Raw genomic sequence first — 57,107 nt, 5'->3', positions numbered from 1 at the left:
GCGCTACTCTACCACCTAGATAGGGTTTCTCTTCAACCAGATAAACCTCGTTTCCTGCCTCGGAAGCTTCTATTGCGGCCGTTAGTCCGCTTATTCCTCCTCCGACTACTAGAATACTCTTATATGCCATCCTTTTACCTCCCTTATATGCCAATAGACTCTCGGTTTTTGCCGAGCCAGTTGGATCAAGAATTTCCCTGAACCAACCTAATAGCAATCCTCCTACCTTTAGCGGGAAGATATTTGCTTTCATCGACTGGAAAACCCTAAATAAGGTAACTGCCAAGCTATTTCTAAACCAAAATTGGTAGGTTCTGGCTAGACACAGAATAATCATAGCTTCTAAAAATCGACAATCAATATGATTTTTTTCACATATTCGTATATAAAAATAAGATCACATCTTTTGCTTCAAGGCATGATCTATTTAGTTTAAATCACAGTATGATGTACAAACTAAACTAAATTAAGATTAGCACTAAGGTCATAATAAGTCAACATGAGCACAATTAATATATTATATAGTAAATTTATTCTTTAGTAGATTATTGAGTCGTAATTACGCAAAATTTGTAATCTTTGCTTCCGTAACAGCTTCTAAATGTAGAAAATGCAAGATGTTGTCCATAGGCTAAATATCGACTATTAACATGTTCTCTAATCCACAAGCATTCGCCATATAAATTTCAAATTAAGAGATGGGAATTTTATATTTATTTTTCAGAACTTTTTTTATCTTTTGTTAATGATTGTATCCCAATTGTTGAAAAGGTCATTTCTCTCTAACTCCGGTAACTATACAGAGAACTATCCTAAACCCTTGGGTTCACATTAGAATAGAAATTCTTGATTAGTAAAAAAGAAGGGGATGTGTGAAAACTCAGTCTCCAAAATTCCAAGTGGTTACAACAATCAATAAGCGTCCTCATTTCACTATTAAAGTGGAGTGAGGACGCTTGTGTTTTGATGATATAGAAGCAAAAGTGGGGATGTGACAATATAGTAACAAGTTTTAGCACAGCCCCCTCTTTTTTAATTCCCAGCTTTTTTATCGCTAGTAGCGGTTACCAACGATCATGATGAACCCTCGTTTCAAGGTTACGTAAAATGAAAGTTTAGTTTCAGTTGCATAGTTTCTCCAGCCAATATTTGTCAACAACAAAATAGGCAGGATGAAATCCTGCCTATTATTTAATACTGTCTGTTACTATTTGTTAGCTTGCCAGAGACCATGAACTGTACAGTATTCCCTAACCTCAAGAACGTCGTTGGAATTCACCAAAAATGAAGCCTCTGGTGCTTGGTTTGGTGCAAGTTCAGCTCTTAGAACTTGATCCTTGGTCAAAACCTCTATAAATCGTATAAAATGTTTCTCTTCCATCGGGTGTGCTACGCTACCCACTTTGACTTTTATACCTCCGTCGACCGACTCAATAACAGGAACATGCTTCTCCAGACTAGCATCTTTACTTCCAGCCGCCAATTTATCCATGGGTTTATTACAGCAGACCAACGCAGATGCCCCTGTATTGACAACCTCAACAACATTTCCACAAATACTACAGACATAAAGCTCTCTTAAGTTTGTCATTTAACATGCCCTCATTTCTTTTATAAAATTTCCTATTCTTAGTATTCTCCAAAAAAGTAAGATTTCCTCCTTAAAAAAATTACTTTTTTATAATTACAATCAACAATTCTTGATTTATATTTAGCTCAATCGGTTGTAGTAAGTTTCTTAATTTTCATTTATAGAATTCCTTTTAAAATATAGATTATTTAATTAAAGCAATGGTGAAAACAAGCGTGCACTCGATTCTTTAACACGATTCGCTAACGGACGCTTTTTGTACTCCTCCAACAGTATTTCTTTACTATCAGCAAGATCCTGATGAAAATCCTGTTCCAGGCGTAGCGCAAATTGGCAATCATAAATAAAGGCGCTAATTTCAAAATTTAAGCTAAAACTGCGAATATCAAAGTTAGTCGATCCCACGACTCCAATTTTACTATCAAGTATTAGAACTTTAGCATGAAGAATTCCTTTTTGATAACGATAGATTCGGACACCCAATTCTAATAATTCTTCGACATACGAATGAGATGCCCAATATGTAATCTTATGATCAGGAACACCTTGTAAGATTATCCTGACGTCTAAACCGCTAAGGGCAGCTGTTTTCAAGGCCATGACAGATCCTTCATCGGGGATGAAATAGGGTGTTTCAATATAAATTGTCTTTTCTGCACTAGTTAAAGCCACAAAAAAGATTTGCAACATGGATCCCCAATCCGAATCAGGGCCAGTGGCCGCAATTTGCGTCATTTGCCTTCCGAAGTATTGAGGTTGCGGATAATATAAGAGATCATTAATGTCCTGATGAGTCACGCCATTCCAGTCATTTAGAAAAACATTTTGCAGAAAGTTAACGGAGTCTCCCTCCAACTTAAGAAAAGTATCCCGCCAAAATCCGATTCTCTTATTACGTGACAAATATTCATCCCCAACATTTAATCCACCTATAAAACCCACCTGACCATCAACCACAACGATTTTGCGATGATTACGCAGATTAAGCCGTCTCGACAAAAAAGGAAAACGGACAGGATAGAATCCTTCCGCTTCTACCCCAACTTTCCTCAACTCTCCAAATCGTTTCGTGAGGGATCGATTTGCCAACCCATCTACGAGCACGCGTACCTTAACTCCTTGAGACGCTTTACTAATCAACAGGTTAAGAATATCTTGACCAATCGCATCGTAATGAAAAATAAAGAATTCCAGATGAATGTGATCCTTAGCGCCTTCTAGTGCAGCAAAAAGGGCCTTAAATGTATCTGCCCCATTGGTTAGTACTTCAAAACGATTATTGAGGGTTAGTGGCGCTGCAGCATCGTTAAGCAAAAGCTGAGCTAGCTTCTTATTCATTGAAATAGTACCTGCTCGGTCAATGTCCTCTGCCTTCAGCCTAACTTGCTGCTCTTTCAGAATTTCCTCAAATTGCTCCTGTCCCCCTTGTTTATGCCGAGAAAGTTGGTGTTTCCGAACAACACGTCCGAAAAGCAAATAAAGCAGAGCACCCATAACGGGCAGAGCTCCAAGAATTAGTAACCAGATGATAGTTTTCGTTGGGTCCCTGTTTTCCAAGAAAATAACAGAACCCAAGAAAACAAGCTGCATCAGTGTAATCAAGCAAATGAATCCTAAAAGAATGAAAATGCTATTAACCTCCTCTAGAAAACATCCTGTACAATTCGCTGTAAGTCGCTGGCAGAACGGCACCGATAAACTTTCGAACAATAGTTTTGATATTCTTTCATCATATTATCCCGCTCATTCCACTCCTCTAATTCTAAAGGATTTAACCAAAAGACATTACGCACCTTTGCAGCGATTTGCGCCAAGTATTCCGTTTGAGCTGGGCGGTAGTTATTTTTACCATCTCCCAAGATAAGTAGGGTCGCCCGTGATGACACATCGTTTAGTTTGTTCTCAGCGAGTTCTCGAAATACCGTTCCATAATCCGAAAACCCAGAAGTCACTTTATCTCCCGAGCTTTTAATCTCTTGTTTAGCTCTGCTAAGATCATCATCACAAACAAACTCAGAAACATCCCAGACGGAATCAATGAAGAAAAAAACACGTATCTTACGGAAACGGGCTCTAAGACACGTCACCATATAGATTAGAAACTCGACGAACGCGGCCATAGAATTCGAGACATCGCATAATACCACCAATTCTGAAGCTCGTGGAATTTTATTACGATAATTCAAATGGAAAAGTAAACCATCCCATTGTACACTTTGCCGAACAATCTGGGAGATGTCAATTGTTCCTCGGTGACTATTTTTCCAACGCGTCCCTGGCCTAACTGCCAATTTTCGCGCCCATTTCCGAATACTCGATTTTACAAGTTCTTTCTCTTTTTCTGTCAATGTACTTAAAGACTTGATCAACCAATGCTGTCGCACAAGGGGTTCCCAACTGTTCTCCTCGCTAACTTGAGCTGTAAATACCCGCTGCTGAATTTCACTAACAAGAGAGGCTCGACTGTCCTGATGTTTGTACCAAGTCTCTTCTGAAAGCTCACCACGTTGAAAGGCTAAATCATAGGAATTGATCCAAGTATAATAGTCCATTTCTGCTAATATTGTTTTAACCATATCTTCAAATTCTAATCCATGAGAAGTTAGTTCCTCAAGTCGAGAAAAAGGAACTAGCTTAGTGATGTGTGAAAAATCCAAACTGTTTCCTCTTGTGGTAAGGCTAACTCCTCCACTTCCACGTCCTATGCCTTGCCCACCGATTCCTGAACTGTCTTGATTTTCTTCTAAGACAGGATTTTTTGTCTCGTTCTCAGCGTTATTCAGAGTACTCGACTCTGGATTTTCTAATAGGATTCTCCAAACCGTCTCAAAGATCTCAGTATCTTGGGGGCGGTGAATTAAAATAGATTTGATTATTTGTTTTTCCGATAATTCTGGAAAGCGTGATAAACAGGTTTGAACATCAAATATATCTTGAGAGGAAATCGATAGAGAAACCTGTCTCAAAGCATGAACTAACCGAACAAAATTCCATCCATCCATAGTCTCCGTCCCTTTGCATTATTTTAAGTCGGCGCTCAAAATTAATAAATACCCACTTAGCGACGCTGGGCAGCCTCACTCTCCCATTTTCTGAGACGTTCCTCCAACTTTGCAATATCTTTTGGATATTTCAATAACACACTAAGGGTTCCCATGAGTTCACCATAGTTTAATTCTGTTTGATGAAGTGACTGCAGGGCTCGAGCGAAATCGATTGTTTCAGATACACTCGGAAGCTTTTGTAAGGGCAGCTTCCTTACCCTAGCAACAAACTCACAAACATCCTTTGCTAATCGTTCGGAAATCTCAGGAGCTTGAGTACTAAGGATAGAAATTTCTCGTTCTAACGACGGATACGTCAAATAAATGTGTATACAACGTCGTCTTAAAGCATCACTAAAGTCACGAGAATTATTACTGGTTAAGATCACAACTGGCTTTGTGTTTGAATAAATTGTACCTATTTCCGGTATTGTGACCTGAAATTCCGCAAGTAACTCTAAGAGAAAGCTCTCAAACTCCTCATCGCTCTTATCTAGTTCATCAATCAATAACAGAACAGGTTCCTGAGAAAGGATTGATTCAAGCAGAGGCCTAGAAAGCAAAAACTCTTCCGAGAATAGATCAACTTTTATCTGATCCCAATCTTCAGTCTTGGAAAGCTGTAAACGTAAGAGCTGTTTAGCATAATTCCAATCATATAATGCCTTATTTAAATCAAGCCCTTCATAACACTGCAACCTTATTAATTTCCGTTTCTCTACACGCGCCAGTGCCAATGCCAATTGTGTCTTCCCAACCCCGGCTGGTCCCTCAATAAGACAAGGTTTTTCTAAGGCCAAAGCAAGAAACAACGTAGTTGCTGCTTCTTTATCAATAAGATATCCTTCTTCTTCAAGCACACGAGTTAAATCTAAAGGAGACGTCACCTGATTTCCTCCTTTCCTCAACTATTTTCAATTATACTACATTTGCTAGGATTGATGTCAGAATAATCTTATTTTTACTTCTTTTTTGCTATAGTCGCTTTTTTTCTTAGATCTACAATCTTCCCTAGAAGCATTTCCTTTGGGCTGATGATGATTTCAAAAGCACTTTCCAACCGTTTAATATAGGAAACCTCTTTAGCGCTCACAATAGATATTGCCGTACCGCTTTCTCCAGCCCTGCCTGTTCTCCCGACTCGATGCAGATAAAGTTGTGGATCTTCTGGCAAATCAAGATTAAAAATATGAGTGATCCCTTTGATGTCCAATCCTCTGGCCGCCAAATCTGAAGCCACGAGCAAGCTAATCTTACCGCTTCTAAAATCATCCATTGCTTTCCTTCGATCGGTCTTGTTCGCTCCCCCGTAAATTCCTTCCGCTTCTAAACCATGGAATTTAAGATTCCCTACCATCTTCTCTATTTCCTCACTTTTATTGATAAAGATTAAGGCTCGTGTTGGGATAACCAAGCGAACCAGTTTTCGCAAAACTTCAATTTTATCTCTTTGCTCAGCTAAGAAATATTGGTGGGTAATGGTGGGAGCAATCATCACTTTATCAGTAATGCGAATCACCTCTGGGTTTTTTAATACCTCAGAAGCCCGCTGTAAAGTTACCGATGGTAAGGTGGCAGAAAACAACAAGAGTTGTGTTCTGCTCAACGTTGTTTTAATAACTGCTTTTACCGTGTGAGAATTGTTTTCGTCAAGTAGGCGATCTGCCTCATCAAGGACTATCGTCTTAATTGTTTGGGCAGTAATTTTTTTCTTCTGGATTAGTTCAAGAATTCGTCCACTGGAACCCACAATAATATGCTGTTTGTTCTTTAGTTTTTCGATTTGTCGCGTGATATTTACGTTCCCTATAATTACAGCTGAGGTGACCGCAAGCCCTGAATCTTTAACTAATAGTTCAATTGCTCTTTGAATTTGGATGGCCAGTTCATGCGTTGGTGTAAGGATTAAGGCTTGGACTTCTCGCTTTTGCGTATCAATCTTTTGAAATATAGGAAGAAGATAGGCTAAGGTTTTTCCCGTACCTGTTTCCGATTGGCCTACAACATCTCTATTCCCTAATATGAATGGAATCGTTTGTTCTTGAATTGCTGTTGGTTTGGTGATTCCCTCATGTTTTAGGCCGGCTACTAGCGCCTCGTCAAGCTCGAAGTGATCAAATGATGTTAACATTGAAATCTCCATTCTATTTAAAATGAATTGTATGACTGCTATCATCTTCTCCAGCATGACCAGCATATTGGCATGATTTCACTATTATATCCTGTTTTATAGTTTTAGAGAAATTTTAAGCTCCAATGACAATATGAAGATCACAGGCGGCAGGGATACCTAAGCAAGTTCATTCTATCATGAAGTTATATTTATCCTTTATGATATATAATGGTCTGTTTTTACTTTCGTCATATATCCTTGCAATATATTCTCCTAAAATGCCAATTGAGAACAGCTGTACTCCGCTGAAGAAGGTTATTGCCACCATTAGTGATGCCCAACCAGATGAGGTCGATCCTCCAGATATTTTTTGTACTATTGAGTAGATAAGAATAATGAAGGCCAAGATAATAGTTAAAAAACCTATTGTAGACATCAATTTTAATGGCTTTGAAGAAAAAGATATTATTCCATCTCCAGCAAATTTCAGCATTTTTTTGAGAGGATATTTTGTTTTCCCTGCAAAACGTTCATCTCGTTCATATTCGATATGTGTTTGATTATAACCTAACCAAGCAATCATACCCCTCACAAATCTATTTCTTTCGGGCATAGCGGAAAATGCAGTTGCCACACGTTTATCAATCAGTCTAAAATCACCTGTGTTTATTGGAATATCAACATCGGACATATAGGCCAAAACCCTATAGAAACATTTAGCAGTGAAACGTTTGAATATAGTTTCACCATTTCTTTTTTTGCGTTTGCCATAAACTACATCATAGCCTTGGTGCCAAAGATCAACCATGTTTTTAATTTGCTCGGGCGGATCTTGCAAATCGGCATCTATTAATACGATTGCATCGCCTAAAGCCAGATCTATACCACATGTAACCGCAGTTTGGTGACCGAAGTTTCTAGAAAAGTTGACTACCTTAACTTTCTCATCACGGGTTGCTAACGCCCTTAATATATTAATAGTATTATCTTTACTGCCATCATTGATAAACAAAAGCTCGTAGCAATATCCATTATCTTTCATTACTTTAGTTATTCGCTGATAGCATTCCTCTGCAACTTCTTCTTCACAATACATAGGTATAACTATCGATAATAAATATTTTTCGCGCATTTTTTAACCTTCCTACCTCCAAACGTCCATACTTTATTTAAAATAAAGTTCAATGTCATTCCCAATAAGGTTGCTATAATCTGGCTTATCAATTTATTTAAGCTAAAAATTGAGACTAAAGCATACAGCACAAAACTGTTAAACAATAAGGTAATACTGTTAACGCCTATAAATTTATAGAGGATCTTTGAGTGACGCTCATTTGAATTGAATACCCATCCCTTATTCCATAAGTAACTATTTATTGTACCAATACTATACGAGAGGACATTGGCTACAATATAATTGACACTAAGAAAGACCATTAGAGAGTAGGAAACGCAGGAGATCGCTGTATTTAATACTCCTACTACGCTGAATTTTAAAATCTGTAACATGTCTCCCCTTTAATCCTCCAATTGCCAAGATTATGAAAATCCAAGAAATTACAAAAGCGTACCTGGCTTGAGCTTCAGTGATTAAGAGAAGTATCACAAACCCGCAAAATAATAATAAAAAGAAGCTTATTTCTTCAGGACGATCTCTGTTTCTCAGCAGAGATTTAATACTAAAATACAAAAGAAATAGATAAAACAACGTTGTTACTATCAGAATTTCCGATTTCAATTTTCTTATTAGATTAGCAGTAGGACTACTTTCAGGAATATTTTTAGTTGCCCATTCATAAGCACTCATATCTGGATCTGCCCATTCAGATCCAAATTTATACAAGTAAAAAGTTGAGATTTTTTGTGGTGAGGCGTTTAATAGTCTTTCTTTAATTATCTGTTTACTGGCTTGCGTAATTTTATCCGGATCATGGTTATAGATTTCTGGAAGTTTGGCGTCCTCGACGTTCCAATGCCCGTTAGACTCAAAATTTGTTCCTTTCAAAACTGATGTCCAGATAGGCTCTTTAGAGTTCCATAGATGAGTTTCAGTTATCCCATTATAAATAAGTATAGAACTAATTAAAAATATTGGTATAAAATAGGTAAGGAGCATGAAAGGCATCAAGAAATAAAGTTTTCTTACATCTCTAAACAAAATCAAATACATTATGTAGGCGATCAGAAAAACCGAACCAACCATTCTAAACATATTTGCCATAGCAAGCGCTAGACCACAAAAACATAAATTCCTTAACTCGTTCCCATGAAACTTCTTCTTTTTATTAATAACTAACATAAAGTAATAGACGCTTATTAAATAAAAGGTGATCGCTATATTTTCGGACATGGTTTGGGAATTATACATAATAAATGGCGGAAATATTGCAAGTAGGAATGCAGCCAATAAACCAAGCCATACATCATATATTTGCTCGACAATTTTATACATATAATATATGGCCAGAGTTGAGAACAATACATTCATAAACTTTATTATTATAAGTGGATTTGACTTAAGATTATAAAAAATTGAAAAGTACAAAACTGTTATAGTATCATGTGCAAAGCGTGCAAAATAAGCATAATTATGAAATCCCGTAAAATTACCTTGTTGAATTTCTTTAGCATATTCGTACATTAGTCCGAAATCAGAAATTGGAATAGTAGGAACTAATAAAATCCATAGAAGTCTCATTGAGAATCCCAATAGGATTATCAAAATCAGAGTATTCCTACAGCCTAATCGATTTATTAATTTACAAATCCAGCTCTCAAACCTCTTTTTTCCGTAAACAACTACAAGAATGAATAAGCAACATATAAGTGAAAAGCTTTTGGCCACTAATGAAAATGAAGACGATGAAACCGCAAAATAGCAAATGCAGGCTATTACTATAATATTTAGTATAATTAGAGCTAACTTAGATAAACACTTGTTAGCAGCATTTCTGTTAAACATTGAGACATCCTTTCTGAACTCTACCTCAATATTACTTATTTGATGCCTAGCTCTCTATTATTCCTTTTTCCTGTAATCTCATAATTCGTCAATATTATGAAAATACCTTCTTTTTAACAAATTAAATTCCTTTTACCTGTAATGCTATGACCTGTTATGGAACAGCTCTTAGATGAAACAAAACAAACATTGCGATCATTTGTGATCGCGATGTTTGTTTGTTTTATTCTCCTTTAAACTCAAATTTCAATTTTGCCTCAGCTGGATTTTCCCAGATCAGATAGGCTGCAAATGATTTACCCGATTTCGATTTAAACCCTTTTATTAACGGTGTTTTTCCTTTCTTTAATAGACTTTTAATTTGATTTGGAGTGAGCACTTTACCGTAGATCGGATCTTTCCATACTACGAAGCGACATCCTTCTCGCCAACTCGCACACCCAAACCCCTTCTGCCCTTCAATCACATCGCCACCGCACCTAGGACAAAGCCCTAACGTTACAGCCTTATCCTCCACAGTAGACTTTCCTGCCATTCCCCCGGCAATCTTCGCCGACTCTCGGTCCTTCAGCGTATTCTTGCTGTTTGTTCTCTCCCCTTTCTTTCCTGCTCCCTGAGTTCGAGATGAAGGTGCAAGAGCCAATGGGATTTTACCGTTTTTGTGCTCGAAGAAACGCAATTCCTCGATAATTCGACCAATGGCGTCTTCCACATCCGCCATATAACTTTCTATCGTTAGTTCTCCATTCTCTACTCTTGAAAGATTGAACTCCATCTGACCAGTCATTTCAGCGCTAATCAAGAGTTGAGCTTGAGGAAGCCGTTCTTTAATGAGACGAATAAGTTCGGACCCTTTTTCAGTAGGTTTCAACACCTTTTGCTCTTGAAGCATGTATCCCCGTTCGATAAGGTTTTCTATGATTGCTGGCCTAGTCGCTACAGTGCCCAACCCTTTGCCTTTCAATTGCTGGCGAAGCAACTCATCATCAATTTGCTTACCTGCGCCTTCCATTGCTTTAAGCAGATCTCCCTGGGTAAAGCGTTTTGGAGGTTTGGTGGTCTTTTCCTCGCTATAAACACGTTTCGTACGCACGTTTTCCCCCTTAGTCAAAGGAGGTAGTGTAACATTTTCATCCTCTGTCTGTTCTTTGCCATCCTTCTTTTTGGTTTTACGTGTGATTTTATCCTCAATTTCATCCGGTCCGTAAAGCTTTTTCCATCCCGCACTTAACAGAACCTTGCCTCTCGTGCGAAAGGGCTCACCCTCAACCTCAGTTATCACGTCGGTCTGATGATATCGAGCAGGCTGAAGCCAAACGGCCAGGAAACGACGAATTATTAAATCATAGAGTTTTTGCTCTTCGGTCGTAAGTCTTACGATGACGACTTTCTCCGTTGTCGGTATAATGGCATGATGTGCAGTAATAGTATTGATCACACGCTTACCCGAAGGCACACCAAAACCAATTGCTTCATCCACAAAATTCGTATAAGGCTCTTGACGAACAGCCTTGAGATGGTCTGGTAATTTGGATAACAAATCCTCCGGTAAGTAAGCGCAATCGGTTCGAGGATAAGTAATAGCCTTTTTCTCATAAAGAGACTGGGCCAACTGGAGAACCTTTTCAGCACTGAAGCCGTATCTCTTAGAGGCAGCTATCGTCAGTGAAGTTAGATCAAATAGAAGCGGTGCAGGCTCTTGGACATCCTTCTGCTCCATTTTGGTTATTTTTCCTGGTTTATTTTGCGTTTTGGCAACGATGTTCAGCGCATCTCGAGGATTAGTGATACGCTTCGACTCTTCACTTGAATCAAACCACTTGCCTGGATATTCCCCCTGAGCTGTCACGAACTCAGCCCGTACTTCGTAAAAACATTGGGGTACAAAACATTCAATCTCCCATTCTCGTTCTACGATCAAGGCAAGTGTCGGAGTCTGCACCCTTCCTACCGAAATGACATTAGGTTTTTTTCGCACAGCATCAAAACTCCCGAACAACGCTGTAAACCCTTCAGTTAGATTCATACCAAAATCCCAGTCGGCGAATGCTCTGCCGTAACCAGCAGCAGCAAGCCCAGCCACCGATTCTGCGGGCCGAAGATGCTTTAACCCTTCCCGAATCGCAGCTGTCGTCAGCGAGGAAATCCACAGCCTCGACAAGGGTTTATTGCACTGGGATACATCCCACACTTCCTGAAAGAGTAACTGCCCTTCTCGATCAGCATCTGTTCCGCAAATAACCTCTTCGATTTCTGAAGACTTCAACCACTGTTGAATCATCTGAAATTGTTTGCTCGCCCCAGGTTTGACCACACGACGAAAATCGTTCAAACTTGGCAAAACAGGCAAACGCTTTAAACTCCAGCGTCTGCCGACTCGCTCCAGATTCATATAAGCTTCCGGTCGCTCCAGCTCTAAAAGATGACCATAGCACCACGTAATTATATACTGTTCACTTTCAATATACCCGTCTTTCTTGACCTTGACACCCAAGGCTGTAGCATATTCACGAGCTTGAGACGGTTTTTCTGCTACAATTAGAGTTTTTCCCATGCCTTAGGCCTCTCTTTTCTCTTAATCCAGATTCTATCAGTTTTCCAATTGATATACGCAACATTTGCATATGGGACTAATCCTTCTCTTTAAGTTTACCATTATTAGGTATTGTTTTTAATGGTTAATTAATATTTATTTGATACCTATTAAATAAAATATGGGACTCCATTATAGCATATATCGAATCGTATCTTTGTGCAGCTTTTAAACGAACAGAGCGGTTTTCCTTCTAAACAACCAAAATGCGTAACAAGCACAAAAACACCGTTTAAAAAACGGTGTTTTCTCATTATTAATAATGAATATATTAAATTTCATCTCATTCCTGATAAAGTTTTAGGCCCCTTCAGAACTCCAAGAAGCAAGGTAACGTTCTTGCTCCTTAGTCAATGTGTCAATTGATAAACCTAAGGATTGGAGTTTAAGTGTTGCAACTTTCTCATCAATCTCTGCATTCACTTGATAAACTTTTGCCGATAGTTTGTCGTGGTTCAATGCAACGTATTGTAGTGATAGCGCCTGTAAAGCAAACGTCATGTCCATGACTTCCGCTGGGTGCCCATCCCCAGCAGCTAGATTAACTAAACGTCCCTCTGCCAAAAGGTATACTTGTTGCCCACTAGGAAGCGTATATTCAGTTATGTTAGTCCTAGCAGTTTTCTCAGAGATTGCTATTTCTTTCAGTTGTGCTACGTTAACCTCTACATCGAAGTGTCCCGCATTACACATGACAGCACCAGATTTCATTAAAACAAAATGTTCTTTATTAATAATATCTGTGTTGCCCGTCACCGTTATAAAGAAATCACCGCACTTTGCTGCCTCGACCATTGGCATTACTTCGAATCCATCCATCAGCGCCTCATTTGCTTTAATAGGGTTAATTTCGCAAATGATAACTCGTGCTCCTAACCCCTTTGCACGAAGTGCAACCCCTTTACCGCACCAGCCATATCCAGCAATGACAGCTGTTTTGCCGGCAACTACCAAATTAGTTGTTCGCATAATCCCGTCCCAAACAGATTGACCAGTACCATATCTGTTATCAAATAAGTACTTACATTGAGCATCATTGACAGCAATCATTGGAAACTTCAGAACCCCATCACTCTCCATAGAATGCAAACGCAGAACACCCGTTGTCGTCTCTTCAGCACCTCCCTTGACTTTCTGGAGAAGTTCAGGGCGAGTTGTATGTATCGTTGATACGAGATCTCCCCCGTCATCAATGATAAAGTCTGGTTCCGTATCGAGAGCCAATTGTAGATGATGATTAAATTCTTCATCCGTCGCATTATACCAAGCATGTGCTCCTATTCCTTGTTGAACAAGTGCAGCTACTACATCATCCTGAGTGGAAAGCGGATTACTAGCGACCACAGTCACTTCAGCACCACCAGCTCTTATCACATGCGCTAAGTAAGCTGTTTTAGCTTCTAAATGTAAACAAATAACTACTTTCTTTCCAGCAAAGGGGAGTTGTTCTTCAAATTCCTTCCGTACCATATTAAGTACTTGCATCCGAGGTGTTACCCAATCAATTTTACGTTGCCCAAGAGGTGCTAATCCTAAGTCTCGAATAGTGAATTTCATGTATTTATTTACCTTCTTTCTTTTCTTAATATTTTGATGCAGAATATTACAAAACTACTTTGTGAAATACCTCGCTCATCTCAAGGATTAAGTATCCTCAGATCAAATAAGTCCTTCCTAAGCGCTACTATGATTACTTTAATATATGTCTCTGCACTAATTATACTCTAAAACGCTTATTATTTCTTATACATACACTGAGAAAAACTGATTTGCTTTCTTTATCTCTGACCATACGCATTAAGATAAAAGTTTCGCATTCCTTCAATATCATCTTGCGTTAATTCCACTGCACCGCCCATGAGCTGGGCGAGAATTACGATTTGTGCAGACTTCTCGACTACTTGACAAACCCTAAAGGCCTCTACTAAATCCCGACCTGCGCCTAACATACCATGGTTGGCAAGCAAAACTGCGTTACGTTCATTCATAGCTTTAACGGTATTAATTCCAAGTTGTACAGTTCCTGGTAGCGCGTATTCGTTTACTCGCACGCATCCACCTACAATCTGCACCAAATCTTCGATCACTCCTGGAATTTCTTTTCGTGCTACGGCCATAGCTGTCGCGTAGGGACTATGTGTATGTACAATTGCCTGTATATCTTCACGAGAATTATAAATCGTCAAGTGCAATGGCACTTCAATGGAAGGTTTTCGAGCTCCATTAATAATATTTCCTCTTAAGTCTAATATAACAATATCCTCAGGCACTAACATGTCGTAGCTCATACCGGTTGGAGTAATAGCAAAATAGTCTTCTCCAGGAATCCGACAACTGATATTCCCCCAAGTTCCGACTGTAAGGTTTGTCGACAACATTTTGATTCCTTTTTCCACCACTTTTTTACGGGTTGTAAGTAGTTTATCCATTAAGTTTTCACCTTCCCATTTCAAGTCACAAGAAACAAAATTGACCTTCACTTTTTGTTATTTCCAAATACCATCATAGTAATTTTTTGAGAAATTAGCAAACAGACTTTCTATGTAGCTTTTGGATCTTAGTACTAGGGGTTGTAATCCTTGAAAAAAGCTAAACCTAGGCCAATTTCAGCCTAGGTTTAACGAGCATAATTAACTTTTATGATTAAATAACTCGGCTTTGTGACAGACCACAAGTCCAGACCGTCTCTGTTGCGTTTACGCGCTACCTATAGATGGCAAGAGTCCCTGTAGCCAAGACTTGAACAGGACTTTAGTGGTTAGAGCTCCGCCATGGATGGCATGGTGCCGTGATGGCGAGAAGGGACTTTAGAACGATAGATTATTCGTCCCGATGGCACAAAAAAAGGGAGGCTACCCTCCCTAGAAATTAGACGCAACCGGTTGGTTTAGGAAGACCTGCAACTTTACAGGCGCCTTTTCCTGGACCACCTGGAAACAGTACATAAATCTTCTTTTGATCAAAACCAGTGTCTTTACACATTTTCCGAACCATTGGTGCAACACCATATTGTGCATAATAGTCTCTAAGGTAGTTGATCAGTTTCCAATGTTCTTCAGTAAGCTCCTCCACATCCTCAGTGGCAGCAAGAGCCAGTGCAACACTTTCATTCCAAGCTGCAGAATCCTCGAGAAAACCATCTTCATCCAATTCTACTGTTAAATCACCTACAACAAGTTGAGCCATTTTAATTTTTCCTCCTTTGAGTTTATTAAAATTGATAACTGTTTGAGTTTGGTTACTAGGCTAGACTACTTTTACAGCAAACAGGAGCAGTCTCAATCCAGCGTTTCTAAATGTAACAGTTGAATTGTATTCCTCTCACCGCTCAAACAAGTATCAAAAAAACCAACTAAGTCTATTGAGCTTTTTCTTCTCTAACAGCGATAGCGACCTTATAAAGAATAGTTAGGATCAGAAATCCAATCGCATATACACCAAGAACAATGGATATTTCATTACTTGTCGGGAAATACTCAGTTACTCGTTCGAAAGAATTTGGTACAAATCCAGCAATGATGAGCACTACCCCTTTGTCAATCCAATTGGCAAAGAAAATTGCTAGAAGAGCTATAGGTAAAAGCACTTTATTCTTACGTGTTGGGAAAACAAGTAAAGCTATCCCAAGAAATGCAAGAAATGTTGCTGTCCACATAAAGGGAACTAGACTCGAATGTCCGTCAAGTCCAACGAATACATACTTAAACGCTGCCATTTCGCCCGGTATACTACTGTAGAAAGCTGTGAATACTTCACAAATATAGAAGAAGACATTCGCAATCATAGCATACCGAATAATTTTAACCAGCGATTGAATTGCCCCAACACCCGGAGGATCTGGGTCAAATTTACTTACCTTTCGCACAATCAACAACAAAAGAATAAGTAGTGATGGGCCAGCCGCGAAAGCAGATGCTAGAAAACGAGCGGCCATAATAGCTGTTAACCAAAAGTGTCTTCCCGGCAGACCAGCGTATAAGAAAGCTGTAACAGTATGAATACTGAAAGCCCAGGGTACCGATAGATAAACGAGAAACTTTACCCACTTTGGTGTCGGAGTGCCTTTTCGCTCAGCGCCAAGAGACGTCCACCCTACAATAATATTGATGGCCAGATAACCACATAAAACACACATATCATAAAACATGACTGAATGTAATTGGGGATATAAGAGAACATTTAAAATCCGCATTGGTTGACCGACATCTACAAAGATAAACAAGATACACATGATCACTGCGGAAACTGCTAAGAATTCACCGAAGATGACCATTTTACCAAACTTCTTAAAATCATGGAGATAATAAGGAGTGACAAGCATAACAGCTGATGCGGCAACACCCACAAGGAAAGTGAACTGGGCAATGTACAAGCCCCATGAAACATCTCTGCTCATACCAGTTAGACCAAGACCATAACTAAACTGTTTAAGGTAAGCCATAAAACCAACCGCGATCACAGCAAGCAGGAAGATAATCCATGCCCAGTATTTCTTACTACCGGTCAGAGCTTTTTCAAGCATGATCTTCACCTCCTACAAGGTAGTAAACACTTGGCTGGGTCCCTAACTCTGTTTTACGACGAATAGTAAATTTACTACTGACTATTTTTCGAACCTCAGAGTTAGGATCATCCAAATCGCCAAATATTAGTCCGCCATTCGAAACTTCTACACAGGCTGGCATTTGACCTTTAGCCAATCGCTCTACACAAAAAGTGCATTTTTCAACAACCCCAGGCGTTCTCGTCGGAAAATTAGGGTTAATCGTTTTAATAAACGGTCTAGGATCCCTGTAATTAAAACTCCGTGCTCCAAAGGGACAAGCTCCCATGCAAAATCTACAGCCAATACAACGGTGATAGTCCATGTCGACGATTCCATCAGGTCTTTTGAAGGTCGCCCCCGTAGGACATGCCTTGACACATGGAGGATTTTCACAGTGATTACACATTACAGTAAAAGGTAGTTCTTTAAAACTTTCAGTCAAATATTCGTTATCCCCGCCGGAAAAAGTATGCTCGTAATCGTCTTCCCATATCCACTTTATCTCATCTTTTGGATTACCAAAGTCAGGAATATTGTGAATGCTTACGCACGATTCAGTAACTCTTCTAAAGTCATCTTCTGATTTAAATTTACTCATATCCACAACCATAGCCCAGTGTTTCGCTTCTAAAGCATTTTCTGACGTCTTATACCCAGCTTCACCAGCCGCCTCAACTACTTTACCGCGTAAACCAGTAATAGCGAATGAACCACCAAGTCCTAATGCGGTAACAATACCAGCTCTTCTCAGAAATTGTCTTCTATTAATGCTCATTTTGTTGCCCCCCCTGGCTCAGAGTGGCAACTCCAACAGGTCGGCTTTACAGATGCATAATTATGGCAGGAAACACAAAACTGATCAGACGTATTCACTGCCGGGTTACTAACTCCTACTTCATTTACTGCTGGATTACTCACTCCTGCTGTGTTCGATGCCGCCCCAGTTGAATGACATTTTGTGCACGTATCAATATTGATTTCGAATGTCTTTCCTTGACTGTTCGTATATTCTGTCAGTCCATCACGAACGTATGCCTGCCTCCATTGATTGAGGAGTTGCATATGATTGTTCCTCATATAATCTGCTGGTTCAACACATTGTGTATCTGCAGTTTGCTGAAGGTTCGCTTCAAGATTTTCGGGCCCCGCGTTTGCTTTACCCATATTAGAGAAGAAAGGAAACGTCAGGAAAGCTAAAAAGATAATGAGCCCAACAATAATTTTTCCGCCTTTGTACATTACTCATTACCTCCCTTTCCTGGAAGATCCTGAAGACGTATGTCGAGTGTTCTCCTAATCTCGCCCTTCATCACTAAAGCATTTGCCAACAGCTCAGTCGTTCCTGTAACCCCTACCCCTGGACACCAGTAGTCCATAAGAGCCGGGAATGCAGCACGATCCACTGCGCAAATATTAGCCAGCATATTAACCCCATGTTTCTCTTGAACGTATCTAACTGCATTGGCGCGAGGAAAGCCGCCCCTCATACGCTGTTCCATATTTTCTGAGGCATTTAATCCTGAACCACTTCCGCAACAGAAAGTCTTCTCTCTGATTGTGTTTTCAGGCATCTCGTAGAAATTATTGCAAACAGACTTGATGATATAGCGGGGCTCTTCAAGAAGACCCATCCCTCTCGAAGGATTACAGGAGTCATGATAAGTTACTTTGAGATGATCATTCCGACTTGGATCAAGTTTTAGTTTATTGTGCTTAATTAAATCAGCCGTAAATTCGGAGATATGAATCATTTTAGTAGACTTAGCATTTTCAAACCTTGTTCCAGTTATTGGTGATACCGGAACCTCCAGGAAATCTGCAGGGCCATGCCAAGTATCCATATATTGATTAAGAACTCTCCACATGTGGCCACATTCTCCACCAATGATATATTTAACCCCTAATCTTTTTGCTTCTGCATAAATCTTGTAGTTGAGTCTCTTCGCAGTGTCATTCGAAGTAAAAAATCCAAAGTTTCCACCCTCGGAAGCGTAGGTACTCCAAGTGTAATCAAGACCAAGTTCATGGAATAGCATAAGATAACCCATACAGGTATAAATGCCCGGCTCTCCTAAAAAGTCTCCTGATGGTGTGATAAATAATATCTCGGCACCTTTCCTATTAAAGGTGGGATTTACTCTAATACCAGTAATCTCCTCGATATCATCACACATGGTTTCAATATTCCCCGTAATTGCATGAGGCTCAAGACCGAGGTGATTTCCCTTCATATAACAAGCTGCTGCTGGTCCCGAGATCCAGTCAATGTTTAAGCCCACTAAGTTAAGAAGTTCTCTACCGATTATTGTTACCTCAGCTTGGTCGATACCATATGGACAGAAAACAGAACAGCGACGACACTCAGTACATTGAAAAAAGTAGGACCACCATTCTTTGAGCACATCCATATCAAGTTCTCTCGCTCCAGCTAAGCGCCCCAGGAATTTACCGGATTTAGTAAAATACTTTTTATAGACTGATCTCAGCAGTTCTGCTCTAAGAACAGGCATATTTTTCGGGTCACCAGTAGCTATATAGAAGTGACATTTATCGGCACAGGCACCACATCTAACACAAATATCCATAAAAACCTTAAACGAGCGATATTTGCTTAATCTCTCGGCAATTCCGTCTAATATGGTTGTTTCCCAACCCTCAGGCACTTTCCAGTCTTCGTCGGCTGGGGACCATTGTCTCGGATTAGGTAACCCCAGAGTTATCAGATCTTTTTCCTTTGCACCCCAACAGTAGGTACCCGGTTTGAATTCGGTTGGTGTATCCATCCAATCCGTTGCAGGAGGATGATAACTAATATTAGATAGTTCTTCTGGTTTAGGAGTCTTAACTTTTTCAACTTTTGCCATCCTCGATCACTCCTTTTCCACCGGTATACCAGCTTTTTTCATTTTTTCTCGGAATTCGTCTTCGTAATGCTCATAGGTATGATATTCTAGTTCAGGATTCCATGGATTGATGTGTCTTACCATACGATTGTTATTTTTCATATTCCGTGTAGGACTGAGGAATATACCACCCATATGCATTAACTTGCTCGTAGGGAAATAGGCAAACAATGTACAGATAAGAAACAGGTGAATATAAAAGATAGCTCCAATTCCTGCAGGAATAACTGGGTGCAATTGAACTAATCCAAGTGCTAATTCTTTGACAGCGACAATATCAATTCTATAGTAGTACCTCATAAGCATTCCTGAAATCGCTATGCTCATTATCATAAAAAGAGGGAAATAATCAGCAGCTAAAGAGATATACTTAACTTGTGGAATAACAATTCTTCTGAGGAACAAGAATGTAACTGCGAGCAAAAAGAAAAGATCCGTCAAATAGATCGGTGGTAAACCAATTTGCAACATACCATCAATACTGTCAGCTATTTGTACGAAATACGGTACTGGCTCCAAAAAGAATCTAAGATGTCTGACGATAATTATGAGGAACGACCAGTGAAAAACTAAGCTACCAACCCAAAGCCACTTCGCTGAACCATAGGATAATTTCGGGCCGTCTGCACCTACTCTTAATTCTGTTTTCGTGTTTCTGAATAAGGAACGGAAAAAGAATATTTCTGAAGCCATTCTAACCACAACACCGAGGGAAGTTGTCGGGTTTTCGATCTTAGCTTGCTTGATCCATGGGAGAGATTTTTGCTGTCCACAGGTTGTAGGTATACGAAAGGGCACCGGTGAGCGACCCCATTTTAGGACACGATAGACAAATCCACCTACAAACATGACAAAGGCCAGATAAGGTATGATAATACCAAATAGAAAATGTAAATTTGCCACATCCACTCCTAGGGTAGCGATCAGAATGAGTACAATTACTGCGAGGAAAGACAACAATGCTTTCACTCTACGACCTCCTTCCTTTATGCATTACATTTTGGGTCTTTGATTTCGAATTCTGGAACTGGGATCTCATACATCAAATTTGCTTTTTTTAGTAGTGTGTAAGTCATTCTTTTTAGTTCATCTGTCTTTAGTTCGTAAATCTGTTCTCGACATTTTACATATATATTAAAGGCAAAAAGAGCCAGATCATCTATTTTTGATTCGAACCTTAACAATGCATCATAGATCTGGTTCTGCCTAATTTCCTTTTCCAGCGTTTCTCTAACTACCTTTTTAAGCAGAAAAACAAAGGATATTGCCTTCGATGGGGTAAAATCTTGAATCGCTCTAACTTTAATAATGTCGTTGAGAAAAGGCAAATCCTCAGAAAGTTCTTTCTCACCGACGAGCACTTCTAAGATACCTTCTGTTCCCTTCGATATCGCATGGCCCACTGGATTAGCAAACCTATCTTGCTTCTTTTTCAAAAAGCCTGTAGCATCAGTCGGATAGGTCTCTATTATTGCATCAAACCACCTTTCTAAAATGACGGATTTCTTTCCTTCAATAAGGTCTTTAAGCTTGATATCCATTTCCAACCACTCCTTGTAGTTTAATAAGCAAAAAAACCTTTCTTAATCTTATGGAGACCGTTCAGACACCCTTTTATTTTTTGTGCAAGACAATTCAGTCGATGCTGAATGGCGCCAATCCCCCCCATCCAACACCGACCTTTCCATCAGAACGTTTTTAGATTAATTAGGCACGCCAACCGTACCGTGTAGACGATATGCGTGGTGTGATGTAAAATCAGCAGTTCAGACTTGTATTTGTCCTTATTATCACTATCAGTCTAAGGAATTTTCATTAGCTTGTAAAATTCTTATTCCTTATTGATCAATTAGATAATCATATTGTAGCAACACCTTTCGCTTTACCAACATCAACAAACTTGTGCAAATACGAACTAGCTTCTACCTGTTAAAAATATCACATTGGCAGGGAATTAGTCAATGACTAACTTTGGAAATTTGTCTATAAAGGCTGATTTTTCTAAATATTATGCACTTCTGTTGGTAATACACTAACTTCAATTCCACTCGAATTCCTAATAGGTGGACAATCCATCCACCATATAAGTGAAAATAAGAGGAAGAAAAGAACTGCGATTAAATCTCAGCAATCCTTTTCTTCCTCTCCTAATTAACTATTCATTTTATAGTCTCTCATCCTATCCTAATGCACGTTCTAGAATCTCATTGAGTCGGTTTACCATTCCTCTAGGGTCAACAATAAGCCCAGCAGCAATTTGGGCATTCTCAAATATTTGCTCCGCTGCAATTTTAGCAAACGTGTCCCCGTTTTTCCGAGCCGAATCTAATCGTTTGATCATCTGATGAGCAGCGTTAATCTCTAACACGCTGGGTCCTACGTTATTCAAATCTTTATTTACAAGTTGCATCATACGCTGCATGCTATTCGTGCCATATGGGCTTAGAACAACGGCTGGGCTGTCAACTAGGCGCTTAGATTCTCGGACCTCGGTTACCTTGCTACCCAACACCTCTTTTAACCAACTGGTCAAGGCCTGAACATCCTCTTCAGCAAGAGCGTGTTCACTTCTGGCCTTCTGCTCACTATCGCTTAAATCCAAATCAGCTTGGTCTGCAGAAGTGAGTTTTTTTCCTTCATATTCCCCCACCGAACCAAAAATATAGTCATCAATTGCCGCATACGTGTAGATCACTTCTAGGCCTTTGTCCCTGAATATTTCCAGATAAGGACCGGACTCGATGACCTCGCGTGATGGGCCATTGACATAATATATGGCCGTTTGATCTTCTTTCATCCGACTGACGTAATCAGCTAACGAAATCAGCTCCCCAGCCTGGGTGTTTGACGATTCGAATTTTAAAAGTTTGAGGAGTTCTTTGCGATGCGTGAAGTCATTTGCCGCTCCCTCTTTAATAAAGAAGTTAAACTTTTCCCAGAACTCTTTATACTTTTCAGGCTCATTGGCCGCTTGATTCTCAAGAAATTTTAGGAAACGACTTGTCACCACTTTGTTAAGCTTACCAACTAAAGCACTATCCTGCATGGTTTCCCTGGAGATATTAAGCGGAAGCTCTTCACTATCTATGACTCCTTTTAAAAAGCGCAGCCACTCTGGCAAAACAGCCTGGGATTTTTCCTGGATAAGAACTTTTTTGCAATAAAGACTTACCCCTGGCTCCGTTCGCCCGAAACCAAACTGTTCAAAATTCTCTTTGGGAACAAATAACAGCGTATTAATATTTAACGGGGCATCTGAAGAGAAATGTAAGCGGAAAAGCGGTTCATCATAAGCATTTCCAATGAACTTATAAAACTCGTTGTACTCATCATCTGTAATCTCATTTTTATTTTTTGTCCAAAGTGCGTCAACTGTGTTCACTTTCTGACCATTGACACTAATAGGATATGGCACAAAGCTGGAATATTGTTTGATCACACGTTGGATCGTTTCCTCTTTAGCAAAATCATGGGCATCTTCTTTTAAATGAAGGACCATTTTCGTGCCTCGGCTTAAGTCTTCTCCTTCTGTAATTGTATAACTCCCCACACCGTCGGATTCCCAAATTAAGCTTTCACCGTCCATTTGATAGGAACGGGTATATAGCGTCACTTTATCAGCGACCATAAAAGCGGAGTAAAACCCAACCCCGAATTGACCAATAAGGTTAAGATCTTTTTGATCCCCTTTAGTTGAGAGGTGTTTAATGAATTCTTTGGAGCCTGAATGAGCTATTGTTCCTAAGTTCTCTACCAATTCTTCCTTTGTCATCCCTATGCCGGTATCGGTTATGGTTAACGTATGAGCGTTATCATCCGTATCGATATGGATTTCTAATTCCAAATCCTTGTCTTTAACCACTGGGCCTGTAAGCTGCATGTAGCGCAGTTTCTCCATTGCATCTGCTGCGTTGGAAATGAGCTCTCTTAAGAAAATTTCGCGTTCAGTATAGAGCGAGTGAATTACAATGTCTAACAATTGCCGAATTTCCGTTTGAAATTCCTTTGTTTCTACTACTGTACTCATTATTTACCTCCGTTATTTTTTCAATGTAAGTGTTGGATGCCGTCCCGAAGAACCCTACACCCCTTAGTTTAATCAACTTTGTCCAAAAGTCAAAATCTTTTGCACTAGAACTATGTAAGTATTTTCCGCAGACAAGCTTCAAACTGCTGATCATTTTCTACTACTCTCTTTTTCGGTCCTTTAGTTCTGCCACCACTCCGTCGGAACTTAGCTTTAAGCTCGCGTTCCTCCAATAAAAATTCAATATTATTTGTACTAAACTCTTTCCCAACAGGATTTAAACACTTAACACCTTTTCCCAACAACATTGCCGCCAGACCCCAATCTTGGGTAACTGCCACATCACCTGCTTGAGCCAGATTCATTACCCTGATATCAGCCTCTTGCGAAGCGTTTCCTACAACCACGTGATGGTCAGACTCAATGTTGTGATTGAAACTGGCAACCGTCCAAACAGATATTGCATGCTCACGTGCCATTGTTAGGCAAATTTGCAAAACATTCCTCGGACAAGCGTCGGCATCCACAATAATTTTCATTTCTATACCCTCATCTCAACGATAAGTTCCTCCTGAGCAATTACCTACAGCATCTTCTATGTTTCATCCCTTTTGGTGAAGTTTGAACTAGTTTATGGCTTATACGTATTACACGTATAAACAGTTATGTTGCCAAATCCTGACTAGGCGGTGCCTATGCTAGTACCTGGTCGCTTTAGTCGGTATTGTCTTTGGATTACTCTGGTTGTGACATAGGTGTTAAAGTATTTCCTTTAAGCCTCCGTCGGTCTGCTGCACTTTATTTTCCTTGAGGAGTTTCCCAACTGCTCTTTTAAATGCGGCTTTGCTCATTTGTAAGCGACTTTGGATTTCAACGGGGCTACTTTTATCATTTAGCGAAAGAAATCCTCCATGATTCTTTATCCCTTGGAGTATTTTCAATGCGTCATTATCCATTTGTATATAGGAAAGCTCTCGTGGCGATAAGTCAAGCTTGCCGTCTTCCCTTACCCTGATAACCCGGGCCTCAACTAGATCGCCCTCTCGCAAATCGCTAAAAAACTCACTGACAGGAATAAGTCCCATGTACTTATTATCTACGGCTACAAAGGCTCCAATATCTGGATTTACAGAGTAAACCGTTCCCACTACTTTATCGTTCTTCTGATAGGGAGATTCTGCCTCTAGGTACTCATAAATTTCTGTCGTAGCGCTCAATCTCTTACTCTTATCTAAGTATACCTTCACTAAATAGTCCTTGCCTACCTGTATCGGGAATTTCTGCTCATGAAATGGTAAGAACAAATCTCTTTCTAAACCTATATCCAAAAAGGCACCAATCTTAGTCTTTGCGGAGACTTTTAGATAAGCTAATTCTCCTAATTGAGCCAAAGGCTTTTTCCGGGTGGCGATAAGCCGTTCCTCTGAATCTCTATAAATAAATACCTCTAGTTCGTCTCCCTCTTTAGAATCCTCCGGTAATTGTTTTATTGGCAGTAGGATATTATCGTGCCGAACGCCTGTTCCTGCATCTAAGTAGGCACCAAAAGATGTGAAATTTGAAATTTTTAGTTTTTGGATTCTCCCGATCTCTATCATGTTAAAATCCTCTTTCCACTATTTTTATTATAGGGTTGCCAATGCTGAAAAAATTCATTCTCATCCCATAACTATACCATTATAATGCCATCTTCACTACTATAACCCAACATATCGATTCAGCATTGAACTTCAAAATAGAGTCACAATGGTACCATGCCTTAGAATATTTAAGCAAATTCTTCAGCTTAGTAAATGCAAACACGTTAGTGGACAAAGGGCCTGAGTGCGCTCAATGGTCTTTGACAAAGTTATCTCTCTCCTCAAATTTGAAACCAAATGACTTAATCTTAACTAAGTTTCATTAAGGCTTCTATAATAAAGACACAAATACTGTATACTTTGAAAATTTTTCTTGTCAGTTATCTAATAAAGTGATAAATTTATAGTATATTCGGTTGGAGCAATGATGCTTCTTAAAGATTTGAAAAACAATCTTTGAGGGGGATCTTTTTGTTTCTTTACAGCTTACAAAATATTCCAAGTCTTGAAAGGGGTAAAATGCATAATGAAAATTTTTGGAGAAAATGTCTTTAATGACGCTGTAATGAGAGAGCGTTTACCGAAAGCAACATACAAATCCCTGCGTAAAACGATCGAAGGTAGACTTCCGCTTGATCCCGCTGTCGCTGAAATCGTTGCCAATGCCATGAAGGATTGGGCAATAGAAAAAGGGGCAACGCATTTTACTCACTGGTTCCAACCCTTAACTGGAATCACGGCTGAGAAACATGACTCCTTTATCTCCCCTGCAAATCACGGCCTCGTCAATATGGAATTTTCCGGCAAGGAACTGATTCAAGGCGAGCCCGATGCATCCTCTTTCCCCAGTGGCGGAATTCGCGCCACGTTTGAAGCAAGAGGCTATACAGCTTGGGACTGCACTTCCCCAGCTTTCCTTAAAGAAGATGGTGGCACCTTAACCTTATGCATACCCACCGCCTTCTGTTCTTACACTGGAGAAGCCCTCGACAGAAAAACTCCTCTCTTACGCTCCATGGAGGCTCTCTCTATTCAAGCTATGCGCATATTAAAACTCTTTGGCAATACAACAACCAAGCGAGTCATTAGTACCGTTGGACCAGAGCAAGAGTATTTCCTCGTGGACAAAAAGTTCTTCGAAAAACGGATGGACCTCATGTTAACTGGCCGCACTTTATTTGGGGCTATGGCTCCCAAGGGCCAAGAGTTAGAAGACCATTACTTCGGAAGTCTTAAGACACGCATAGCCGCTTTTATGCATGAACTAAACGTTGAATTGTGGAAACTAGGTGTTCTTGCCAAAACCCAACATAATGAGGTGGCTCCCGCTCAATTTGAACTCGCACCAATATTTGGAACCACGAATATCGCCACCGACCACAACCAACTTGTCATGGACAGCCTGAAAAAAGTGGCCCTTAAACATGACATGGTCTGCTTGCTTCATGAAAAACCTTATGCTGGAATCAATGGTTCCGGTAAACACAACAACTGGTCTATGTCCACAGATGATGGTCACAACCTCCTCGAACCCGGCCAAACCCCTCACGAGAATTTCCAATTCCTGACGATGATTTGTGCTGTAATCAAAGCAGTTGATGATTATGCGGAGTTACTCCGACTTTCAGCAGCAAACCCTGGTAATGACCACCGTCTCGGTGCAAACGAAGCACCACCAGCTATTATTTCCATATTCCTCGGAGATCAGCTCTCCGATATTATTGAACAATTACAAAATGGAACAATTAATCGCTCCCTCCAAGGAGAGAAATTGGCCAGTGGCGTAAAAACCTTGCCAGCATTCCAAAAAGATTCGACCGATCGCAATCGCACTTCTCCTTTCGCATTTACTGGGAACAAATTTGAATTTCGGATGGTTGCTTCCTCGCAATCTATTGCTGGCCCTAACGTAGTGCTTAATCTAATTGTAGCTGAAATACTTTCACAATTCGCTGATCGCCTGGAACAAGCGCCAGACTTTGATAAAGCCCTTCAAGAGCTCCTTAAAGAAACCGCCACAAACCACAAACGAATCCTCTTTGACGGCAACGGTTATTCACAAGAGTGGGTTGAAGAAGCTGCAAAACGCGGACTCCCCAATATAAACTCAACTGTTGATGCCACTCTAGTTCTAACTCGTGAGGCTACTGTAGACTTATATGAAAAGCATAAAGTATTAAACCGTACCGAGGTAGAATCCCGTTATGAAATCAATTTAGAGCAGTATACCAAACAAATTAATATTGAGGCTCTAACCATGATCAATATGGCTAAAAATATGATTATGCCCGCAGCAGTCAAGTATTCTACACAACTGGCGACATCGATCAATGCGATTAAATCTGCATCCGATGCAGTTGATGTCTCTGCTCAAGAAGAACTTCTAAAAGATGTTTGCGCAATCCTTGTTTCTTTCAAAGCAAAATTAGCCACTCTTGAAAAAGGTGTTCAAGAAGCGACCGCCATAACAGATGCTTATAAGCAAGCCGTTTGCTATCGTGATGTCGTATTCACAGCAATGCAAGACCTCCGAGTCGATGGAGATCAACTTGAAACCATGATTGACGCTGAGATTTGGCCGCTTCCCACGTATGCTCAAATGTTATTTATGCTTTAATAGCGAGCATATGCAGTTGTAGATTTGGAATCTGAACAAATTCAATAGAGTAGATAGTTAACTACTATCTACTCTATTTTACGTTCTTAAACTGAGCACATTCTAAAAAGAGACCCAGTAACGTTCCTACCAAATCGTTAATGGGTCTCTTTCATAATTATCTTTAACGTTATTCCTTCGTTATCTGAATGCTGGCATTTTGTGGCAATGCCAAACCTGCTGCCACTTCGACAGTTTTCATAATTCCCGATACTCCAGGACAACTTGGATGCGGACTATATTTTGCAAACGTTTGATAGACTGTCCCCATATGAAGTTTTTGAAAGATTTCTTTGAAGGCATCAATTTCTGTTAGTTCTTGAGCAATTTTTTGGTAATTGGGACAATCGCTTGTTATCTCCAATTTCACCTTATGGCGATCTTCGCAAACAGCTTTGACGTTAATGGTGAAACCGCAGACACCACTGTGTATAACCCCTGTTGCCATCTTAATGCCCTCCAAAATTTAAAATAAATTTGAGTTCTTGTGACAATACAAATAGATAATTATAGCGTGTATGAAAGTTACAAGCTGGCCTGAATTACAAATTACTATTTACTCACCGGAACCTTACTCGGTGGACGCTTAATACCCAAGATAGGCGCCGAATGGTCTTTTCCTAAGTAGAAATTAGCCCAAGAGGATGTCTGATAAAAATCCCAATTAGGTGGTGGCACCATAGGCACATCTAAGGATCTTTCTTCACCATACTTCTTGAGTCTAGCATAGACTCTGACCCAGAAACATTTCTTCTCATTGGGATATATCTCACACCAACCATTAAAGCTTCCCCCACAAGCTCCATTGCGTTGATTTTTAGGGCATTGAGACATAGGGCAGAGATAGGCTAGATCCAGCATAGCACAGTCTCCACAATCCTTACAATCAAGCATTGCAACTTTAGCCATATGCTCGAAGAAATGCAGTTTCTTCATGCGTTTCTTACCCTCAGCCGAAATATAGATCCCGCGCATCATGCCGAATAGTTTCTTGTTGGGTGTGAACATGAGAGCGTGCATTTTCCGCATAAACGAATAGCCCGCACCAGCAGGAGCATCTAACGGGAGTTTTGCACGATTTGTGGGACGATCAGTATTAAGACCTGTTTTTTCATCTTTTTCAAAGTAATAGAATCCGTTGGGTTGAGGATAATCAAATTCCTTAACCAGCTCTTGCCATTTCGGGTATAGCTTTTCTCCCTCGTCGATGATGTATTCCACTTGTTCGTATTTAAGGTTGTGCCCTCCGATATGAACCCCGGCACAGCCAATGCCTTTTAGGATGGCATACAATTTCGCTGCCCTTAACATACGCGTACCAACGCCTTTATCAGCAGCAGTTTTTTCGGTGTTGAGTTCTGCCAAAAGTTTGTCAGTGACAACGCAGCCAGGCAACTTATTTTGATTCATGACATTTGCTGCCCCATATGGGAGAACATAAATATTTCCCACGACTGGAATATCTAATTTATTAACCTTCAAGAACTGTATTACCTCATGGAACTTCCGAGCATCGTAACCGAGCTGACAAACGATGAATTTAGCGCCGCCTTCAATTTTCTTCTTCAACTTGTAGTATTGAACCATTAGTTCAGCCTCTGTGGCCTTGAATGGAGAAAAGGCTGCTCCTGCGAAAAAGTCACTAGGCGCGTGATAAGTTGGTCCCTTCATGCCGGGAATTTCTAATCCCTTATTCATTTCACTAATTAATTTTAGGGCATTGCAGGGATCTAGGTCAAAGACTGGTTTAGGGCGTCCTTCAAATCCCGTATACGTATAGTCTCCTGTCATAACTAAGAGGTTACGAACTTTTGCACGGTCTAGAGCATATAATTGACTTTCCATTTGGTTACGATTCTTATCTTTACAGGTAAAATGTACTAACGGCTCAATACCCATACCAAGAATTTCCACACCCAGATAATCTGCGAGCATCGCCGGATTACCTCCAGGATTATCAGTGATGGTTAGTGCATGGACCCTGCCACCTTTTGCAGCTTGTTCTGAAGAAGCGATAGCACTTTGCTGTGCCTTTTCATTTGCGCCCCTCCCAGGCACGAGCTCCCACGTCACGGATAGCACGTTCTTGTCAAGTATTGACTCTTTGAACTTGTTTTCCATTTCTCAGTTCCTCTCCTTTTTCGTCTATTACTTCTGGACATCTGGACAAAACTCTCTCTTTGTACCATTATAACTCTTCTTAAGCATAATTTATAGAAATTTTCAAATTTTTAGTTTTCATTGTTAAAAAAAATTTAACTGTTCCTTTCAAGGTACATGCTGGTCATGAAATAATTGGAAAACTTGGGACTTCCTCCAAGTTCGACATGGCTAATTCTATGATATAACTCGCCAGCCTTAGTACACTCTTGCCGATCAATCAGGGCCATAAGCGCCCCCACATGAGCAGCATTGCCTACCGTCTTAATTTTCTCTGGGGCAATATTCGGTACAAGACCAATATTTAAAATATTGATCGCTTTAAGGTAGGTAGCGAAGGTCCCCGATAAAGTCACCGAATCCAGGTCAGCTATAGTGATTTTGGCCATTTCTACCAATGTCTTTATCCCTGCGCATACTGCCCCTTTAGCTAACTGCAACTCCCCAATGTCTTTTTGACTTAAGGTCACATCAAATCCCTGGTCAGTTCCATAAGTTAAGACAAACTCACGCCCTTTTTCACCCATGCGAATTCTTTTGCCTAGCTCTGGGGAAAGGGTTTGAGACTTTTCCGGATCAACAATCTTGCCCTGCTTGTTAACAACCCCAACTTTCCTTAACTCATCAATCCCTTCAATAAGACCTGAGCCGCAAATCCCAATGGGTTCCTGATCTCCAATTACTTGACAGATTACTTGCCCTTCAGTTGTAAGGGACACTCCTTCAATGGCGCCTATTTTCGCCCTCATTCCATGAGCTATACCAGCGCCCTCAAATGCTGGCCCAGCTGCCGTAGAACAAGCAATCATTGTATCTTTTGTTTTTAAAAATAGCTCACAGTTGGTTCCTAAGTCGATCAGCAAATGATTGCCTGATTCTAAGACTGCAGAAGCCCCCATTATTGCCCCTACAGTATCCGCTCCAACAAAACTTCCGATGTTTGGTAAGAATAAGATTTTTCCTCGCGGATTAATTTCCATCTCCAATTCATCGGCTGTGAATTCCAGTGGTCTATTGCAAACGGAGACAAATGGTGACACTGCCAAATGAGATATCTCTAGTCCAATGAAGAGATGGTGCATGGTAGTATTGCCAACGAGCGTCATTTTGTAGATCTCATTCTTGCTTACGTTAGTTTGGGCGGCAAGTTCTTCCAACAAATGATTAATTGTCCTTCTAACAGAAGCACGCAGAGTTAAGGCATTCTCTTGGCTCTCTCGGGCATAAGTAATACGAGAGATCACATCTGCGCCATAAGCGGTTTGTTCATTTTCAGCAGAAACAACCTTTACAATATTTCCCTGATTCAGATCAACTAAAGCCGCTGCTACACTAGTTGTGCCGATATCGATTGCAACACCATAAAAACGTTTTGTTGTGTCACCCGCTTCAACATCCAAAATCTCGTCCCCATATACTGTAGCCGTTAGGGCAAATTCGCCCGCGCGTAAAACAGCAGGAACTTTACTTAACACATAAAGACTTGCTTTATCGTAGCTTTTGCCTGTGGCAATGCTTAGTTCATCTACAAATCGATCCCAGTCTCCCCGCTCATCCGCTAGCGACGGTAAACTAGACTTCACATACACTTTTTCAATGCCGGGATTTAAGTTAGTTGCCTTCAAGCCAAGGAGGACACTTTCTTTCCTGTCCTGACTTTCTACAAAATTAAGTTCAATGAGCATTCCCTCTTCTGGCTTCACAGCACAGGCAAGTCTGATTCCCGCCTTGATTTCTGTGTCATTGAGATGCTCTAAATCGCGTTCAGTTGGTGGAGTGACATGGCCTGTCATTCGAACTTTGCATTTACCACAAGTTCCTTTACCGTTACATATATTTTGTACAGGAAGATGATGACGAATCAGAGCCTCCATTAAAGTTTCATTTTCCATAGTTGACATAACCCTATTTGGGAGTATTGTTATTTGCATAATTAACCTCCTGCCAACATTTCTACTGTAATCGTCTGTCCTGGTTCAACATAAACTGTATCTGCCCCAGTATTTCCATTTAATACGGTAGTTAAAAGATGAAGATCCCCTTCTTCTTCGCCTACATCCCATCCGAAAAAGTCAGCAATCTTGCGAACCTTTTCTCTGTATTTCTTGATGTCTTTCGTCCCTAGTGTAACGATTAAGACTGCTTTATTGTAACTACCATATAACATTTTAATAAGATCAGTAGCCTTTTCCTGCCCAAAACGCTCCACGTATTCTAAATACTCAGCATAGGGAGTCCGACCATAGTCCAGCCACCCTCGACTGAAATAGTAGGTTCCTGGATTTTTCTTAAGCAATTCAAGTTGCCTTTCATTCGAACCAAGGAGAAGAGAAATACAATCGTGAGTTCTTGGCAAAAGCATAGGTACTCGTTGGGACAGCAAACCAACTACAACGTTTGAACATCTACTATAGGTCGTAATGATCAAATCATAATCCTGACTTTGGTTAATAATTTCCTGAAGTCGCATATGAAGCAAATCTGGTTTGCCATGGTAATTAAAATCTAAGAACTCACAATCCATAGTTTCTGGGATTCCCAGCGAATGAACTTCGTTCATGGTGGAATCACAACCTATGAGTTTAATCTTAATGGCGATCCCCTCACTCCAACTATATTCAGTCAATTTTCCTTCATTCCCAAAAAGCAAAGTCTTTTTCCATCGGAACTCATTACCTAAACATTCTCCACATTCTTTTGATTTCCTTCAATTCACCTTATTATCTCACCATCAGACTCAACCTAAGAAATATACTAGTTTAGCACCATAGTTCGCAAACATTATCTTCAAATAGGCCAATGACATCTTTTTGTGCATTGACCCGTTTTCCATATTCACTCATTTATGGTTATGAAATTCATTTATCTAACTTGAGTCCAATCATTAAAAAGATCATCCCCTCCTATTGTTAGAGAAGGGGATCTAAAACCACATTATATCTAAAATTCGAATTGCTTGTTCCGATAAGCCTTGAGATATTTGGCACAGTATGCATCTCGTCCAGCTAGTGCCTCAGCCGAGACTATATTAGCCATCATCATTTTATCCAACGGGTCAACGATCATGCCATCCAACCCTTTGGCAATGGCCATAACCGCAAAGCCGCGATTCATAAATTTCCGTTCTGGTAAGCCATAAGATATGTTAGATAGTCCACACATCGTATGAACCCCTTTAAACTGAGTCATAATCGCCTCAACTGAATTAATAAATTCCATAGCAAATGTGTTGTTTACAGAGACTGGCTGCACCAGGGGATCTACATAAATGTTACCAATTGGCACATTGGCTTGAACAAGCCCATTAATGAGTTTATCAGCAATTTTCAACCGATCTGCCATTGTTTCAGGCATTCCATCATCGCTCATGCAAAGCGCCACAACTTTTAGGTCTGTTCCTGAAAGCACGGGAAGCAACGCCTCATAACGATCTTTTTCCAAAGAGATAGAGTTGATCATAGGAGTGCCTTTGTGCACAGAAAGTGCTGCTGTAATGGCTGCTGGGGAAGGACTATCTAAACAGCAAGGGCAATCTACAACTTCCTGAACAGTTTTCACGAGCCAAGAAAGATATTCCGGTTCTTTATCAAGATAGATCCCGGCGTTAACATCAATATAATGTGATCCAGCCTCAAACTGATCCTTGGCCACCTTTTGGATAAATTCAACATTTTTTTCTGTAATGGCTGCTCCAATGGCTTTACGGCTTGCATTAATAAGTTCCCCTACAATTAACATTACTTTTCCTCCTTAAAATTAAATAACATTTCTAACCTTCCCCACTCACTTATGACCCTTAAACTACCTCGTTTCTAAATCTGAGCTTTGTTACTAATTCCCTTTAATCTAATCGTCTAAAAATACTGAATTTATTATCTAGAGTGAATAATCTAGATAATTTGATATTATTATTTTAGTCTTATATAGTTGATTTTGACATGGATATTCTTGTTTTATCTTGATCTATCTTAACTTATATTTTCGGCTCTGCCGACCAAAGTTAGACTAATTTCCATTAAGCAAGACTCAAATAAGGGAGAGAGGAGCAATAAGATATTGTTCCTCTCTCCCTTTCTTTATATCTTTTTGTTATTATTTAATGATGCAGTATGGTTGTTTTGAGAGATTTTTACACCTTATTTTTACTTTAGCTAATAAGTTCAATTGCTAAATCAACCGCTTTCATTACATCGACAGCAAAACCATCGGCTTTGATAGCACGTGCAAACTCTTGGGTTGCTGGGCTTCCACCTATAATTATCTTAACTTTGTGACGTAGATCTCGACGATTAAGTTCTCTTATTGTTTCGGACATCATACCTAAAGTGGTCGTAAGCATGGCAGACATAGCTAGGATGTCGGGCTCGTGGTCTAAAATTGCTTGCGCAAAGTCCTCAGGTTGGACATCAATTCCAAGATCAATCACTTCAAATCCAGCACCCCGAAACATCATTGTAATTAAATTTTTCCCAATATCATGTAAATCTCCGGCTACAGTGCCAATAACTACCTTACCTAATGAGGATTGCTGAGGATTTGATAAAAACGGCTTCAATACGTGCAAACCCGCATGCATAGCTCGGGAGGCAATTAAGACATCCGAAATATAAATAATGTTATCTCTAAATTGTCCACCAATTTCCTGCATACCTGGCATTAATGCATTTTCTAGGACAGTTCGAGGTTCTATCCCGTTCTCAATAGCCAGTATGGTAAGAGTTTTGACCCGATTTGCCTGCCCTTTTATTAATGCTTTTGTTATTAATTCTAATTCTGAAGTTATCAACAAGTTCACTCCCTCGGCTACTGCATAGTTTATAAAGCATATTGCTTATATCTACTTGGAGTAATTCCTTCAAGCTTCTTAAAAACTCTTGTGAAGTAGGCAGGATCCTCAAAACCACTCTCTTCAGCAACCTGCATTACATTATATTTTGGGTTTTTTAACATTGTTTTAGCTTCTTCTACCCTTACTTGAGTCAGGTATTCCATCAAAGTGCAGCCAAGACCCTGTTTAAAGATTCTACTTACATAACATGGGCTGAGATAAACTACCTGGGCTATATCCTCAATAGTTATCTTATTTCGATAATTCTTTCTAATATATTCTGCCGCTTTCTGAATGGCTTGAAGATTTTTTTGATCTTTGTTGAGATCTATTTGATTCATAAATGTTTCTAACATATCTCTGGCCCAGAGGCAGATTTCTTCAGTCTTCGTTATCTTAAGCAACTCCAGATAGAATAACGAATTTTGCTGGAGGATAGCATTTAAATCAGCGCCTCCATCCACGGCTGCTCTCGAAATAATTACGACAAGTTCAACGACTCTTGTTTTGACGGTATCTAAATGTTCCAGATTAATTTCTATAATATCGACTAACAAATTTTCGAGTAGTTGTTGAGCTGCTCGCTTTTCACCATTGCGCACCATCGTCTTTAGTTCATGTTCTTTGTCTAAGGAATTAATACTAACTGCTCTAGACTCAATTGTACGCATGGCAACTTCGGAACGCTTACGAGCCTGGATTTCTTCTGCCAGCCTCGCCTGTTGAGCGGTGATATTCCTTCTTTGTTCTAAGACGGTCATACCGCTTTTCATAATTTGATTCGCAACGATAAATAAAAGATCTGCTGCTGCCTGCACTTTATCACTTGACATAACCTCTAATTGGGCAGCTGCCCACTTAACTGCTGAGACGTCTACATCAAGCCCCTTGACCATTTCTTCAATTTCTTCCAAAAAATAATCTTCCGGCTCCCACATAAGAACTTGTCCACAGATAATAGAGAATACGTATTCATTTAAAACAATCGGCGCTGCCCACATTATCAAGCCTGCATGGCATCTGAAAATATAAGGCTCACCATATTTAGCTGCTTCGGTACACGCTCGAGCATATGACCTCTGACATTTTCGAACTCCAGTACTATCGGCCCTGATCTTGCGACAGAAACTGCAATCCTTAATCTCATGGTCCGTAGAAACAAGCGTATTTCCCTGAGTATCAACAAGTATCGCCTTTAATCCAGTAGATTTTGAAAAAGAACATAGCATTTTTTCCAGCAGATTCCGCCCTACTAGTTTCTCTAACCATTGTGATTCCTTTTCAGGAGTGATGTTTGCCTGATTCACATTCCCACCTCCGAAGTCAGCTTCACACTTTTATAATACCAAAGAATAGTAAACCTTTTGACACCACTGTATATATAATTCAAGTATTAGCATCTTAGTTTGAATTTGCAAATACATAGCAATCTCACAATTCACTTCAATTTAATACAATAATCCCTTGTGATGCACTGAGGGCCTTTACAATGGGAGTTATATATACATTATAACATAATAAAGCTGTTAATTGCATTTCTGAGTCGAAAAATTTAGAATTATGTAAAAATGATAATGATAAAAATAATGCAATAAAGCACTCAAATCCCTGCCAGGTATCAATAGTATCTACCCCACAGGAAATTTGAGCGCCCTAAGATTTTATTGAAAAAAGTAATCTACTTTTAGAAATCTATGAAATATCGTACATTCCAAGATCATGTTTTGGATTTGCTTTAATCATATCAGCTGTAAACTTAGCTTCATCATCGGGAATACCTTTAAGTTGCTTTTCAAAAATGTCAAGATATTTAATTTCTTTAGGACCAAGCTCTAAGAGACCAGCTTGAGCTGCAGCTCGCAATTCAGTAATCGTAGCGCCCGCGGCGATTTTTGTCCGTTCAAAGTGAGTTTTACCTTTAATAATCTCGCCAGCAATTTTCAGGACAACGGCAGGGGTCATGATATAAGCTGTAGGATCATATTTATTATCGGATTCTACCAGAATATCTCTCATTTGAAGGGCAAAGCCTTTCTCCGTAGCAACGTTCATTTGACGGCAGTCATAGGCAAGTTGCTCCATGGATACTGTAGGAGCCATATTACCTAACAGTCTTACATTTTCAACGGATTCATTACTCCAGCAATCTGCCAAGGCTAAGGATACGTTACCTACCGCACTGGAATGAGCACAAGCAGCAACCCTTCCTTCCATGGAAATTGGTGTTCCGGTAATAGCTTTGAGATAAACTCCCTCATAACCGCAATCTTTATCTGGTCCAACAGCACCAGATTCGACCGCTACCATAGTTCTGACGGCACACATAACTCTGTCAATAGCAGCAAACACTTTAGGGATAAAGTTCTTATGACCCATGACCATCGATGTATTAGCAAAACCGCAAGCAGTATCTCCAGCAGGTAAAATATTGTTATCAGCGGCAATTTTTACAATTTCATCCCACAGGATTTTCATGTCACGGCATCCAACAATCCCTAAAGAGAACACAGCCTTAGGCAGGTCAATATTCATGACTGATTCATCGTGCAGGTGTTTCCCTCCAATGGACTCGATCGATAAGAAGTCTGCTCCATTAGCTGCGCAACCCTTCATCGTATCAATAACTTGGTCCCACTCTGCGCCTTTGTACATATGTTTAAGAGTTTTACCTTCTCGGACATCGACAGGTGTCATTCTTAACAAGCTCTTTAAGCCAAATTTTTGCTCATATTCCTTCATTACGCCTTTAACAACTTTGGTGACATCAATGCCCCATTGAGGATTAAAGGTACAAGGAGGTAAAAGTTCAATTTCAACTAACATTCCAGGAACTTTTAATTCAACTCCCATAGAGCAGACGCCGTGAAGCATTTCTTCATACTGTGCCAATACCTTTGGCATAGTTTCTTCAGTGATTAACATCATTGGCAAAGTGCAGTTCAGTTCCGGATAGACTGTTCCTCCACCAATAACCATCCCATTAGCACATACGACAGGTTTCTTGGCAGTCCCGTAAACGAATTCATCGACATTAGTGTAAGCTAACTCAGTATACTTTACAGCCACAATATTCCCTCCTAATGTTTCTTAATATTTAGTTTAATAACTTCGTAACCAGATCAACTGCACCGGCAGCATCTGTCGCATAACCATCGGAACCGATGTTATCAGAGAACTCTTGGGTTATTGGAGCGCCACCAATAATGACTTTGACATCATTACGTACGCCTTGAGCGACTAATGTTTCAATTGTTGTTTTCATTTGCAACATAGTTGTTGTCAGCATGCAGGAAAGAGCTACTATTCCTGCCTTATTGGCCTTAACTGCAGCTACAAAATCATCCCCTGAAACATCCACGCCCAAGTCAACTACTGCATAACCAGAGCATTCGAGCATCATTCCAACTAAGCTTTTACCAATATCATGTAGATCGCCAGTAACCGTTCCAATAATAACGGTTCCCTTATTTGCCGTTTCACCACTGGTTAACAATGGCTTAACAAGAGCCACACCGGCTTTCATGGCCGCAGCTGACATCAACACTTCTGGCACATACATATCATTAACTTTAAAACGAGCACCCACGACATTCATCCCTGCAATAAGTCCATCATTAATAACTGAAAGAGGATCAACTTTTGCATCTAGAGCTTTTTGCGCTAAATCAAGAACAACCTCTTCGTCTCCTGCGATAACAGCATTACTTAATCCTGAAAAATCAAACATTTTGTTGCCTCCTAATTTGTTTTATTTTTAATTGAAATTGTTAGCTATGACATGTTTTGCATCATATAATCTAGACATCCTGTAAAAACTCTCATCTGTACAAATACAATTGAAAGGCTGCCTCACATCCTTTCCGTGGCTCATTAGCTTTCACCAATTTCGCAAATGTTCGAAATACTTTGTTTTTTCTGTTGTCTTTATTCTAGTTCCTTGGCACCTTTCTTTGCTATGGACGATCTTGTTTTAAATTGATAAATCCTACCTTGTTGTTCAACAAAGAGTAATCGATACCATGCAAGATTTAGCTCAGAAGCCCGATTTTCTGGCATACTGAATAGTGATCTGATTACATGACAAACCTCATTGTTAGGGGTAATTAAGAAAACAGGGATAAGAAAAATCCAAATTACTACAGAATAATCCATGGTTAAGCCGACCAGTTATGATAAGCTAATTTAAGGGGCAAATGTATCCCGCTAATCATAGGAGGTAGATCTTATGGTAAAATTCGATATAATTTCTGGCTTTTTAGGATCAGGCAAAACAACATTAATTCGGAAGATCCTCAATTCTCTCGATAGTCGTGAAAAAGTCGTATTAATAGAAAACGAATTTGGCGATGTCAGTGTCGATCGTGAAGTCTTAGAAATTGAAGGCTTTGAGATCTATGAAATTTCTAACGGATGTGTTTGTTGTAAACTTAAAGGAGATTTTATCTTCACCTTAAAAGAAATTCTCAAGCAAAGGATCGACAGAATAATTTTTGAACCGTCTGGAATATTTATAATAGGTGAGATATTCGATCTATTTAGGGATCCTGAAATTTCCTCTGAGTGTTATGTTAACTCCGTGACGACAGTTGTTGATGCCCAGAATTTTTCCAGCCATCTTCATAGTTACTCTGCCTTCTTTAAAAGTCAGATTTGTAGCGCATCATCCTTAGTTGTTAGTAAAACGCAGTTTCTCTTGGCTGAAGAAATTTCCCAAATTGAATTAGAGTTGCGCGTGTTAAATGAAACGGCAACAATCCTAGCCAAGAACTGGACCGAGCTGTCTAATCAGGAACTTTTAGGTCTGATAGACAAGAAAACAGTAATAACAATCAATAACATTGCCCACTCGCTGAGTCACGATTTTGAGTCAATAGGACTACGAACCTCCAGAATCCTCAGTATGGAGCACTTGGAAAGCATCCTCCAAAAGTGTATAAATGGAGATTACGGCACTATATTAAGAGGCAAAGGATTTGTTAAATCGGATAGTGGCTATCTTGAATTCCATTATGTCGATGGACATTATTCTATAATTGAATCTACAGGTGTTACGACAGGAATCGTTAGCTTTATAGGTGAAGATTTGCAGAAAGAACCACTTACTTCAGCATTCCAGTAAGTCATAGCAGCAGCAATCAAAGAAAGATACACCCCGCATAGAAATAAAATGATCTATAAGGAGTGTATCTTATTTCATTCCCACTGTCTCCTGGATCTCAAGCGAATCGCAATGCTGTCGTGTGCGAAAACTCTAGACGACCTGCCTATTGCCCAATTTGATCTACCATCGGAATTAGTCCCCTGTACATCTCCATCGTCATATGTGTCTCCCAATGTCCTGTGAATTTCGCTATAATTATCAACACTGCCCACATTACAAGCAGACAGCAGGCGAGGATTTTGGGAGAAAGAGATCGCTTTCTCTTCGCTGCCTTAAACTCCAACGTTTCTTTAACTGGACATTGCTGAATACAATTTAAACAACCCGTACACTCTGGAGACCAGACACGATCCGCCTGTTCTACTTGGATGTGGTTTGGGCAACTCTTCGTGCATTTTCCACACCCAATACAAGTAGTTAGGTTACGTGTGACCTTAAACGGGCTAAGGATGCTGAAGAGCCCCAGAAACCCACCATAAGGACACAGATAGCGGCACCAAAAATTCTCGTAGATTATCGAAAGCATTACAAGCAGACCAATGACAGTCATCCCAAATGTGCCTAAGTGTTGAACGAATTTAAGCATTTTAACATCTGAAACCATATTGTAAGGCGTTTGCAAAAAAGCCGCAGCTTCAGCCCCACTCATCCCAAAGAAGATTACCACCACGAAAAAGAATAAAATAATATATTTCAGTGAGCGGAGGAAATAATCCAACGCTTTAGGAACCATAAAATTTTGCCCAAATATCATCCTTCCGATCATAGCCAAACCTTCGGATAGCGTCCCGATCGGGCAGATCCAAGAACAGAAAGCCCTTTTAAACAACAAGGAAACCGCGATTGCTGCTAGGAAAATTATTAAGCCGGCGGGATGGATCGGGTCGAATACACCCGTCGCTATCCAAGCTTTCAGCCCGACTAGGGCACTTATCGGCAAAAAGGCCTCTACGCCTGCTGGGCGACTTATAGTTGACAGAGAATTATTCGCAACCTGGTTGATGAACAGAACAAATGCTACTCCAATATAAACAACTGCCAGAGCGAAGAGAATTTGAACAACACGTCTTATTGAAGCATGCTTTCTCAGTCTTGCAAACATAGTTATCCCTCTTTTCAACTTCTCAATCTAACTTTTAGTACCCCTGTCTTCACAATTATAAAGAACAGCTTATTCATGTAATGTGAGATGAATCACAATGAACAATAAAATAGACTGTTAGAATATACCATAGTTCAGTCTTAGTTGCTATGTGAAAATATTCCCAAACATCTACGCCTTTAATGCTCTACATTAAGCTAAATCTCAAGAAGGCAAGACATTGTGTATTAATTCTGCCCTGCCTTCACCTTTGTACTTATTCCCCTTCTCTATACGTCCCCGCCAGAGGAAAAGAGCACTTCATCTCGTACCCTACCCATTAACAATCGTTCCCCCGTTAACATGAAGGATCTGTCCGGACATATAAGAGGAATTTTCAGAAGCTAAAAACACATAAGTTGGCGCTAACTCTTTGGGTTGACCCGCTCGTTTCATAGGTGTCGTACTACCGAAGGTCGCGACTTGATCCGCTTGAAAAGAGGCCGGTATTAAGGGCGTCCAGATTGGGCCCGGAGCGACACCGTTGACACGAATCCCCAATTTGCATAGAGATTCAGACAATGAACGAGTAAAGGAAACGACGGCACCTTTTGTTGCTGAATAATCAATCAGTTGATCATGTCCCTCATACGCAGTAATCGATGCCGTATTGATAATAACACTCCCCGATTTAAGATGGGGTAACGAAGCTTTAGTTAAAAAGAAGTAACTAAAAATGTTGGTGCGAAAGGTCCTTTCGAGCTGGGCAGTCGTCACATCAAGTAAACTATTCTGCGGGTGTTGTTCGCCTGCATTGTTAACAAGAATATCGATTTTCCCGAAATTCTGTAGAGTCTGCCCAACTACGTCTTGGCAGAAGACCTCATCTCCAATGTCCCCTGCCAAAACCAAACAACGGTGCCCTAATTGCTCCACACGTGCTTTTGTTTCCAAAGCATCATTATGTTCATTTAAATAGGCAATTACAACATCGGCCCCTTCTTTGGCAAAGGCAATCGATACAGCACGACCGATTCCGCTGTCTCCTCCAGTAATAATAGCAACTTTCCCTATCAACTTAGCGCTTGCCGAATAGGCTGCATCTTCGGATATAGGTTTTGGATTCATCAAGGATTCAAATCCCGGTTGTTGATCTTGATGTTGGGCCGGAAAAGTAGGTTGAGGACTCTTCGCTTGAGTCATAGCGCATACTCCTTTCCATGTTTTGATCTAGATAGTGTTCAATATTAAAATGACCTTTTTCACTCGTTTGTACTCATCTAGTTTCTAGTTATTCGCTTCACACTTTGATACCAAAGTGATATCATATTCATATCAAAGTTGATTGAATTCCCATAACCTTTACTTCAATGTCTAGACATTGAAGTAAAGAAATAAATCTAAGCTCGTCTTACCCATTTAGCCTATGCTACCGAAATCGCAGGCGCCATGCTTCAACGGCAACAGGCTTTTGCCATCCTTTCTGCCCGCCAAATCATTGTAGAAGGTGCTGTAGGCATGGTTCAAATGGCAATCGAACGAATCGAAAAAGATGGTGTCGTTACGCTTGATGAAGAACGCAAAGCGGCTATGGTTAATAATCTCCTAGTATCTATTGTTTCTGAACGTGCTATTCAACCTGTAGTTAATACTGGAACAGTCTATTAAAATATAAATACTCATATCTAACTTTAGTCTGAGCACAAGAGTAGCTCTACGATGGATGTGGATATATGGCAAAAAAGCAGTACCCCTTACGGCTTGATCCCAAACTTTACGCTTCCTTGGAACGTTGGGCTGCCGATGAATTTCGTAGTGTTAATGCGCACATTGAGTTTTTACTTCGGGAGGCAGTCCGACATGCAGGGCGTTTAAACGACAGCTCTGAAACTTCAGAAGATGCTGAAAAGTAAGGCAGCATCTAAAAGCTCGTGAACTTCACATTACATGGAGTTCACGAGCTTCTTCTTAAATAAAAGGTTATGACGCTGTGAGCGACAAAAAACGCCTCATTTTCCTGATAGGAGTGACGAGGCGTTTGGTGATTATCATAAATTCTTAGCGAATTCCTTACCTGCATTAAGGGCTCTAGCATTTAATTCTGCGAGTTCTGGCTTCTTACCAGCCAACTCCATAAGGGCTTTTTCCAGGATATCATCCGCTACCGATGGGGTGATTGCTTGCATAACACCAAGCATGACAATATTGGCCACTTTGGCCTCACCTATTTCATGGGCGATTTCGTTAACCGGAACACGTACAAACCGGATATCCTCTCTACTCGGCAGTTCCGGCACCATAGAGGAATTTACATACAGCGTTCCGCCTGGAACCACACTGTCAACAAACTTGTGATAAGAAGCCTCATTCATTACGATGGCAATATCCGGTTTTCCTACTGTGGGCGAACCAATCCGTTTCGTCGAAATAACCACAGAACAATTGGCCGTTCCCCCCCGCATTTCTGGACCATAGGCCGGGAACCAGGTTACCTGTTGTTTGCTAAGCATCCCAGCTTGGGCCATCACTTTCCCGATAAACAAAACGCCTTGGCCGCCAAACCCAGCAAATTTATACTTTGTGAGCGCTGAATTCATGCTTCGCTCCTCCCTTCGGTTGCCGGAACTTTCAGTTCTCCAAGAGTAAAGTTCGGTTTCATCTTAGTTTGCAACCATTCCAAGGCTTCGACCGGAGTAACTCCCCAGTTCGTCGGGCATGTCGAAAGGATGCTAACGAAAGAATAGCCTAAGCCGTCCCGTTGGACTTGGAACGCTTTTCTAAGAGCTTTCTTGGCTTCTTTAATCGCTTGCGGAGTATCGACTGAAACGGAGGCCACATAGACCGCGCCTTCAATTTGGGTCAAGACTTTAGGCAGATCTAGTGGATAACCCATTGTCATAGCATCTCGGCCATACGGTGATGTCGAAGTCTTTTGCCCTACAAGAGAGGTTGGCGCCATTTGACCTCCAGTCATACCATAAATGCAGTTATTGACAAAGATTGACGTGATTCTTTCCCCGCGGGCCGCAGCCGACATAGTTTCCGCAAGGCCAATCGAGGCTCCGTCCCCATCACCCTGATAAGTAAAAACAAAACGATCCGGCCGCGCTCGTTTTGCGCCAGTCGCTACTGCAACTGCGCGCCCGTGTGCGGCACCGATCATATCACACATAAAGTAGTTTTCACAAAACCCTGAACAACCTACTGGCGCAACCCCAATCGTGTTTTCAATTAAGTTCATTTCTTCCAGAAGTTCACCGATCAAGCGATGTATAATCCCATGTGTACAACCTGGACAATAATGAAAGGGACGATCACTTAGCCCTGTCGTTTTAGTGAAAATTGATTTCATCCCTGCACCCCTCCTAACAACTGCGCTTTAAAGGCAGCAACCACTTCTTCTGGCTCTGGCGTCATCCCGCCTTGACGGCCATAAAAGCCAACAGGGGCTTTGCCGTTGACAACAAGCTTAACATCATCTACCATCTGTCCGGCGCTCAGTTCGACACTCATCCAGCCTTTTATCTGATTTATCCGTGCTGATAACCCTTTTTCGGGAAATGGCCAAAGCGTTATGGGACGATATAAACCGACGTTTATACCTTCTTCACGGAGCATATCGACAACGGTTTCCGTGATCCTTGCACAAGTTCCGAAGGCGACAAAGGCGTATTCAGCATCATCCATTCTGTACTCCACAAAGCGCTGTTCGGATTCTTTGATTCGCAACATCTTTGCACCCCAACGACTATTTTCCTTTTCTCCAATCTCTGGAGTAAGGTAATAGCTAATTACGTTATTCTTAGAACGTCCTTCTGCTCCACTAGCTGCCCAGGTTTTCGGTTCTAGCTTTCGTCCCTCATACGGTGGGAACTCCACAGGCTCCATCATTTGCCCCAAGATCCCGTCCACTGCAATGATAACCAAATTACGATAATAATCCGCTAAATCGAAAGCCTCTTTGGTTAAATCAACCATTTCTTGAACGGAGAATGGGGCGAGAACTATGGCATGGTAATCTCCATGGCCGCCACCTTTCGTCAATTGGAAATAGTCTGCTTGCGTAGGACCTAACCCTCCCAGTCCCGGACCACCTCGCATAACATCGATGATCACACAAGGAATCTCTGCCGCAAAAAGAAACGATAATCCTTCTTGCATCAAACTAAATCCTGGACTGGACGTCCCGGTCATGACCCTTTCTCCCACTGCTCCTGCCCCATAGACCATATAAATGGCAGCTACTTCGCTCTCCGCTTGGAGATAGGTTCCGCCTACTGCCTTCATCTTCTTGGCCATATACTCCGGAATTTCCGTTGACGGAGTGATCGGGTACCCATAAAATAAACGACATCCTGCTTGAATCGCTGCTTCAGCGATTGCTTCATTTCCCTTCATTAACAGTGCCATTCCAGACTCACTCTCCCTTCTCCTCACGATATACTTCTAAGGCCAAATCTGGACAGATCAAAGCACAAAAGGCACACCCTATGCATTCACTTTGGTCTTTCACCTCAGCAGCATAATAACCTTTGCTATTTGCCACTTCCCCGATGCTTAAGATCTTTTTCGGGCAAGCGTGCACACAGAGCCCGCAGCTTTTGCAACGTTCCGTGTTAATCTTGACAAAATTTCTCATTCCTTTTCCCTCCTCTTTGCTATCCACGTAAGAGACTGCCCCTCCGATAAGTGGAAGTTCCGTGCTCTGCGAGTTCACTGGCCCTTGACTGAGCTCTTCCAACCCAAGTTTAAATACCGCTCAACTGGGATCCAATCTGGCTCCCACGCAAGTCCAACTTTTTTAGCCCATTGCGGGTTAACGCCACAAGCAACTATAGGTATTTTACTCTGCTCGACAAGGGTTTGCATTAATTTTTTAGCCGATTGCCAATCCGCAAGGGTCGTCCAATCGATTAGATTCGAATTATTGATCCAGCCCTGAACTTTAAGGTGAGATTTTCTTTCTATATCCATTCTAAGGCTCTCGATCTCTTCAAGCGTGTTACTGAACGGGCGAAAAACGTTCACAACTTGGAAAACCGCTACATCTGCCGCTTTAAGTAGAGTATGATATCTACCCACTACCGTTGCGCCGGTTTCATTTCCTCCCACATCGAGTACCACGTGCCTTGTAGTATCCCGTAAAGCGCCGTCAATTTGTGGCGGTAAGGATGGGTTCTCTGCGAAGGCCAAATCACCCTCTGGGCGAATCACTTCAATCCCTTCGTCTTCTAAAGGCTTTGTTATTTCCCGCAACCTGAAATAGGGATTAATGAGGTCAAGATCTACCAACGCCACACGTTGGCCTCCCCTTGCCCACTTTAACGCCAAACTAATAGATAATTGAGTTTTTCCGGCACCATACCCCCCCACCAAAACCAGTACCCGCCGCTCTAGCAAAGATGTTCTCGACATAATCACGACCCCCGACTCAGTGCAGCCATGCTCAAGGCCATAAATTTGCTCCTTGGGGTATCATTTCTTGACGTCATGACAATTGGAACCTGCGCCCCAAGCACGATCCCCGCCATCGTCGCTCCAGCAAAGTAAACCAAAGATTTTCCCAATACATTTCCCACTTCAATGGTGGGAACCAAGAATAAGTCAACATCTCCATTGATTTGACTGGTAATCCCTTTGTGCTTCAAGGCGGCCGCACTCACTGCTCCATCGAGTGCCAACGGCCCTTCCACGATTGCACCTGGAAATTCACCTGCTTGACTCATCTCGGCCAACGCCAAGGCATCCATCGTCGCTGGCATTTTTGTATTCGCCACTTCATTCGCGGCTAAAGCTATTACATTCACCGAATCCATTCCTATACCCTTGAGATATAACAAACCGTTATCGAGGATTTCTTTTTTCTGTGTCAAATTCGGGGCAATATTCATCCCTCCATCGGTCACGAAAAGTAAACGAGAAAACCCAGGCACTTGAAATGCAGCGAAATGACTGAGTAAGCGACCTGTCCGCAATCCTCGAACAGGTCGTAATACCGCTCTCAAAAAATCGGAACTATTAATTTGACCTTTCATTAAAAAATGGGCTTCTCCATTAACCACAGCATCAACGGCCTTATGAGCAGCTACATCAGGGAGGGATTCATCAATCAATTCAGCTCTTTCCAAACTTAAACCAATGTCATGAGCTAATCGCTTAATTTGTTCACCATCGCCGACAAGAATAGGAGTAATGAGCCCTTCCTTTTCCGCTATCTTAATGGCCTCCAACACTTCTTTATCTGCGGCTACAGCCACGGCAACCTTTGCCCTGCCCAAGCTCTTTGCCCTATCGAGTAACGACTCAAATCCGCTAAAACGCATTATTCTTTTACACCCCATTTTTTAAAACCCTACTATGACTTAATACATCAACGCTGCCTCTTCGCCGTGAAGAACTCTTAACGCACCCAGAGCCAAGGCTTCCATCTCCTCTTCACCAGGAACCACTACTACAGGAGAAATAAAAGAAACACGTTGAATGATTTCGCGGGTTATAAATTCAGAGTAAGCAAGGCCTCCTGTTAAAATGATCTGATCTACGTCTCCCTCTAATACAGTAGCCATCGCACCGATTTCCTTGGCCACCTGATAGCATAGGCCTTCTAAGACAAGTTTAGCATCCTGGTCCCCCTCATTCATCCATTGCTCAGCAACTCGTCCATCTTTTGTACCGAGATAAGCAAACAGGCCTCCTTCTTTATTGATTTTAGTGAGCACTTCTTTCTCCGAATACTTACCAGAATAGCAAAGTTTTACGAGTTGATAAGCAGGTAAGGTGCCACTCCGTTCTAGCGAATAAGGGCCTTCATTATTCGCATTATTCACATCAATCATTTTTCCTTTGCGGTGTGGGGCCACAGAAATCCCCCCGCCTAAGTGAGCGACAATCAAGTTTACAGCCTCATACGATTTTCCCATCTCACGGGCCACTTTACGGGCAACTGCCTTCATATTTAACGCGTGAGAGAAGCTAAAACGAGGTAGCTCCGGAAGTCCAGAAAGCCAAGCTACAGGCTCCATCTCATCAACTGAAACAGGGTCCACTATATAGACAGGAACTTTGATTCTCTGCCCCAAGTGAAACGCAATGATTCCTCCTAAGTTGGAAGCGTGTTCCCCCCCTGGCGCATCATATAAGACCTTAACAAGAGCATCATCAACCACGTAAGTTCCTCCGACTAATGGCTTGAGCATACCACCCCGTCCAACTACGGCATCAAAGTTGTCGAGCAAAGCCCCTTTTTCTTCCAAAACTTTTAAAATCAGTTCAATTCGATATTCAGATTGATCACCCACGCGGGCAAAGGCATTGATTTCACTGGTTGGGTGATCTATCCCTTGCTTCCAAAGACAAGTTTCATTCTCATAGGCCGCGACTTTCGTCGACGTTGAACCCGGATTAATGGCAAGTACTTTCAAAACCCATCCCCCTCATCGACAAGACAAAACATCTATTCTCCCATCAATGTCGAAATTCATCAAAATTAATTATTTGATTATATCATAAAACGGCAGAAAATTAATTCAACTTTAGAGCATGTATAGAGATTCCCCAAGACACCAAGACATTAGGGCGTAACCAAAAAGAAGGCGTTCTTCATCTATAGAAGGACGCCTTCTTTTTGATTCCTTAGTTAGGGAGCGATAACACGCCGAGCTCCTAAATACCTGGCCTTCCAATAAGAATTTGTCATGTCATCATATGATACGCCACCATTGGACGAATTAATCATCGTATTATTCCCCACATAGATACCAACATGGGAAGCGCCTGAAGAGTATGTGTGAAAAAACACTAAATCCCCTGCACGTAATTCTGACCTTGAAACGGAAACTCCATTGTTAAACTGCTGCTCTGATGTTCGATTCAACGAGATACCGGCCTGCCGATATACATATTGCACATATCCTGAACAATCAAATCCAGGCGATGGACTTGTGCCTCCCCAAACATAAGGCGTGCCGAGAAACTTAGCTGCAAAACTAAGTATTTGTTTCGCCCCACCTGAAACTTTAACAGTACCTGCGACTCCCCCTCCAGACCCTGCTGGACTGGAAGTCGCAGAATTGGCACTATTTTTAGCATAAGCTGCTTCAAGCGCTTCCTGTTCAATCAATTTCTTAATTCTGCTTACATTTGCTTGGGCAGACAAAGAAGCATTCACGGTCGCTTTTTCATTAGCGCTTAATTGCGCAAGAACAGCTTTTTGTTTGTCGAGAGCTTGTTGAACGGCTTGCTGAGTTTGTTCTTTATCTTGTAACGCGACTTGAATACTTGCCTTCTTTTGGTTTATGCTTTCTTTTTGGGTGTTCATAGTTTCGTTTAAAGCGATAATTTCTTTTTGAAGCTTACCATAGGTACCAACAATCATCTGAATTTTGTCCGCTCGTTCTATAAAATCAGGTAAACTTGTAGCGTCTAGCAATACGGCTAAATATGTTGACGCACCATCCTCATAGTTACTTTTTAAAAACTTCCCTAAGGCTTTAATATGTTCCTGGCGCTCAACCTCGAGCTTCTGTTGTTGATCTTCTAATTCTTGAAGATGATGTTGTTCATCTGTCAATAATACTTGATCCCGCGCTATGCTATTATTCAACGCCTGAACGGATTGCTTTAGTGTCAATACTTGTGTCGTTGCCGTAGACACTTTGTTCTTTTGGGCATTCAATGTGCCTTTTAATTGATTAACTTGTTGTTGTGATTGATGTAACTGTTGTTGCAGGTTATCCGCGCGTGCTGGAACTGCTGTAGCAGTAAAAAGCAAGACTCCTATGATACTGACGATCACTTTACTATGTATAAGGCGAATATTCTTCATTTATCGTTAAACTCCTCAATACTCTTTTCATTTGTTTCAACATACATTGATTCGCCATAAACTCAGAAAATCCTTGTCTGATTCTACACAAAATGAAAGTAAAAAAAACAACATGCTTAAGATAAACAAAAAGACTACCTCTATAGGGTAATCTCTTACGTCTAACATGTTACATTTTCTTGTAAAAGCCTTTAGAAAATGGCACCTTAAAATTTAGGCGCCATAAATCCAAGAAGTAAGATTAAGATAACGAGAATAGATTGGGAATTTGGTGGCGATACAATCCCGGATTCTCCCAAATAAACTGCTGTGCTCCAGTTTATAGGAATATTCCCGAGCCCATGCAAGTCCTAAGCAGCCCATTGGTTAGCGTTTTCTATTTATTAGCCATAGAGCTCCCATCCTGATGGAATATATTGTTAATACCTAATGACAATATATGTCCTAATAGAGTTATCTGTTACCAGTTCAGCTGAACAAACTTCAAAAACATAATTGTATCTTTTTCTACACTAGTTTTAAGATACGTTAAGTTAATCGCCCTAAAAATAGGATTGAGATTTGTTGTCTGAAGTAATTCTTAACAATTTCGAAATGAAAATTATTTAATTACAAATTCATTTTTCACTTGACTTAAAGTACCCTTTAAGGTTTATGCTAATTGAAAAGAGTAATAGAGCTAGCATTTAGGTCATCAAACTCCGTATTAGAATCACAAATATTTGGAGGTTATTTAAGTATGGAAAAATCAAAGGTATATTTTACAGACATGCACACGACCATGAAGGAAAATCTCCAACAGAAGTTAAGCCGTCTGATCAAAACAGCAGGTATTGGTGAAATTGATTTTGACAAAAAATACACCTCAATAAAAATTCATTTTGGCGAGCCAGGTAATTTAGCCTATCTTCGCCCCAATTTTGCCAAAACAGTGGTGGACATTGTCAAAGAACTGGGTGGAAAACCGTTTTTAACAGATTGCAATACGTTATATGTCGGCGGCAGAAAAAATGCTCTTGACCATCTTGATTCTGCTTATGTCAATGGCTACTCTCCCTTTTCCACCGGTTGTCACGTGCTGATTGGCGATGGTCTGAAAGGTACCGATGAGGTTTTAGTTCCTGTCGAGGGCGGTGAATATATCAAGGAAGCAAAAATCGGACATGCGATTATGGATGCCGACATTTTAATATCGCTGAATCATTTCAAGGGGCATGAGCTAACTGGTTTTGGCGGTGCGATAAAAAATATCGGTATGGGTTGTGGTTCACGCGCAGGTAAGATGGAAATGCACAGCAGCGGAAAACCCCGTGTTTCTCATGAGCAATGTATAGGCTGCGCCATGTGCACTAAAATATGTGCTCACAGTGCTATTACCGTCAGTGAGAGCAAAGCTTCCATAGATCACAGCAAATGTGTCGGCTGTGGACGCTGTATCGGCGTTTGCCCAACGAGTGCTATTATGGCCGCCTGGGATGAGTCTAATGACATCTTAAATAAAAAAATGGCCGAATACACTTGGGCGGTGTTGCATGAACGCCCTCACTTCCACATCAGTTTGGTAATTGATGTATCTCCATTCTGCGACTGTCATGCAGAAAACGATGTGCCCATTGTTCCGAACGTCGGTATGTTTGCGTCTTTTGATCCGGTTGCCCTGGATGTTGCCTGCGCAGATGCGGTAAACCGTCAGCCAGTCATGGCAGGCAGTCTTCTTGAGAAAAGCGCTCATACACATCATGATCACTTTACCGATATTGGCCCCAATACCGACTGGAAAGTGTGTATTGACCATGCAGTAAAGATGGGTCTGGGCAACAAAGAATATGAGTTGATTACAATTTAATGCGCCCACACCCAGTTTTGTTAATTATGCATTGAGGTATCTTCTTCGTTTCTCTTGAATTCTATTTGAAGTGTTAACAAATATCATCATTCAACTAAACCAAAAAGTAAAAATAGGTTAAGCTGGTTTATACCTGCTGAGCCTATTTTTTAGTTTAACTTTACTTTTACATGAGACACCTAATCTCAGGTTCCTGGACACTTGTCGAATATGTTTATTTAGATGTCAAGGTTTTTGCTTTATAACTCCTATGTATGACAACAGCTATCAATTGGGTCAAGAGTCCCAAAACGCAAACTCCATACCATTTGAAATGGGCATAGGAGAATGAGCCCAGATAAGAGCCAAGAGCTCCTCCGATAAAATACGAAACCATGTAGACCGTATTGATTCTATTACGTGCTTCATTGTTTAGGGCGTGTACTCTAGCCTGATTGGAAATCTGACATGACTGAACACCAAAATCAAGCAAAATAACACCGATAATCAACCCCCACAATTTAAACCCGAAAACAAAAAAACAGAGATAAGAGAGCATTACCGAAATCATAGCTATTCCGATTGTAAATCTTGGGCTGCGTTCGTCGGCTATCCTGCCGACAAAAGGGGCAGCCGTGGCTCCTGTGACACCAACCAACCCAAACAAACCGGCAGCATCTGACCCCATTTTATAGTGCGAGCTCTCCAGTAAAAATATAAGTGTTGTCCAAAATGCACTGAATGCTGCAAACATCAGTGCTCCGTTAAGGGATGCTTCTCTTAATACAGGAAGGCTTTTTGTTAAGTTCACCATAGATTTAAACAATTCTTTGTATTTTATACTTGAGGTGGGAGGGCATAAAGGCAGTATTCTGCTTAAGAATATGGCCAATATGATCATCAAAGCCGCTGCAATCAAATACACCATTCGCCATCCCCAATATTCACCCACAAAACCACTGAAGGTTCGTGAAACCAATATGCCTATCAGCAAACCACTCATAACAGTCCCGATAATCTTCCCGCGCTCTTTTGGATTGGCCAGCTGCGCTGCGAAAGGAACGATTAGTTGAGGCACCACAGAAGTGAAACCTACAGCAAACGATGCAATTGAAATCACTGTTATACTACCAGAAAAAAATACGAGCATTAGCGCACTTGCTGAGCAAAGCAACATCGTGATAATCAGAAATCTTTTTTCCTTAATATCCGCCAAAGGCAATATAAAAAGCATTCCAAGGGCATATCCGATCTGTGTAAGCATTGCTACAAAGCCCACACTAACTTGAGTCACATGAAAAGTGTCAGCTATATCTACAAGTAATGGCTGAATATAATATAAATTGGCCACAGTGACACCACTAGCTACCGCCATTACTAAGACTAAAAATTTACTTAATTTAAAATCGTTAGTTTGAACTTTGATTTGTTTCAACAATCTGATCTCAAGCCCCTTCTCAATAATTAGTAAAATAATTTACATTTATTCTATACCTATTAATCTTTGTTTATCTTGAACTATGTTGAGTAATACCAATTTGCTAGAGCATAATCAATAGTTCCTTCCATTTTATTTAAATGCTTGAAATTCAGAATTAAGACGCTTATACTTAAAGTTACCATTTAAAGTTAGCTCTAAGTCAAGTTCTTTTTGAACAAAGTTTTTTTATTCTAATTTTTATGGCATTTTATTTTAATTTTCCAATATAGAGGAGTTTTTATATGGGATATACGATTAGCCAAGTTGCTAAAAAATTTGATCTTACAGCTCACACAATACGATATTATGACAAAGAAGGTCTATTGCCATTTGTAGATCGAAGCAAAACAGGAAATAGAGAATTCTCAGACAGTGATCTAGATTGGCTGAAACTTATTTGTTGTCTGAAAAACACGGGTATGCCGATTAAACAAATCAAGCAATATATTGGATGGTGTCTGCAAGGGGATGATACCATAGAAATCCGACGGCAAATGTTTCTTGACCATCGTAAAGAGGTTCTTAAACAGATGGATAATTTGAAAGAAAACCTTAAAATAATTGATTATAAACTTGAATTCTATGCTACCAATTGTAATATAAACGATAACCGTAACAAAGATTGTAACCAATTATCTGCTGAAAAGTAAACGCGGAAACCGCTGGGGCATTTTCGTTTACTTATTGTCTTTCTTTCGTAACGCAAAGAGGCTACCTCATTAGAGATAGTCTCTTACATGTTTACCTAGTGATAACCTCTTTTTCCAAGGGCTTGCGCCTCACCATGGAGGACTATTTTTCTGAACTGCATGGTTGAGACGGAGACAAAAGACTGGCACTTTTTAGCTGACAGGCCTCACATACCTTTAAACCGTTAGCCTCATACAAATCCTCTGTTAAAACCTCAACTCCACAATTTTCACACTTAGTCATATAATAACCCCATCCTTTCTAAAATTATGCAACATTGACTCGCAGCGTTCACTTTTCACTTTACTATTAGCACCGGACATTTTGCTCTGTGGAGGACATGCTGACTAACACTACCTAATAAGGAACCAGCAATCGCTCCATAGCCATGGCTCCCCATCACGACTAAGTCAATGTTCTCATTTTCAACTTCTTTCAAAATAATGTTCGCTGGTTTTCCCTGTATTTTTTTCTTAATCAAGGTGACATCACTAATATCGATTCCTTCAAGTGTAGCTTTTAATACAAACTCACCTTGTTGTTCAATTTGTTCCGACGAAACTCTATAAGCATAAACACTAGAGTCATACACTACCGGCCCGGGCATAACGAACAGAAGCTCAACTTGCGCATTAAATTTATGAGCAAACTCTAATGCAGTTATCAACGCTCGTCGTGAAAACTCTGAAGCATCTGTGGCCACCAATATTTTTTTCAACAACATAAACCCCTCCCCATAATCATTATTTCTACAACTTGTTTTTTGCTAATCTCTTAAGTATTGGTCCATATTCACTCGTTTTACCCACTAAGACCTTCACTGCATCGCCATTAATAACCACGTCTATTTCCAGATGTTATACACCGATGTCAGTAATAAATTATTTTGATCACTACGCCAACTTTCACCTCCTTCATATGGAATACTAATTCAAGCAAATTTGGGTTTGGTGATCTTTAATGCTGGGATGGAGAAACGGAATTATTTAAGAAAACCATTGAGAATGGTATCCTCTGCTTCCTTCTCCGAGAACCCAATTGACATTAATTTAATTAACTGTTCGGATTCGATTCGGCCAATGGCCGCTTCGTGCACAAGTTGTGCTTCACTATGATAGGCAGAAATTCTCGGGGTTGAATGAACCTGGGCATTATGCATGATAATGGCATCGCATTGGATATGACCACGCCCTTTATTTTGTCCAGCTAAATCAAAATAGAATTCTTGCTTGGAATTGTCCTGAGCGACAGACCGTGAAATAATTTGGGCTGAAGAATCTGCTCCCAATAATTCAACAGTAATACTAGATTCCGCTTCTTGATCCATATAAGTCAAGAGCCGTTCAGTGACCACAAGCTTTGCGTTATCTAAAAGTCTGATTTCAGTCTCCCTTTTTGTGCGGTCAATCCCCTTTATTTGAATAAGTTCGAGTTCGACAACGGAACCTGCCTCGGCATCAATAATGGTCTTTGGATTCAAAACCCGCTGCCCTTGTCCTTCACCCTGTCCATAGTGTTTTTCTACGTACTTGAGTTTCGCCCCTTTTCTAACAAAAAAGTTATGTATTCCATCGTGTTGTGATGTGTGGTTTCCTGAATTATGGATTCCGCATCCCGCAACGACCAAAACGTCCGAGTACTCTCCAATTTCAAACGTATTATAGACAACATCTGTGATATTGTCTTGAGTTACAATAACAGGAATATGAACACTTTCTCCTTTTGTATAGGGCTTGACGATCACATCAATCCCTGACTTATCCTTTTTGGTGACGATATCGATATTAGCAGTTGTATTTCGCTGTACCCCTTCGCCGTTTTTCCGGATATTAAAAGCCCCCTCAGGTATTTCATGGAGATCAGCCACTTTTTCGAGCATCAGCTTATCCAGCGCATCCAGCATTTTGACCAACTCCTTTCTCACATTTAGTGCTACACATACAAGAACCGTTATTCAAAATTCCGGCAAGAATTATATCCCTTTCAGATTGCGCACTGATCATTCCATTAGACATTAAAATTATTTCATCTGCGAGTTCCATAATACGCTCTTGGTGGGAAATGATAATGATTGTTGTATCATATTTCATGTGAATGGTTTTAAATGTTTCCGCGAGCTTTTGAAAACTCCATAAATCAATCCCTGCTTCTGGCTCGTCAAAGACTGCAATCTTTAGATTTCGGGCAAGTACGGTCGCAATTTCAATCCTTTTCATTTCTCCCCCTGAGAGACTGGCATCCACATCCCTGTTTAGATAATCCTGAGCACATAATCCGACGTTATATAGTAGATTACAAATGTTTTCTTTTTCAGGATTAAATGAGGCAGCCATTTTTAGAAGTTCCTTAACTTTTATGCCTTTAAAGCGAGGTGGACTCTGAAAAGCATACCCAATACCCAGACGAGCTCTTTCTGTAATATTCATTTTTGTAATATCTTGATCATCAAGCAGAATTTTACCTGAGGTAGTGTTAAAGACACCCATAATGATTTTGGCCAGTGAGGATTTACCCCCGCCATTTGGACCGGTGACAACATAAATTTTTTTATCATAGAATTTTAGATTTATGTTTTTCAGAATCTCAACCCTTTCATCTCCTTCTGATACTAGAGATGCTCCCTGAATTTCAAGCATGACTACTCCTCCTTCGTGCTTATCCACGTTTTAAAAATAAGAGTGTACCAATGATCCTCAATCCGTAGGTTAATGAATGTTTAAATAATGTATTAAAATGCTCCCTGATGTAAGTTGATTTTTCAATCTGAGACATACTGATTAAATCTTCCTTTACAATTTCCCTTTGTAGATAAAGTGAATAATGTGGTAATTAAAATGTAACAAAAATAAATGCCATTATTATGACATTTATCTTGTATTTAAGATCTAATTTTTTTTAGCCTGACTCTTTAGCGAGACATCACTCCCCAGTTTCTGGTCTTGATTAAAGGTTGATCAGCAACGAAGACCATAGAAAAGACTACCTCGTCAGAGATAGTCTTTTTCGCTTGTTTACCTGGCGATACGAAAGGCACGATAGTCTT

At 40.5% G+C, this 57,107-nt stretch carries 51 protein-coding genes and 1 pseudogene; 6 read left to right on the top strand and 46 right to left on the bottom strand.

Annotated elements, in window-relative coordinates; translation table 11 throughout:
• The 22 genes from DSBG_RS21840 to DSBG_RS11560 form a co-directional block, all read right to left on the bottom strand.
• On the bottom strand, positions 1-130 hold a 130-nt coding region (locus DSBG_RS21840), incomplete at its 3' end, for an FAD-dependent oxidoreductase (protein WP_141694298.1).
• Between the two features lie 1,077 nt (positions 131-1,207).
• The gene (locus DSBG_RS11655) at positions 1,208-1,591 is read right to left on the bottom strand and encodes a desulfoferrodoxin (RefSeq protein ID WP_009616834.1); all 384 of its coding nucleotides are present in this window, start codon (positions 1,589-1,591) and stop codon (positions 1,208-1,210) included.
• Between the two features lie 192 nt (positions 1,592-1,783).
• The gene (gene cls / locus DSBG_RS11650) at positions 1,784-3,193 is read right to left on the bottom strand and encodes a cardiolipin synthase (protein WP_242877574.1); all 1,410 of its coding nucleotides are present in this window, start codon (positions 3,191-3,193) and stop codon (positions 1,784-1,786) included.
• A 41-nt stretch (positions 3,194-3,234) separates the two neighbouring features.
• A complete protein-coding gene (locus DSBG_RS11645) occupies positions 3,235-4,593 on the bottom strand; it encodes a VWA domain-containing protein (protein WP_068964500.1) in 1,359 nt (452 codons plus the stop codon).
• Between the two features lie 56 nt (positions 4,594-4,649).
• Positions 4,650-5,522 carry an AAA family ATPase gene (locus DSBG_RS11640; protein WP_068964499.1) on the bottom strand — a complete coding sequence of 291 codons (873 nt, stop codon included), beginning with the start codon at positions 5,520-5,522 and terminating at the stop codon, positions 4,650-4,652.
• Between the two features lie 74 nt (positions 5,523-5,596).
• The gene (locus DSBG_RS11635; RefSeq protein WP_491005736.1) at positions 5,597-6,778 is read right to left on the bottom strand and encodes a DEAD/DEAH box helicase; all 1,182 of its coding nucleotides are present in this window, start codon (positions 6,776-6,778) and stop codon (positions 5,597-5,599) included.
• Positions 6,779-6,935: 157 nt separating this feature from the next.
• On the bottom strand, positions 6,936-7,880 hold the full coding sequence (locus DSBG_RS11630) for a glycosyltransferase family 2 protein (protein WP_068964497.1): 945 nt from the start codon (positions 7,878-7,880) through the stop codon (positions 6,936-6,938).
• Positions 7,853-8,185: a GtrA family protein gene (locus tag DSBG_RS21835; RefSeq protein ID WP_242877572.1), complete on the bottom strand. Its 333-nt coding sequence runs from the start codon at positions 8,183-8,185 to the stop codon at positions 7,853-7,855. The genes DSBG_RS11630 and DSBG_RS21835 overlap by 28 nt, the downstream gene beginning before the upstream one ends.
• Complete coding sequence (locus DSBG_RS11625; RefSeq protein WP_176716257.1) at positions 8,172-9,458, bottom strand: glycosyltransferase family 39 protein; 1,287 nt, start codon at positions 9,456-9,458, stop codon at positions 8,172-8,174. Before DSBG_RS11625 ends, DSBG_RS21835 begins: the two co-directional genes overlap by 14 nt.
• 475 nt (positions 9,459-9,933) lie before the next feature.
• Positions 9,934-12,264: a type IA DNA topoisomerase gene (locus tag DSBG_RS11620; RefSeq protein WP_068964495.1), complete on the bottom strand. Its 2,331-nt coding sequence runs from the start codon at positions 12,262-12,264 to the stop codon at positions 9,934-9,936.
• A gap of 339 nt (positions 12,265-12,603) precedes the next feature.
• Entirely contained in the window at positions 12,604-13,860 is a 1,257-nt protein-coding gene (locus DSBG_RS11615) for an adenosylhomocysteinase (RefSeq protein WP_068964494.1), read from the bottom strand.
• Positions 13,861-14,081: 221 nt separating this feature from the next.
• Positions 14,082-14,732: a class II aldolase/adducin family protein gene (locus DSBG_RS11610; RefSeq protein ID WP_068964504.1), complete on the bottom strand. Its 651-nt coding sequence runs from the start codon at positions 14,730-14,732 to the stop codon at positions 14,082-14,084.
• 439 nt (positions 14,733-15,171) lie between these two features.
• Positions 15,172-15,489, bottom strand: coding sequence for a TusE/DsrC/DsvC family sulfur relay protein (locus DSBG_RS11605; protein WP_068964493.1), 318 nt, complete (start codon positions 15,487-15,489; stop codon positions 15,172-15,174).
• 172 nt (positions 15,490-15,661) lie between these two features.
• Complete coding sequence (dsrP, locus tag DSBG_RS11600) at positions 15,662-16,825, bottom strand: sulfate reduction electron transfer complex DsrMKJOP subunit DsrP (RefSeq protein WP_068964492.1); 1,164 nt, start codon at positions 16,823-16,825, stop codon at positions 15,662-15,664.
• A complete protein-coding gene (dsrO, locus tag DSBG_RS11595) occupies positions 16,818-17,624 on the bottom strand; it encodes a sulfate reduction electron transfer complex DsrMKJOP subunit DsrO (RefSeq protein WP_068964491.1) in 807 nt (268 codons plus the stop codon). The genes dsrP and dsrO overlap by 8 nt, the downstream gene beginning before the upstream one ends.
• Positions 17,621-18,088, bottom strand: coding sequence for a sulfate reduction electron transfer complex DsrMKJOP subunit DsrJ (gene dsrJ, locus DSBG_RS11590; protein ID WP_068964490.1), 468 nt, complete (start codon positions 18,086-18,088; stop codon positions 17,621-17,623). Before dsrJ ends, dsrO begins: the two co-directional genes overlap by 4 nt.
• Positions 18,088-19,713: a sulfate reduction electron transfer complex DsrMKJOP subunit DsrK gene (gene dsrK / locus DSBG_RS11585; protein ID WP_068964489.1), complete on the bottom strand. Its 1,626-nt coding sequence runs from the start codon at positions 19,711-19,713 to the stop codon at positions 18,088-18,090. The genes dsrJ and dsrK overlap by 1 nt, the downstream gene beginning before the upstream one ends.
• Before the next feature lie 6 nt (positions 19,714-19,719).
• Complete coding sequence (gene dsrM, locus DSBG_RS11580; RefSeq protein WP_068964488.1) at positions 19,720-20,721, bottom strand: sulfate reduction electron transfer complex DsrMKJOP subunit DsrM; 1,002 nt, start codon at positions 20,719-20,721, stop codon at positions 19,720-19,722.
• Positions 20,722-20,738: 17 nt separating this feature from the next.
• Positions 20,739-21,293, bottom strand: coding sequence for an RsbRD N-terminal domain-containing protein (locus DSBG_RS11575; RefSeq protein WP_068964487.1), 555 nt, complete (start codon positions 21,291-21,293; stop codon positions 20,739-20,741).
• A 638-nt stretch (positions 21,294-21,931) separates the two neighbouring features.
• Entirely contained in the window at positions 21,932-23,779 is a 1,848-nt protein-coding gene (gene htpG, locus DSBG_RS11570; protein ID WP_068964486.1) for a molecular chaperone HtpG, read from the bottom strand.
• Between the two features lie 110 nt (positions 23,780-23,889).
• On the bottom strand, positions 23,890-24,318 hold the full coding sequence (locus DSBG_RS11565; RefSeq protein WP_068964485.1) for a YaiI/YqxD family protein: 429 nt from the start codon (positions 24,316-24,318) through the stop codon (positions 23,890-23,892).
• Between the two features lie 219 nt (positions 24,319-24,537).
• Positions 24,538-25,377 (bottom strand): CvfB family protein, encoded by an 840-nt coding sequence (locus DSBG_RS11560; protein ID WP_068964484.1) that lies wholly within the window; start codon positions 25,375-25,377, stop codon positions 24,538-24,540.
• Between the two features lie 508 nt (positions 25,378-25,885).
• Here DSBG_RS11560 and DSBG_RS11555 point away from each other — a divergent pair.
• Positions 25,886-27,976 (top strand): glutamine synthetase III family protein, encoded by a 2,091-nt coding sequence (locus DSBG_RS11555; protein ID WP_068964483.1) that lies wholly within the window; start codon positions 25,886-25,888, stop codon positions 27,974-27,976.
• A 169-nt stretch (positions 27,977-28,145) separates the two neighbouring features.
• On the opposite strand, the gene DSBG_RS11550 is transcribed toward DSBG_RS11555, so the two are convergent.
• The 9 genes from DSBG_RS11550 to DSBG_RS11510 all read right to left on the bottom strand — a co-directional run bounded on the left by DSBG_RS11550 (position 28,146) and on the right by DSBG_RS11510 (position 38,730).
• Positions 28,146-28,463: a DUF6951 family protein gene (locus DSBG_RS11550; RefSeq protein ID WP_068964482.1), complete on the bottom strand. Its 318-nt coding sequence runs from the start codon at positions 28,461-28,463 to the stop codon at positions 28,146-28,148.
• Between the two features lie 104 nt (positions 28,464-28,567).
• Positions 28,568-30,136: a methylenetetrahydrofolate reductase C-terminal domain-containing protein gene (locus DSBG_RS11545; RefSeq protein ID WP_068964481.1), complete on the bottom strand. Its 1,569-nt coding sequence runs from the start codon at positions 30,134-30,136 to the stop codon at positions 28,568-28,570.
• A gap of 134 nt (positions 30,137-30,270) precedes the next feature.
• Positions 30,271-32,106: an ASKHA domain-containing protein gene (locus DSBG_RS11540; RefSeq protein WP_068964480.1), complete on the bottom strand. Its 1,836-nt coding sequence runs from the start codon at positions 32,104-32,106 to the stop codon at positions 30,271-30,273.
• A gap of 2 nt (positions 32,107-32,108) precedes the next feature.
• On the bottom strand, positions 32,109-32,801 hold the full coding sequence (locus tag DSBG_RS11535; RefSeq protein ID WP_348980971.1) for a DUF1638 domain-containing protein: 693 nt from the start codon (positions 32,799-32,801) through the stop codon (positions 32,109-32,111).
• 314 nt (positions 32,802-33,115) lie between these two features.
• The gene (locus DSBG_RS11530) at positions 33,116-33,913 is read right to left on the bottom strand and encodes a methyltetrahydrofolate cobalamin methyltransferase (RefSeq protein WP_009617941.1); all 798 of its coding nucleotides are present in this window, start codon (positions 33,911-33,913) and stop codon (positions 33,116-33,118) included.
• Between the two features lie 409 nt (positions 33,914-34,322).
• Positions 34,323-34,961: a cobalamin B12-binding domain-containing protein gene (locus DSBG_RS11525; RefSeq protein WP_068964479.1), complete on the bottom strand. Its 639-nt coding sequence runs from the start codon at positions 34,959-34,961 to the stop codon at positions 34,323-34,325.
• Between the two features lie 29 nt (positions 34,962-34,990).
• Entirely contained in the window at positions 34,991-36,310 is a 1,320-nt protein-coding gene (locus tag DSBG_RS11520) for a PocR ligand-binding domain-containing protein (RefSeq protein WP_068964478.1), read from the bottom strand.
• A 385-nt stretch (positions 36,311-36,695) separates the two neighbouring features.
• On the bottom strand, positions 36,696-38,069 hold the full coding sequence (locus tag DSBG_RS11515) for a methyltransferase MtaB domain-containing protein (RefSeq protein ID WP_083236834.1): 1,374 nt from the start codon (positions 38,067-38,069) through the stop codon (positions 36,696-36,698).
• A gap of 28 nt (positions 38,070-38,097) precedes the next feature.
• Complete coding sequence (locus tag DSBG_RS11510; protein ID WP_009617949.1) at positions 38,098-38,730, bottom strand: cobalamin B12-binding domain-containing protein; 633 nt, start codon at positions 38,728-38,730, stop codon at positions 38,098-38,100.
• A gap of 498 nt (positions 38,731-39,228) precedes the next feature.
• On the opposite strand from DSBG_RS11510, the gene DSBG_RS11505 reads away from it, so the two are divergent.
• Complete coding sequence (locus DSBG_RS11505) at positions 39,229-40,122, top strand: CobW family GTP-binding protein (RefSeq protein ID WP_068964476.1); 894 nt, start codon at positions 39,229-39,231, stop codon at positions 40,120-40,122.
• A 145-nt stretch (positions 40,123-40,267) separates the two neighbouring features.
• Here DSBG_RS11505 and DSBG_RS11500 read toward each other — a convergent pair whose 3' ends face one another.
• Both DSBG_RS11500 and DSBG_RS11495 read right to left on the bottom strand, forming a co-directional pair.
• Entirely contained in the window at positions 40,268-41,266 is a 999-nt protein-coding gene (locus DSBG_RS11500; RefSeq protein ID WP_068964475.1) for a 4Fe-4S binding protein, read from the bottom strand.
• 312 nt (positions 41,267-41,578) lie between these two features.
• Positions 41,579-42,448, bottom strand: a complete 870-nt coding sequence (locus DSBG_RS11495) for an SDR family oxidoreductase (RefSeq protein ID WP_068964474.1) — start codon at positions 42,446-42,448, stop codon at positions 41,579-41,581.
• Positions 42,449-42,649: 201 nt separating this feature from the next.
• On the opposite strand from DSBG_RS11495, the pseudogene DSBG_RS11490 reads away from it, so the two are divergent.
• Positions 42,650-42,913, top strand: a pseudogene (locus DSBG_RS11490) (SPFH domain-containing protein); the annotation flags it as partial.
• Between the two features lie 65 nt (positions 42,914-42,978).
• Entirely contained in the window at positions 42,979-43,158 is a 180-nt protein-coding gene (locus DSBG_RS11485; RefSeq protein ID WP_068964472.1) for a type II toxin-antitoxin system antitoxin, read from the top strand.
• 135 nt (positions 43,159-43,293) lie between these two features.
• Here the strand turns inward: DSBG_RS11485 and DSBG_RS11480 are convergent, their stop codons facing one another.
• The 8 genes from DSBG_RS11480 to DSBG_RS11445 form a co-directional block, all read right to left on the bottom strand.
• Positions 43,294-43,842, bottom strand: coding sequence for a 2-oxoacid:ferredoxin oxidoreductase subunit gamma family protein (locus tag DSBG_RS11480; protein ID WP_068964471.1), 549 nt, complete (start codon positions 43,840-43,842; stop codon positions 43,294-43,296).
• Positions 43,839-44,597, bottom strand: a complete 759-nt coding sequence (locus DSBG_RS11475) for a thiamine pyrophosphate-dependent enzyme (RefSeq protein WP_068964470.1) — start codon at positions 44,595-44,597, stop codon at positions 43,839-43,841. Before DSBG_RS11475 ends, DSBG_RS11480 begins: the two co-directional genes overlap by 4 nt.
• Positions 44,594-45,643: a 3-methyl-2-oxobutanoate dehydrogenase subunit VorB gene (gene vorB, locus DSBG_RS11470; protein WP_491005735.1), complete on the bottom strand. Its 1,050-nt coding sequence runs from the start codon at positions 45,641-45,643 to the stop codon at positions 44,594-44,596. Before vorB ends, DSBG_RS11475 begins: the two co-directional genes overlap by 4 nt.
• A gap of 19 nt (positions 45,644-45,662) precedes the next feature.
• On the bottom strand, positions 45,663-45,884 hold the full coding sequence (locus DSBG_RS11465; RefSeq protein WP_068964468.1) for a 4Fe-4S dicluster domain-containing protein: 222 nt from the start codon (positions 45,882-45,884) through the stop codon (positions 45,663-45,665).
• A gap of 74 nt (positions 45,885-45,958) precedes the next feature.
• Positions 45,959-46,660 (bottom strand): CpaE/TadZ family protein, encoded by a 702-nt coding sequence (locus tag DSBG_RS11460; RefSeq protein ID WP_068964467.1) that lies wholly within the window; start codon positions 46,658-46,660, stop codon positions 45,959-45,961.
• 2 nt (positions 46,661-46,662) lie between these two features.
• Positions 46,663-47,568 (bottom strand): bifunctional enoyl-CoA hydratase/phosphate acetyltransferase, encoded by a 906-nt coding sequence (locus tag DSBG_RS11455; protein ID WP_068964466.1) that lies wholly within the window; start codon positions 47,566-47,568, stop codon positions 46,663-46,665.
• 39 nt (positions 47,569-47,607) lie between these two features.
• On the bottom strand, positions 47,608-48,666 hold the full coding sequence (gene buk / locus DSBG_RS11450; RefSeq protein ID WP_068964465.1) for a butyrate kinase: 1,059 nt from the start codon (positions 48,664-48,666) through the stop codon (positions 47,608-47,610).
• Positions 48,667-48,881: 215 nt separating this feature from the next.
• Entirely contained in the window at positions 48,882-50,069 is a 1,188-nt protein-coding gene (locus DSBG_RS11445) for a C40 family peptidase (protein ID WP_068964464.1), read from the bottom strand.
• Positions 50,070-50,808: 739 nt separating this feature from the next.
• On the opposite strand from DSBG_RS11445, the gene DSBG_RS11440 reads away from it, so the two are divergent.
• Complete coding sequence (locus DSBG_RS11440) at positions 50,809-51,915, top strand: DUF362 domain-containing protein (RefSeq protein ID WP_068964463.1); 1,107 nt, start codon at positions 50,809-50,811, stop codon at positions 51,913-51,915.
• 214 nt (positions 51,916-52,129) lie between these two features.
• Here DSBG_RS11440 and DSBG_RS11435 read toward each other — a convergent pair whose 3' ends face one another.
• Positions 52,130-53,269: an MFS transporter gene (locus tag DSBG_RS11435; protein WP_083236837.1), complete on the bottom strand. Its 1,140-nt coding sequence runs from the start codon at positions 53,267-53,269 to the stop codon at positions 52,130-52,132.
• Positions 53,270-53,616: 347 nt separating this feature from the next.
• Between DSBG_RS11435 and DSBG_RS11430 the strand changes: the two genes are divergently transcribed.
• On the top strand, positions 53,617-54,024 hold the full coding sequence (locus tag DSBG_RS11430) for a MerR family transcriptional regulator (RefSeq protein WP_068964462.1): 408 nt from the start codon (positions 53,617-53,619) through the stop codon (positions 54,022-54,024).
• A 142-nt stretch (positions 54,025-54,166) separates the two neighbouring features.
• On the opposite strand, the gene DSBG_RS23095 is transcribed toward DSBG_RS11430, so the two are convergent.
• The 4 genes from DSBG_RS23095 to DSBG_RS11415 all read right to left on the bottom strand — a co-directional run bounded on the left by DSBG_RS23095 (position 54,167) and on the right by DSBG_RS11415 (position 56,700).
• Positions 54,167-54,307: a hypothetical protein gene (locus DSBG_RS23095; protein ID WP_176716256.1), complete on the bottom strand. Its 141-nt coding sequence runs from the start codon at positions 54,305-54,307 to the stop codon at positions 54,167-54,169.
• 55 nt (positions 54,308-54,362) lie between these two features.
• Positions 54,363-54,785 carry a universal stress protein gene (locus DSBG_RS11425; protein WP_068964501.1) on the bottom strand — a complete coding sequence of 141 codons (423 nt, stop codon included), beginning with the start codon at positions 54,783-54,785 and terminating at the stop codon, positions 54,363-54,365.
• Positions 54,786-55,046: 261 nt separating this feature from the next.
• Positions 55,047-55,967 carry a SufB/SufD family protein gene (locus tag DSBG_RS11420; RefSeq protein WP_068964461.1) on the bottom strand — a complete coding sequence of 307 codons (921 nt, stop codon included), beginning with the start codon at positions 55,965-55,967 and terminating at the stop codon, positions 55,047-55,049.
• A complete protein-coding gene (locus DSBG_RS11415; protein WP_009617999.1) occupies positions 55,948-56,700 on the bottom strand; it encodes an ABC transporter ATP-binding protein in 753 nt (250 codons plus the stop codon). The genes DSBG_RS11420 and DSBG_RS11415 overlap by 20 nt, the downstream gene beginning before the upstream one ends.
• Positions 56,701-57,107 lie beyond the last annotated feature (407 nt).

This window comes from Desulfosporosinus cupriresistens, assembly GCF_001707885.1.
In the GTDB taxonomy this organism is placed as follows: Bacteria; Bacillota; Desulfitobacteriia; order Desulfitobacteriales; family Desulfitobacteriaceae; genus Desulfosporosinus.
Note: the sequence above shows the minus strand (reverse complement) of the source record. Positions and strands in the feature narration are given on the sequence as shown.

Excerpts from the sequence above, each read along its gene's own strand:
- DSBG_RS11435 (WP_083236837.1), bottom strand. The coding sequence starts at position 53,269 with ATGGCGGTAGCTAGTGGTGTCACTGTGGCCAATTTATATTATATTCAG.
- DSBG_RS11430 (WP_068964462.1), top strand. The coding sequence starts at position 53,617 with ATGGGATATACGATTAGCCAAGTTGCTAAAAAATTTGATCTTACAGCT.
- DSBG_RS11575 (WP_068964487.1), bottom strand. The coding sequence starts at position 21,293 with ATGGATATCAAGCTTAAAGACCTTATTGAAGGAAAGAAATCCGTCATT.
- DSBG_RS11440 (WP_068964463.1), top strand. The coding sequence starts at position 50,809 with ATGGAAAAATCAAAGGTATATTTTACAGACATGCACACGACCATGAAG.
- dsrJ (WP_068964490.1), bottom strand. The coding sequence starts at position 18,088 with ATGTACAAAGGCGGAAAAATTATTGTTGGGCTCATTATCTTTTTAGCT.
- DSBG_RS11615 (WP_068964494.1), bottom strand. The coding sequence starts at position 13,860 with ATGAAATTCACTATTCGAGACTTAGGATTAGCACCTCTTGGGCAACGT.
- DSBG_RS11605 (WP_068964493.1), bottom strand. The coding sequence starts at position 15,489 with ATGGCTCAACTTGTTGTAGGTGATTTAACAGTAGAATTGGATGAAGAT.
- DSBG_RS11645 (WP_068964500.1), bottom strand. The coding sequence starts at position 4,593 with ATGGATGGATGGAATTTTGTTCGGTTAGTTCATGCTTTGAGACAGGTT.
- DSBG_RS11415 (WP_009617999.1), bottom strand. The coding sequence starts at position 56,700 with ATGCTTGAAATTCAGGGAGCATCTCTAGTATCAGAAGGAGATGAAAGG.
- DSBG_RS11560 (WP_068964484.1), bottom strand. The coding sequence starts at position 25,377 with ATGATAGAGATCGGGAGAATCCAAAAACTAAAAATTTCAAATTTCACA.
- DSBG_RS11655 (WP_009616834.1), bottom strand. The coding sequence starts at position 1,591 with ATGACAAACTTAAGAGAGCTTTATGTCTGTAGTATTTGTGGAAATGTT.
- vorB (WP_491005735.1), bottom strand. The coding sequence starts at position 45,643 with ATGAAGGGAAATGAAGCAATCGCTGAAGCAGCGATTCAAGCAGGATGT.
- DSBG_RS11555 (WP_068964483.1), top strand. The coding sequence starts at position 25,886 with ATGAAAATTTTTGGAGAAAATGTCTTTAATGACGCTGTAATGAGAGAG.
- DSBG_RS11550 (WP_068964482.1), bottom strand. The coding sequence starts at position 28,463 with ATGGCAACAGGGGTTATACACAGTGGTGTCTGCGGTTTCACCATTAAC.
- DSBG_RS11630 (WP_068964497.1), bottom strand. The coding sequence starts at position 7,880 with ATGCGCGAAAAATATTTATTATCGATAGTTATACCTATGTATTGTGAA.
- DSBG_RS11530 (WP_009617941.1), bottom strand. The coding sequence starts at position 33,913 with ATGTTAATTGTAGGGGAACTTATTAATGCAAGCCGTAAAGCCATTGGA.
- dsrK (WP_068964489.1), bottom strand. The coding sequence starts at position 19,713 with ATGGCAAAAGTTGAAAAAGTTAAGACTCCTAAACCAGAAGAACTATCT.
- DSBG_RS11545 (WP_068964481.1), bottom strand. The coding sequence starts at position 30,136 with ATGGAAAACAAGTTCAAAGAGTCAATACTTGACAAGAACGTGCTATCC.
- DSBG_RS11445 (WP_068964464.1), bottom strand. The coding sequence starts at position 50,069 with ATGAAGAATATTCGCCTTATACATAGTAAAGTGATCGTCAGTATCATA.
- DSBG_RS11540 (WP_068964480.1), bottom strand. The coding sequence starts at position 32,106 with ATGCAAATAACAATACTCCCAAATAGGGTTATGTCAACTATGGAAAAT.
- DSBG_RS11510 (WP_009617949.1), bottom strand. The coding sequence starts at position 38,730 with ATGTTTGATTTTTCAGGATTAAGTAATGCTGTTATCGCAGGAGACGAA.
- DSBG_RS11480 (WP_068964471.1), bottom strand. The coding sequence starts at position 43,842 with ATGAATTCAGCGCTCACAAAGTATAAATTTGCTGGGTTTGGCGGCCAA.
- DSBG_RS21835 (WP_242877572.1), bottom strand. The coding sequence starts at position 8,185 with ATGGTCTTTCTTAGTGTCAATTATATTGTAGCCAATGTCCTCTCGTAT.
- DSBG_RS11635 (WP_491005736.1), bottom strand. The coding sequence starts at position 6,778 with ATGGAGATTTCAATGTTAACATCATTTGATCACTTCGAGCTTGACGAG.
- DSBG_RS11495 (WP_068964474.1), bottom strand. The coding sequence starts at position 42,448 with ATGACTCAAGCGAAGAGTCCTCAACCTACTTTTCCGGCCCAACATCAA.
- DSBG_RS23095 (WP_176716256.1), bottom strand. The coding sequence starts at position 54,307 with ATGACTAAGTGTGAAAATTGTGGAGTTGAGGTTTTAACAGAGGATTTG.
- DSBG_RS11500 (WP_068964475.1), bottom strand. The coding sequence starts at position 41,266 with ATGTTTGCAAGACTGAGAAAGCATGCTTCAATAAGACGTGTTGTTCAA.
- DSBG_RS11505 (WP_068964476.1), top strand. The coding sequence starts at position 39,229 with ATGGTAAAATTCGATATAATTTCTGGCTTTTTAGGATCAGGCAAAACA.
- dsrP (WP_068964492.1), bottom strand. The coding sequence starts at position 16,825 with ATGCTTGAAAAAGCTCTGACCGGTAGTAAGAAATACTGGGCATGGATT.
- DSBG_RS11420 (WP_068964461.1), bottom strand. The coding sequence starts at position 55,967 with ATGCTGGATGCGCTGGATAAGCTGATGCTCGAAAAAGTGGCTGATCTC.
- htpG (WP_068964486.1), bottom strand. The coding sequence starts at position 23,779 with ATGAGTACAGTAGTAGAAACAAAGGAATTTCAAACGGAAATTCGGCAA.
- DSBG_RS11465 (WP_068964468.1), bottom strand. The coding sequence starts at position 45,884 with ATGAGAAATTTTGTCAAGATTAACACGGAACGTTGCAAAAGCTGCGGG.
- DSBG_RS11565 (WP_068964485.1), bottom strand. The coding sequence starts at position 24,318 with ATGAAAATTATTGTGGATGCCGACGCTTGTCCGAGGAATGTTTTGCAA.
- DSBG_RS11620 (WP_068964495.1), bottom strand. The coding sequence starts at position 12,264 with ATGGGAAAAACTCTAATTGTAGCAGAAAAACCGTCTCAAGCTCGTGAA.
- DSBG_RS11475 (WP_068964470.1), bottom strand. The coding sequence starts at position 44,597 with ATGAAATCAATTTTCACTAAAACGACAGGGCTAAGTGATCGTCCCTTT.
- DSBG_RS11610 (WP_068964504.1), bottom strand. The coding sequence starts at position 14,732 with ATGGATAAACTACTTACAACCCGTAAAAAAGTGGTGGAAAAAGGAATC.
- dsrO (WP_068964491.1), bottom strand. The coding sequence starts at position 17,624 with ATGAGCATTAATAGAAGACAATTTCTGAGAAGAGCTGGTATTGTTACC.
- DSBG_RS11460 (WP_068964467.1), bottom strand. The coding sequence starts at position 46,660 with ATGTCGAGAACATCTTTGCTAGAGCGGCGGGTACTGGTTTTGGTGGGG.
- DSBG_RS11485 (WP_068964472.1), top strand. The coding sequence starts at position 42,979 with ATGGCAAAAAAGCAGTACCCCTTACGGCTTGATCCCAAACTTTACGCT.
- DSBG_RS11455 (WP_068964466.1), bottom strand. The coding sequence starts at position 47,568 with ATGCGTTTTAGCGGATTTGAGTCGTTACTCGATAGGGCAAAGAGCTTG.